51 protein-coding genes (1 of these 51 running past the window's edge) are annotated in these 57671 nt (G+C 59.6%); 11 read left to right on the top strand and 40 right to left on the bottom strand.

Annotated elements, in window-relative coordinates; genetic code table 11:
* From AC1U7K_RS07805 to AC1U7K_RS07895, 19 genes are all read right to left on the bottom strand, one after another.
* The coding region (locus AC1U7K_RS07805) for a twin-arginine translocation signal domain-containing protein (protein ID WP_455388856.1) at window positions 1-55 on the bottom strand (55 nt) is incomplete at its 3' end.
* Window positions 56-460: 405 nt separating this feature from the next.
* Window positions 461-1879, bottom strand: a complete 1419-nt coding sequence (locus AC1U7K_RS07810; protein WP_480250511.1) for a sigma-54-dependent transcriptional regulator — start codon at window positions 1877-1879, stop codon at window positions 461-463.
* A gap of 9 nt (window positions 1880-1888) precedes the next feature.
* Window positions 1889-3874, bottom strand: a complete 1986-nt coding sequence (locus AC1U7K_RS07815) for a sensor histidine kinase (RefSeq protein ID WP_480250512.1) — start codon at window positions 3872-3874, stop codon at window positions 1889-1891.
* A 102-nt stretch (window positions 3875-3976) separates the two neighbouring features.
* On the bottom strand, window positions 3977-4678 hold the full coding sequence (locus AC1U7K_RS07820) for a hypothetical protein (RefSeq protein WP_480250513.1): 702 nt from the start codon (window positions 4676-4678) through the stop codon (window positions 3977-3979).
* A 3-nt stretch (window positions 4679-4681) separates the two neighbouring features.
* Entirely contained in the window at window positions 4682-5191 is a 510-nt protein-coding gene (locus AC1U7K_RS07825) for a peptidylprolyl isomerase (RefSeq protein ID WP_480250514.1), read from the bottom strand.
* Window positions 5191-6231 (bottom strand): ligand-binding sensor domain-containing protein, encoded by a 1041-nt coding sequence (locus tag AC1U7K_RS07830; RefSeq protein ID WP_480250516.1) that lies wholly within the window; start codon window positions 6229-6231, stop codon window positions 5191-5193. Before AC1U7K_RS07830 ends, AC1U7K_RS07825 begins: the two co-directional genes overlap by 1 nt.
* A 32-nt stretch (window positions 6232-6263) precedes the next feature.
* Window positions 6264-7040, bottom strand: coding sequence for a twin-arginine translocase subunit TatC (gene tatC, locus AC1U7K_RS07835; RefSeq protein WP_480250517.1), 777 nt, complete (start codon window positions 7038-7040; stop codon window positions 6264-6266).
* 19 nt (window positions 7041-7059) lie between these two features.
* Window positions 7060-7302 (bottom strand): DUF465 domain-containing protein, encoded by a 243-nt coding sequence (locus AC1U7K_RS07840; RefSeq protein WP_480250519.1) that lies wholly within the window; start codon window positions 7300-7302, stop codon window positions 7060-7062.
* Complete coding sequence (gene rimI / locus AC1U7K_RS07845) at window positions 7299-7883, bottom strand: ribosomal protein S18-alanine N-acetyltransferase (RefSeq protein WP_480250521.1); 585 nt, start codon at window positions 7881-7883, stop codon at window positions 7299-7301. The genes AC1U7K_RS07840 and rimI overlap by 4 nt, the downstream gene beginning before the upstream one ends.
* Window positions 7880-8602: a tRNA (adenosine(37)-N6)-threonylcarbamoyltransferase complex dimerization subunit type 1 TsaB gene (gene tsaB, locus AC1U7K_RS07850; protein ID WP_480250523.1), complete on the bottom strand. Its 723-nt coding sequence runs from the start codon at window positions 8600-8602 to the stop codon at window positions 7880-7882. The genes rimI and tsaB overlap by 4 nt, the downstream gene beginning before the upstream one ends.
* Window positions 8599-9465, bottom strand: coding sequence for a hypothetical protein (locus AC1U7K_RS07855; RefSeq protein WP_480250524.1), 867 nt, complete (start codon window positions 9463-9465; stop codon window positions 8599-8601). Before AC1U7K_RS07855 ends, tsaB begins: the two co-directional genes overlap by 4 nt.
* Window positions 9466-9496: 31 nt before the next feature.
* Complete coding sequence (radA, locus tag AC1U7K_RS07860) at window positions 9497-10855, bottom strand: DNA repair protein RadA (protein ID WP_480250525.1); 1359 nt, start codon at window positions 10853-10855, stop codon at window positions 9497-9499.
* 92 nt (window positions 10856-10947) lie between these two features.
* Window positions 10948-11799 (bottom strand): hypothetical protein, encoded by an 852-nt coding sequence (locus AC1U7K_RS07865; protein ID WP_480250526.1) that lies wholly within the window; start codon window positions 11797-11799, stop codon window positions 10948-10950.
* A gap of 16 nt (window positions 11800-11815) precedes the next feature.
* A complete protein-coding gene (locus tag AC1U7K_RS07870) occupies window positions 11816-13216 on the bottom strand; it encodes an acetyl ornithine aminotransferase family protein (protein WP_480250527.1) in 1401 nt (466 codons plus the stop codon).
* Window positions 13217-13274: 58 nt separating this feature from the next.
* Complete coding sequence (gene bcp, locus AC1U7K_RS07875) at window positions 13275-13763, bottom strand: thioredoxin-dependent thiol peroxidase (RefSeq protein WP_480250528.1); 489 nt, start codon at window positions 13761-13763, stop codon at window positions 13275-13277.
* Between the two features lie 75 nt (window positions 13764-13838).
* Window positions 13839-14279 (bottom strand): tetratricopeptide repeat protein, encoded by a 441-nt coding sequence (locus AC1U7K_RS07880; protein ID WP_480250529.1) that lies wholly within the window; start codon window positions 14277-14279, stop codon window positions 13839-13841.
* 6 nt (window positions 14280-14285) lie between these two features.
* Entirely contained in the window at window positions 14286-14561 is a 276-nt protein-coding gene (locus AC1U7K_RS07885; RefSeq protein ID WP_480250530.1) for a DUF507 family protein, read from the bottom strand.
* A gap of 52 nt (window positions 14562-14613) precedes the next feature.
* A complete protein-coding gene (locus AC1U7K_RS07890; protein WP_480250531.1) occupies window positions 14614-14895 on the bottom strand; it encodes a DUF507 family protein in 282 nt (93 codons plus the stop codon).
* Between the two features lie 8 nt (window positions 14896-14903).
* Window positions 14904-15287: a cyclophilin-like fold protein gene (locus AC1U7K_RS07895; RefSeq protein ID WP_480250533.1), complete on the bottom strand. Its 384-nt coding sequence runs from the start codon at window positions 15285-15287 to the stop codon at window positions 14904-14906.
* 129 nt (window positions 15288-15416) lie between these two features.
* Here AC1U7K_RS07895 and AC1U7K_RS07900 point away from each other — a divergent pair, with 129 nt between their 5' ends.
* The 7 genes from AC1U7K_RS07900 (at window position 15417) to AC1U7K_RS07930 (ending at window position 26930) form a co-directional block, all read left to right on the top strand.
* Window positions 15417-16286 (top strand): Stp1/IreP family PP2C-type Ser/Thr phosphatase, encoded by an 870-nt coding sequence (locus AC1U7K_RS07900; protein ID WP_480250534.1) that lies wholly within the window; start codon window positions 15417-15419, stop codon window positions 16284-16286.
* Window positions 16283-16771, top strand: coding sequence for a hypothetical protein (locus tag AC1U7K_RS07905; RefSeq protein WP_480250536.1), 489 nt, complete (start codon window positions 16283-16285; stop codon window positions 16769-16771). The genes AC1U7K_RS07900 and AC1U7K_RS07905 overlap by 4 nt, the downstream gene beginning before the upstream one ends.
* Before the next feature lie 130 nt (window positions 16772-16901).
* On the top strand, window positions 16902-17894 hold the full coding sequence (locus AC1U7K_RS07910; protein ID WP_480250537.1) for a hypothetical protein: 993 nt from the start codon (window positions 16902-16904) through the stop codon (window positions 17892-17894).
* 403 nt (window positions 17895-18297) lie between these two features.
* Window positions 18298-21807: a PilZ domain-containing protein gene (locus tag AC1U7K_RS07915; RefSeq protein WP_480250539.1), complete on the top strand. Its 3510-nt coding sequence runs from the start codon at window positions 18298-18300 to the stop codon at window positions 21805-21807.
* Between the two features lie 254 nt (window positions 21808-22061).
* Window positions 22062-24317 (top strand): ATP-binding protein, encoded by a 2256-nt coding sequence (locus AC1U7K_RS07920; RefSeq protein ID WP_480250541.1) that lies wholly within the window; start codon window positions 22062-22064, stop codon window positions 24315-24317.
* On the top strand, window positions 24292-25716 hold the full coding sequence (locus AC1U7K_RS07925; protein WP_480250542.1) for a sigma-54-dependent transcriptional regulator: 1425 nt from the start codon (window positions 24292-24294) through the stop codon (window positions 25714-25716). Before AC1U7K_RS07920 ends, AC1U7K_RS07925 begins: the two co-directional genes overlap by 26 nt.
* Window positions 25717-25808: 92 nt before the next feature.
* Window positions 25809-26930: an HD domain-containing phosphohydrolase gene (locus AC1U7K_RS07930; RefSeq protein ID WP_480250543.1), complete on the top strand. Its 1122-nt coding sequence runs from the start codon at window positions 25809-25811 to the stop codon at window positions 26928-26930.
* Between the two features lie 22 nt (window positions 26931-26952).
* Here the strand turns inward: AC1U7K_RS07930 and AC1U7K_RS07935 are convergent, their stop codons facing one another.
* Window positions 26953-28083 carry a GNAT family N-acetyltransferase gene (locus AC1U7K_RS07935; RefSeq protein WP_480250544.1) on the bottom strand — a complete coding sequence of 377 codons (1131 nt, stop codon included), beginning with the start codon at window positions 28081-28083 and terminating at the stop codon, window positions 26953-26955.
* A gap of 322 nt (window positions 28084-28405) precedes the next feature.
* On the opposite strand from AC1U7K_RS07935, the gene pepA reads away from it, so the two are divergent.
* Window positions 28406-29152, top strand: a complete 747-nt coding sequence (pepA, locus tag AC1U7K_RS07940; protein ID WP_480250546.1) for a flocculation-associated PEP-CTERM protein PepA — start codon at window positions 28406-28408, stop codon at window positions 29150-29152.
* Between the two features lie 55 nt (window positions 29153-29207).
* Here the strand turns inward: pepA and AC1U7K_RS07945 are convergent, their stop codons facing one another.
* Complete coding sequence (locus AC1U7K_RS07945) at window positions 29208-30302, bottom strand: nitroreductase family protein (protein ID WP_480250547.1); 1095 nt, start codon at window positions 30300-30302, stop codon at window positions 29208-29210.
* A 305-nt stretch (window positions 30303-30607) separates the two neighbouring features.
* Here AC1U7K_RS07945 and AC1U7K_RS07950 point away from each other — a divergent pair, with 305 nt between their 5' ends.
* The gene (locus tag AC1U7K_RS07950) at window positions 30608-31363 is read left to right on the top strand and encodes a PEP-CTERM sorting domain-containing protein (protein WP_480250548.1); all 756 of its coding nucleotides are present in this window, start codon (window positions 30608-30610) and stop codon (window positions 31361-31363) included.
* 4 nt (window positions 31364-31367) lie between these two features.
* Here AC1U7K_RS07950 and AC1U7K_RS07955 read toward each other — a convergent pair whose 3' ends face one another.
* From AC1U7K_RS07955 to AC1U7K_RS07975, 5 genes are all read right to left on the bottom strand, one after another.
* The gene (locus AC1U7K_RS07955) at window positions 31368-32279 is read right to left on the bottom strand and encodes a ThiF family adenylyltransferase (RefSeq protein WP_480250549.1); all 912 of its coding nucleotides are present in this window, start codon (window positions 32277-32279) and stop codon (window positions 31368-31370) included.
* 30 nt (window positions 32280-32309) lie between these two features.
* Window positions 32310-33389, bottom strand: coding sequence for a cyclic nucleotide-binding domain-containing protein (locus AC1U7K_RS07960; protein ID WP_480250551.1), 1080 nt, complete (start codon window positions 33387-33389; stop codon window positions 32310-32312).
* Window positions 33390-33724: 335 nt separating this feature from the next.
* Window positions 33725-35101, bottom strand: a complete 1377-nt coding sequence (gene prsR / locus AC1U7K_RS07965; protein WP_480250553.1) for a PEP-CTERM-box response regulator transcription factor — start codon at window positions 35099-35101, stop codon at window positions 33725-33727.
* On the bottom strand, window positions 35094-37184 hold the full coding sequence (gene prsK / locus AC1U7K_RS07970; protein WP_480250586.1) for an XrtA/PEP-CTERM system histidine kinase PrsK: 2091 nt from the start codon (window positions 37182-37184) through the stop codon (window positions 35094-35096). Before prsK ends, prsR begins: the two co-directional genes overlap by 8 nt.
* A gap of 55 nt (window positions 37185-37239) precedes the next feature.
* Window positions 37240-38379: a glycosyltransferase family 2 protein gene (locus tag AC1U7K_RS07975; protein WP_480250555.1), complete on the bottom strand. Its 1140-nt coding sequence runs from the start codon at window positions 38377-38379 to the stop codon at window positions 37240-37242.
* A gap of 308 nt (window positions 38380-38687) precedes the next feature.
* Between AC1U7K_RS07975 and AC1U7K_RS07980 the strand changes: the two genes are divergently transcribed.
* A complete protein-coding gene (locus tag AC1U7K_RS07980; protein WP_480250557.1) occupies window positions 38688-39599 on the top strand; it encodes an FkbM family methyltransferase in 912 nt (303 codons plus the stop codon).
* 52 nt (window positions 39600-39651) lie between these two features.
* Here AC1U7K_RS07980 and asnB read toward each other — a convergent pair whose 3' ends face one another.
* From asnB to AC1U7K_RS08020, 8 genes are all read right to left on the bottom strand, one after another.
* A complete protein-coding gene (gene asnB / locus AC1U7K_RS07985; RefSeq protein WP_480250558.1) occupies window positions 39652-41607 on the bottom strand; it encodes an asparagine synthase (glutamine-hydrolyzing) in 1956 nt (651 codons plus the stop codon).
* A 157-nt stretch (window positions 41608-41764) separates the two neighbouring features.
* Entirely contained in the window at window positions 41765-42742 is a 978-nt protein-coding gene (locus AC1U7K_RS07990) for a class I SAM-dependent methyltransferase (RefSeq protein ID WP_480250559.1), read from the bottom strand.
* Window positions 42743-42790: 48 nt separating this feature from the next.
* Window positions 42791-43948: a glycosyltransferase gene (locus AC1U7K_RS07995; protein WP_480250561.1), complete on the bottom strand. Its 1158-nt coding sequence runs from the start codon at window positions 43946-43948 to the stop codon at window positions 42791-42793.
* Window positions 43945-44664, bottom strand: a complete 720-nt coding sequence (locus AC1U7K_RS08000) for an acyltransferase (RefSeq protein ID WP_480250563.1) — start codon at window positions 44662-44664, stop codon at window positions 43945-43947. Before AC1U7K_RS08000 ends, AC1U7K_RS07995 begins: the two co-directional genes overlap by 4 nt.
* 337 nt (window positions 44665-45001) lie before the next feature.
* Complete coding sequence (locus tag AC1U7K_RS08005) at window positions 45002-45787, bottom strand: class I SAM-dependent methyltransferase (RefSeq protein WP_480250564.1); 786 nt, start codon at window positions 45785-45787, stop codon at window positions 45002-45004.
* Between the two features lie 125 nt (window positions 45788-45912).
* Window positions 45913-47043, bottom strand: a complete 1131-nt coding sequence (locus AC1U7K_RS08010; RefSeq protein ID WP_480250565.1) for a glycosyltransferase family 4 protein — start codon at window positions 47041-47043, stop codon at window positions 45913-45915.
* 367 nt (window positions 47044-47410) lie between these two features.
* Window positions 47411-48685, bottom strand: a complete 1275-nt coding sequence (locus tag AC1U7K_RS08015; RefSeq protein WP_480250567.1) for a hypothetical protein — start codon at window positions 48683-48685, stop codon at window positions 47411-47413.
* Window positions 48686-48987: 302 nt separating this feature from the next.
* Window positions 48988-49851, bottom strand: a complete 864-nt coding sequence (locus tag AC1U7K_RS08020; protein WP_480250569.1) for a hypothetical protein — start codon at window positions 49849-49851, stop codon at window positions 48988-48990.
* 801 nt (window positions 49852-50652) lie between these two features.
* Between AC1U7K_RS08020 and AC1U7K_RS08025 the strand changes: the two genes are divergently transcribed.
* Window positions 50653-51522, top strand: a complete 870-nt coding sequence (locus AC1U7K_RS08025) for an outer membrane protein (RefSeq protein WP_480250571.1) — start codon at window positions 50653-50655, stop codon at window positions 51520-51522.
* A 50-nt stretch (window positions 51523-51572) separates the two neighbouring features.
* On the opposite strand, the gene AC1U7K_RS08030 is transcribed toward AC1U7K_RS08025, so the two are convergent.
* The 6 genes in view from AC1U7K_RS08030 to AC1U7K_RS08055 are tightly spaced (at most 28 nt apart) and all read right to left on the bottom strand, a layout consistent with a single transcriptional unit that may run on beyond the window.
* Window positions 51573-52802, bottom strand: coding sequence for a TIGR03087 family PEP-CTERM/XrtA system glycosyltransferase (locus AC1U7K_RS08030; RefSeq protein WP_480250572.1), 1230 nt, complete (start codon window positions 52800-52802; stop codon window positions 51573-51575).
* Window positions 52799-53947: a lipid II:glycine glycyltransferase FemX gene (locus tag AC1U7K_RS08035; protein ID WP_480250573.1), complete on the bottom strand. Its 1149-nt coding sequence runs from the start codon at window positions 53945-53947 to the stop codon at window positions 52799-52801. Before AC1U7K_RS08035 ends, AC1U7K_RS08030 begins: the two co-directional genes overlap by 4 nt.
* Window positions 53944-54471 (bottom strand): acyltransferase, encoded by a 528-nt coding sequence (locus tag AC1U7K_RS08040; RefSeq protein ID WP_480250574.1) that lies wholly within the window; start codon window positions 54469-54471, stop codon window positions 53944-53946. Before AC1U7K_RS08040 ends, AC1U7K_RS08035 begins: the two co-directional genes overlap by 4 nt.
* A 24-nt stretch (window positions 54472-54495) precedes the next feature.
* Entirely contained in the window at window positions 54496-55878 is a 1383-nt protein-coding gene (locus AC1U7K_RS08045) for an O-antigen ligase family protein (RefSeq protein WP_480250575.1), read from the bottom strand.
* A complete protein-coding gene (locus AC1U7K_RS08050; RefSeq protein ID WP_480250577.1) occupies window positions 55869-57137 on the bottom strand; it encodes a DegT/DnrJ/EryC1/StrS family aminotransferase in 1269 nt (422 codons plus the stop codon). Before AC1U7K_RS08050 ends, AC1U7K_RS08045 begins: the two co-directional genes overlap by 10 nt.
* Before the next feature lie 28 nt (window positions 57138-57165).
* A protein-coding gene (locus tag AC1U7K_RS08055; protein ID WP_480250579.1) for a glycosyltransferase family protein crosses the window boundary here: on the bottom strand, window positions 57166-57671 show its end. 829 nt of this gene lie beyond the right edge of the window; only the last 506 of its 1335 coding nucleotides appear in the window; its start codon lies off the right edge, out of view; it ends in the stop codon at window positions 57166-57168.

Genomic DNA, 57671 nt, shown 5'->3' on the forward strand with positions numbered 1-57671 from the left:
CCGCCGCCACCGTCCCCGCTGAAACCTTCAAAAATTGTCGCCTTGATAAGAACATTGCTGGCACCTCCTAGGATTGCGACTGATTCTTCCCCACTGACCGTGACGAAACGTTACCTTCACCACCTCCTTTCATGGCATGAATAGGCAGCTTCGTTACGAGTGGATAAGGAATTACAAGCCGCGTGCCGACGATGAAGTAGGACGACAGGAGCTGATGACAGAAAAACGTAAATCTGACATTCACTTGCGATGCTCGATTTGGATTGGTTCTGCCGGAGCTTTGAGGGAGTGAGAAAAAACTGATGGCTCACGGGGATTGCTGATGTAATACCATGATTTTGCTGATTTTTTACCGTTAGAATTTCCTGACATCGACAGCCGTTCTTGTCAACTGCCTGACTTAACGTGATATTTGTCTGATTTTGCACAGCAACAGTCAGACTTTTCTGACACCTGTTTTTCACTCCTGATCCTTCAAATAACGCCGCATGATCTCATGGAAATAGGAACGGGGAAGGCCGCTCTCGGTTGCGGCATGCGTGATATTGCCGTGATGGGCGGTCAACTTCGCGCGCAGGTACCGCCGATTGAATTCGTCCAACACCTTTTCCTTGGCCTTGGCATAGGGCAGATGCAAGTAATCATCTGTCATCGCCGCAACCGATGGATCGGAAGGTTGTAAGAGGCCCATCACGTCCTGCCTTCCAATCCGGTCGCCCTTGGCCAGCATCACGGCCCGTTCAATCACATTCCGGAGTTCGCGCACGTTCCCGGGCCAGGAATATGCGATCAAATCTGTCACGGCAGCTGCATGCAGATCCTCCACCTGTTTGCCAAATTCCTTGGCATAGCGAAGAACGAAATGGCGAGCGAGCAGCGGAATATCTTCCTTTCGCTCGCGCAACGGCGGAACCTGGATGGTCATGACGTTGAGCCGAAAGAACAGGTCCTTCCTGAACTCGTTTCGCTTCACCTTTTCGGCCAGATTCTGATTGGTGGCAGCCACGAATCGCACGTTGACCTTCTTTTGCTGGGTGCTTCCCACGGCCCGGACCTCGCCCTCTTCCAACACGCGCAGTAGTTTGGCCTGCTGGCTCAGCGGCAGGTCCCCCACTTCGTCGAGAAAAACGGTTCCACCGCTTCCCACTTCAATCAACCCTCGCTTGTCTGCGACGGCTCCCGTGAACGCTCCACGCACGTGGCCGAACAATTCGCTCTCCACCATGCCCTCGGAAAAGGTCGTACAGTCGACAACTTGAAAGGGGCCCTCACGTTCGGGGCTGCGGGCATGAATCGCTCGGGCGATCAATTCCTTCCCGGTTCCTGTTTCCCCGACGATCAGTGCCGTCGCTGACACTTGGGCCACGGCTTCGATCATTGCCAACACATGTTGGATGGCCGGACTCGTGCCGATCAGTTCCTTGAAGGGCAACGCCTGAGACACGCGGTCCAGTGGTTGATACTGCTGGAGAATTTCAGCCATACGCATGGCCCGGTGGATGCGGGTCGCGAGGTCGAGCGTTTGAAACGGCTTGAGGACGTAGTCGAACGCGCCGTGGCGCATGGCTTCCACGGCGACATCGACCGTGTTGACCCAGCTCATCACGACCACCGGAATCCGTCGATTGATCTGCTGCACGCGCTGCAACAGGTCAATGCCGCTCATTCCAGGCAGCCGGACGTCGGTAATGATCAGATCGATGTGACGGTCTTCGAGGATCTTCAAGCCGCCCTCGGCGCGCGCGGCGAAGACCAGTTCCACGTTTTCGTCTTCGGTTCTCGGTAACTCCTCCTCGACGGCCCTCAGGAACATCTCGACGTCGCCGGCGTTATCTTCGATGACCAAAATGGTGAACGTTTTTTCCTTCGTCATCTTCATGGACAAACCTCAATCACTCTTGACCTTCACCGTCTCGATGTGAGTGGCAGGATCGCGAAGGAGAATCGGTAGTCTCAGCGAAAAGGTCGTGCCGTCTCCGGGTTTCGACGTGACGGTGATTTCGCCGCCGTAGTGTTCCACGACCGTCTTCACGATCGAGAGCCCAAGACCCGCGCCCGGCGCCTCGACCGTCCCCAATCGCTGGAACGGCTCAAAAATTCTGTCGGTCATCGATGGCTCCATTCCAACGCCGTTGTCCTGGACATACAGCCAGTCGTTGTGAATGCCGATCTCGATTCTTGGGGCGGGTTGCTCACCCATGTACTTGATGGCGTTGTCGAGGAGGTTCTCAAAGACCTGTTTGACATGGATGCGCCGGCACGCCACTTGCGGGAGGTCATCGGACACGTTCACGATGATCCCCTTGGCCTCCAGGTCCAATGCGCGGAGATCCAGCAACTCACGGACGACCGACCCCACGTCCACACTTTCCACCGCTCGCCGCTCTTCGCCGAGCCGCGCCACATCGAGCGTGCGTTCGGCCAAATCGAGGAGGTCCTGCCCTTCCTTTTGAATCCACTCCAGGTATCGAATCGCTCGGTCATCGAGCCGTCCTCGATAATCCTTCATGATCCACGACGCAAATTCGGCGACGCGGCCAGCAGGTGCTTTCACTTCGTGGGTGAGGTCCGCAATCTTCCGGTCCACGGCACGCAGATGCTCCTTGAGTGTGGTCGACTCCGCTTCCACGGCTTCCAAGAGCCGCGCGTTCTCGACGGCCACCGCCGCGTACGAGCAAAACTGCTGGCTCAACTGAACATCCCAATCGGTAAAGACGCGCACCCCGCTCGTCTGCAGAAGGACCAGCACCCCCATTAACTCCTGCTGAGGCCCGAAGACCGGTACCGCCATATAACTTTTCGCCCCGAACTCATCCCGAAAGCGGATGCGCTTATCCGCGTGCTGCGACAGGTCGTTCACGAAGATCGGCGCACGCGTCTCGAACACCTGGGTGGTCAGCGGCGTCTCTTCGAAGAGGAGCACTTGTTTGCGGATTTGATCGAAGATTTGGCCGGAAGCAGCCTCCACCACCCAGCACTCCAGCACGGGGTGCCGAACGAGGAGGATGGCCAAGTCCGCCTTCAACAAACCGGCCGCGCGATCGACGATGCGTCTTAAGACCTGCTCGAGCCCGCCGGCTTCCAGCGTGGTGATTTCCTGACCGGTCAACCGTAGTGCCTCCAGGTGGTCCAGGTGTTGAGTGATTCGCCCCGCCATCCATTCGAAGGTCGCGGCCAACTGCCCGAACTCATCACGACTCCTCACCTCCGTGGTGGTGGGAAGCTGGCCGAGCGCGATCTGCTCCGCGGTCGTCGTCAGCTTTTTGAGCGGATCTTGAATCACACGCCGTACCACCCACATCGCGATCGCCAACAGAACGACGGCGCAGACCAGGAACGACCATTGAAGACGGTAGAGGACGTCGATGCGCCGGGCTGTCCGATGCTCGAGCATGTCGACGAGATCCGACCAACCCTCTACAAATCCTTGCACGCGCGGATTGTATTGGATCGAAGAAGCGGCGACGCGTGACGGCGCCCGTACAATCTGCTCCAGATTCGGCCGGATTTCACGCACCCATTGGTGCTCAATGGCGGCGAGCTTCAGTAGGACCTCGCGTTCCGACTCGCGCAGGAGCCCATAGGCAGCGTTCCCCTCCTTCAAGGCCGACAAGACGCGGCCCATCTCTTCGATGTCCGCCCGCACCGTCTGTCGCGCCTGCGTGTCGGGTGTCGTGATTTCGTTGAGGAGAAACGCGATCCGGTACACCCGCATCCGTTGGCCCGCGGCGTACTTGATGGCGGAGCTTGCACCGAGCAACTGCTGGGTGAGGTAGGAATTGACGAGCAACAGTGCGCTGAAGATCAGCGACAACAGGACAAAGACGCCGCCGATTTTTGTCGCGACTGATAACGAAGGCCGCCTGGACCCCACAGGCCCTCCCGAATAAGCGCTTGCTTATCCTTGCGTATTCGTCGCCTCAAATGCAATGGAGCGACGGCTCCGCTGCCGTGCCGGGCGGGGGAAGGATGGAGGCTAGGCCACGACCTTGGCGGGCCCGAGACGTCCTAAATCAATTACCAGTTCGTCTTTCTTTCGACCGGAGAGGTGATCCCACCAACTCGCCCGGTCCTTGACGAGCGCATCGCTGGGAGTGAACGTGAGATCGAAGGCCTTTGGTCCGGTGGGCGCGGTGGGATATCGACGGTCGTAGACCATGCCATAAGCGGGAATACCGTACACCACGCGATAGTTGCCGAGCATGAAGTGCAATCGGCCCTCGTGGACGTAGGCGCCTCCCGATGTAATTTCCCGCTTGATCGACGTCTGCGGATAACTAATGTAGAAGGTCGCCCGCTCATCCGGCTGCGCAGACGCCAGCGCTTCTGAAAGCCGGGGCGCAAGCCACGCGACTTCCTCGTCGCGGAACACTCTCTCCCACGGGGCCTCGCCGAGGAACAAGCGTTGGAGGCCATTGCGGTGTTGACGCGCTGAAAAGCCTTTCAGGACGCGCGCCATCTCGTCGGGCGAGATAAGCGCCGGTTGACTGTGGAGGGTTTGCGGAATTTCGTGAAAGGCATAGGGGTCAGGTTCCAGCCTGACAAAATCGGTAGGGGATTCAAAAATCATCCGGGCCGGCACCTGCGGCACGGCACAGCCGAGAAGCACGAGGCACGTGGAGGCGAAGGGCAAGGTGGTGAGGAGACCGCGGAGGAAGCAGACGATTCTCAACTTCAATCTTCACGCCTCAGTAACCGTGACCGTCATCTCAACCCGCTCGAGCGGATTGTCGCGGCCGTCGCGCTTGACATTGACGACCTTGTCCGCCACCTCCATGCCGCTCACCACTTCGCCGAACACCGTGTACTTCCAATCGAGGAAGAAGGAATCGGCGACGCAGATAAAGAACTGCGAGCCGGCGCTGTTGGGATCGTTCGAGCGCGCCATGGAGAGCGCGCCGCGCTTATGAGGTCGACTATTGAACTCCGCGGCAATGTGATAGCCGGGGCCGCCCATCCCGTGGAGCGCGCGATCCGGCTTCTTACTGTTCGGATCACCGCCTTGGATCATAAACCCCGGGATGACGCGGTGGAACGTGCAGCCGTCATAGAACTTCTCCTTGGCGAGCTTGATGAAGTTCTTCACGTGATTCGGCGCCACGTCAGGGAAGAAAGACAACACGATGTCTCCGATCGGCTCCCCCTTCACCTTGACATGAATCGTCGCCTTTGCGCCCTTGGCATCCGACATTATCGCTCCCTCTGGAAGAAAGGTTGACTGACCCCGCTCAAACCCTCGCTGATTCCGGTCCAATTCTTTCCATCGTCGTCACTGCGAAAGGCCCCTGAGCTGGTCCCGGCGTAGAGCGCGCCATCTTCCGCGGCAATCAAGACCTGGACGGAAAGCTCGGTCAGTCCCTTGTTGAGCGGCATCCACTGAACGCCTTGGTTGACCGTCTTGAAAATGCCGCGACCCGTCGCGACGTACAGTCCTCTTTCGTTCCACACCAGGCTTCGAATGGAATCGTTGGGCAACGCGTGACTGATCGGCCGCCACGTCGCCCCGCTGTCGCCACTGCGAAATACGCCGCCATCAAAGGTTCCCGCATACAGGGCCTGATCCTTATCCATAACCAGCGTACGAATGAAATTCTCGCGCATCCCTTCGTGATCCACCAGTCCCTGGGTCAGGCGCTGCCACTCCGTCGCATGCGCTTTCCGGCGCATAATACCCTTGCCCGACGTGCCGGCGTAGAGCGTCTGATCAGGCGCAATCGCGATCGTGTGGACGAGGACGTCTTCCAACCCTTTCGTCACGGCGGCCCAATTGTGTGCGCCGTCGGACAGACGATAGACGCCGTCACCTGTCCCGGCATAAATCGCTCCATCCTTGACCGTTAACGCCTTTACCTCCAAGCGCTTGAGGCCGGCGTTGACCGTTTCCCAGCTCTTTCCGTCCCGGGTGCGGAACACCCCACCTCGGAACGTTCCGGCATAGACGGTGCCGTCCGCGGCGGTGGTCAAGCAGAGAATAAAGGGGTCGGAAAGGCCGGTGTTCGCTGCCGTCCACGATTGCCCCCGGTCATCACTGCGAAACATCCCCATGCCAAACGACCCTGCATACACGGTATTCGGTCCAACGGTCGTGAGAGCCTGAATGCTGGGAGCCAAGAAGGGCCCCGGGTAGCCGCCCGGCGCATCCGCTTGTGCCGACCCGATACCAAGGGCGGTCCCGAGGAGAGCGGAAAGCATCACGGGTATGATCAGTTGTCGTGTTGAAATCAGTTCCATGATCTCACCATCTAGCTAACGTATGGTTTGATCTAGCGAACGCGGTGGCCTGCCGTCCCAACCGGTGTCACGGGTTCGAGCGAGACGGCCCTGTCCTCGCTCGCCCTTCGCCTTCCAAAGATGCGGGTTCCCCAAATGCCAATTTCATACAGGATCATCAGCGGGATGGCCATCAACAGCATCGTAAAGAGCGTCGCGTCGGGCGTAATGATGGCGGACACAATCAACGCGACCATGATCGCATGCTTGCGGTACTGAACGAGTACGTCGGTCGAGACGAGCCCAGCCCGCGCGAGTAAGGTCAAGACCAAGGGCAGCTCAAACGCAAAGCCAAAGATCAGCAAGAACTTTACGTTGAAATCGATATAGGTGCCGACCGCCAATTGCGGCGTCAGTTCGCGGTCCAAGCCGAAGCTCACGAAAAACCGGATCACGAGCGGCAAGATGACGAGGTTCGCGAAGACGAGGCCTAAGGCAAAAAATGCGGCCGCCAGACACAGCAAAGGAATCGCCCAGCGCTGCTCCTTCGGAAGCAGCGCTGGCTCGATGAACTTCCACCCTTGGTAGAGGATCATCGGCAGGCTCAGGATGACGCCTGCCAACACGGAGACCTTGATGGATGCGAACAGCGCCTCCGTCGGCCCATAAAAAATAAGATCATCCTGAAACGGTCGCTTCAGCCATGCCACTAGGTCCGGGGCATAAGCAAACATGAGCACGATCGACGCCAAAACGGTCCCCGCCACGATGATCAGCCGACGCTTGATGGCAGACAGATGGCGTACGAGCGGAGGAAGAACGTGGGCCATGGTGAAAACTCAGTGATCTCTATCGCGAGGCCGAATGTGCCTGTTCCTCGCGGTATTGATGGATCAATTCAGCCATCTTGTCCTTCTTGGCCAGTTTTTCTTTTTGGATCTGCTTCTTCAGCACTTCTTCCTGTGGCGTGAGGACGTGGCGGCGTTGAAGCTCGGCCAGCTCAGCATCCAGCCGATGGTGCGCTTCCTCGAGTTGACGAAATTCCAGATTCGAGGCCCGCAACAGCTCCGCAATCCGATCGGTTGTCATCATCGGTAACCTCCTGGCTGAAAGAACGGCGGCGACCCCGTCGCCTGCCGTGACGGTTGGCATTCGACGTTACTCTCGTCAGATGACTCGCCTTCCGGCCTCCTCACACAATCAATCCGATCCAATTCCATCAGAACCGCATCTTCGACAGGATTTGCGTAATACTTGTTCCGGAGGCCGGTTCGCCGAAATCCGGCCCGTTCGTACAGAGCAAGAGCAGGCCCGTTCGACGCCCGCACCTCCAACAATGCACGCCGCGCGCCCTCGGTCCGCCCGATCGTCAACGCATGCCATAACAACGCGGAGCCGATCCTACGGCGCCTTTCACTCGGTAACACCGCCAGGTTCATCATCCGCAGCTCTTCGAAGACGAGCCAAAAGCAGACATAGCCCACGGGTGTCATGGCCCGGTCATCGCGCGCGACGTACACGCGTGCAAAGGGATTGTTGGTCAACTCGACTTCCAGAGCCTTTCTCGACCATGGTGCCGTGAAGGAGGCTTCTTCGATCGCATGAATGGCATCGAGATCGTCAATGGTCGCCCCGTCAATGAAGATCCGGCTCTTGTCACTGAGGTCGCTCATACCGTGGTTGTCCGCCCGGCTTCACGTTGGATCCCCATCTTGACCTCTGCTTCCGCCCGCTGCACGTACAAAGGGCTCAACACCTGGCCCGCCGTCTCGCCTCGTGTGAATTTTCCCAGCCCTGCCAAGGCGACACTCACCGCATTCGCCTCGCCCTGTTCTCCGCTCACCTCATGGACACCTCGCTGTCCTACCTCATCCAAGAGCGACAGCAAACTATCTCGGTTCACGTTCCATCCGTCACCGAAGACGGTGACCGATGGTGGCAGTGATTCCGCGAAGGATCGGAGAGAGCCGACCTGGGCGGGAGAGATTTCCGTCAGGCGGGCGCCAATCCACTCATAGATCGCCCAATATACTTCGCCGCTCCGAGCTTTGAGAACGGGACACAGAAGACCGGATTCAGTGCAAAGGTTCCAGGCCATGCCTTCAAGGGTGGGAACTGCCACGACCGGCACGCCGGTGACGAGACGAAATCCCATCATAGTGGCCAGTCCAACCCGGAGTCCAGTGAACGAGCCGGGGCCGATGGAGACGATGAGGAGATCAAGATCAGTAAGAGCCCATCCTGTCCGCTCGAGCAACTCGTCGATAACGGGAAGGAGCGACTGACCCTGCTTCCCACCAGCATCACGGTCCCGCCGTTGGACGACGGCGTCATTCTCAAGTAACGCCACGCTCTGCCGCGAGGTCGCCGTTTCCACAGCCAATGCTCTCATGAGTGCGTCCCAGCATACGGGACACGTCGCGCCGCCACGCGCAATTCCTCGGCCGTCAATGGCACGTTCGGGGTCAATTCATGGAACTTAACCTCGATTCGGCTTTGCCCATCGCCATCCTGAGCGAGCACACGAAACGGCGCGCTGGCGCTGTCCCTGTTGGCAGCTCTGTTCGTCCCTGTCGTTGGCATCGATCCGAGGTCGATCGCTCGGAAGTCGTCAAATTCGACGGTTGCCTCGACTTCACCGAGCCGATTGAGCCGCTGCTCTTTGACAACGTGCAACGACTGTCGATCGAACCACAGACGGCGAAAAGGTAAGTCCTGCCCTGCCCGGTCGGCGGAGGACGCATAGACGTCCAAGCGATAACGATCACCGTCCTCGATCAAAGCGACTTGATCGCCGCGATGAATGGGCTCGACGCCGATGACCCCGCTCATGGCCAGCACGCTGAGCCGGAAGGGCCGTGCGATTTTTTCCACGCGACTCAAATCCGCGATCTGTCCCGTCAACAACCGTCCGTTCACCAAACGCAGCGTGTACCGCTCCTCTCCGAGCCCCAGCTCGAACAATTTGATGCCGAAGCGATTGAACCCTTGCAATCGCAGCGCGTCAGGACGATGGAAATGGACCGCTCCTTCGACGTACTGCGTCGCAGGGATCCCAGGCCCTTGAATTTGTGCACGGAACAGTCCTTTAAGGGATTGAATGGCGCCCGCCCGCTCCTCCAGTAAGCCAGCCAACTGTTCGGCGTTCGCGACACGAAGTGGTCCAGCCGGAGGAGGTGCTTCTCGCGTCTTCCAAAACGCACAGCTTGAGAGCGATATGCACGCCAGCAAGATCCAGAGCGCCCGTCCAAACATGGACCTGGTTACTCTCCTCTTGCCGTCCGCATCATCCGAGTAGGACGTCGAGCGCATGACGAAGGTCAGCCACACCGACTAGTTCAATCCCGTTCCGTCCGTCGATTTTCGCTAGGTTTCGTTCGGGTAGCACGCAGCGCCGAAAGCCCATTTTTGCGGCTTCACGAACACGAAGTTCCGCTTGGCTCACCGCTCGGACCTCACCGCCCAGTCCGAGTTCCCCAAGGACGACCGTAGCATGATCGATCGGCTGCTCCCGCAAACTCGACATGACGGCCGCGACGACGCCGAGATCGACCGCGGGCTCATCGATCTGCATCCCGCCAACGACGTTCACATAGACATCCTGACCGGACATGTGAACGCCCAGCCGTTTTTCCATCACCGCGAGCAATACGGCCACACGGTTGATCTCCACGCCGGTGGCCATTCGCTTCGGCATGGCGTAGCCGGTTGGTGATACCAGGGCTTGCAGCTCGACCAAGATCGGCCGGGTTCCTTCGACGCTGGAGACCACCACCGAGCCCGTACTGGCCAATGGTCGCTCGGCCAGAAACATCTCCGATGGGTTGCCGACTTCTTCAAGGCCCGTCTCCTTCATTTCAAAGACGCCGATTTCGTTCGTCGAACCGAATCGATTCTTGACGGCCCGAAGCACCCGGTAACTGTGGCCCTTGTCCCCTTCAAAATACAGGACGGTGTCCACGATGTGTTCGAGCAGTCGAGGGCCGGCAATGGCACCCTCCTTGGTGACGTGACCGATGACGAACACCGGGACGCCGCTGCGCTTGGCAAAGCCCATCAACTGCCCCGCCACTTCCTGGATCTGACTGATACTGCCGGGGGCCGAAGAGATCTGATCGGTGTAAACGGTCTGAATCGAATCTACGACCACAGCAGCAGGCTGAAGCTCCTGAATCGCCTTCAGAATTTCTTCCAACGCCGTTTCAGCGAGGATATAGAGCGCCTCTGTGGGGACATTGAGGCGTTCCCCGCGCATTTTGATTTGCTGCGGCGACTCCTCACCAGATACATAGAGCACACGCTCGGCGGTCGAGGCCAGTCTGGGAAGCGCCTGGAGGAGGAGGGTGGTCTTTCCAATTCCGGGGTCGCCACCAATCAGCATGATCGATCCCGGAACCACGCCTCCGCCCAGGACCCGATCAAATTCGCTGATACCCGTTCGGCGGCGATGCTCACCGACGACTTCGATCTCAGCGATGAGCGTGGCCTTTGGGATGCCGAGCTTGAGGACGGTGGGACGGCTCCCCCCGGCAGCCAGACGCTCCTCTTTCATACTGTTCCAGCCCCCACAATCCGGACACCGTCCTAGCCACCGTGGAGACTGATGCCCGCACGCCTGACAGAGGAAACTCGTCTTGGCCCGCATCAGCCGGAGCCCTTTCTTCTGCCGCTATCTTAAAGGAACGGGCTGCAAATTACAAAAGAAACGCGAATGAATCAGCGCCCGTGCTCGCTTTCCTACAGGCGCTTTTTTCGTACCTCTTTCCAGGTCCTAGCGATCTGGGCTTTTCGTGGAAAGTCACGCTCTTCCGAAGCAGACACGATTACGACTTCCAGCCGCCGACCGATCAAAGCCGCCGCGAATTCCTTGGTCCGCCCAATGCCCGCCTTGACGTTGTCCCACCCCTCCTGTCGCAAACTGTCGATCCTTTCCTCAACCGCTTCCTGCCCGGGACCGACGTGGACAATATAGCCAGGAGGAAACTTTCCGGTCTTGAGCCAGTCCCGGACTTCTCGGGTATCACTTGGTGACGCGACCCGCGATCGGAAAAGATACACGGCATTGAAGTAGAAGTCGGTGAGCCGCTTGACTTCCTCGGCGGCATCGGGTTGTGGGCGTCCAAGAAGGAGACTTCCGGGACTTCCAGGGATAGAGGGGACCGGTAAGGCAGGTACGGGAATCGGCTCGGTCAGCGATTCCATTTCAATCAACAAAATTGGTCGTCGCCGTTCCCACGAAAAGAGGGTGCCCGTCCCTTCGGCCTTCGAAACACGTGAGCTTTCCTTGACCTGCGCCGCCACGGGCAGATTCCCGCGCATCTTTGGCGTGTACTCTAACAGTGCGCGACCGTCGCCCCCGGTCATGGCCGATCCGACCGATTTTCCTCCAACAAGGAATTCAACCTGTTCGCCGCCGATCCCCGACCGTAGCAACGCCCCGGATTGACGCACCTGCGCCTCGAGCACGACTGGATGACCCGGTGAGGTGAGGGTGTCCGGGATGAAGACCGTCGGTACCGTTCGGTCCTCGGCGGCAAGGGGGACAGCTGCAAGGAGACCGAGGAGGATGAGCGCCGGAGCTGCGCGCATGGGAAGACTCAGCCGGTCAGCGGGAAGCCGCCCGCCGCTCGACGCGCGTCATGACATCATCGAGGATGTCGACTGCGGCGTCGGCATCTCGCGTGGAGATCATCAAGGGTGGCACGAGTCTCAGGACGCTCTGACCGCATCCCAACAGCAGCAGGCCTTTTTCAAAACACCGTTGCAAGATCTCGTTCCGTTCGGCAATCGCCATTTCCTTCGTATCACGGTTGCGCACGCATTCGATGCCGACCATCAGCCCCAATCCGCGCACATCACCGATGAGACGGTGACGGGCCTTCATGTCCTCTAAACGACGAAGGAGATAGGTCCCAACCTTGGCGGCATTCGCCATCAGCTTGCGTTCCAATAAGTCAATCGTCGCCAAGGCCGCTTCGCACGCCACAGGATTTCCGCCGAAGGTGTTCGCATGTGACCCGGCTTGCCAACTCATTACATCCGCCGAGGCGACGGTCACGCCCATCGGCAAGCCCGAGGCAATGCCTTTGCCGATTGCAATGATATCGGGGCTGACCGAGGCATGCTCGACGGCGAACATTCGGCCGGTGCGGCCCATCCCTGTCTGCACCTCGTCCACTATGAGCAGGATCTCGTGCTCGCGCGCCAGTGCGGCCAGCTTGGGGAGAAACTCTGGCGGTGGAACGATGACGCCTCCCTCCCCCTGGATCGCTTCCACGATGATGGCCGCCACATCTTCCGGTGGAACGGTCGTCTTAAAATACACGTCTCGGAGAACATCGACGCAATAGAGATTACAACTCGGGTGGCTCAGCTTGTAGGGACATCGATAACAGTTCGGGTACGGCACATGAGTCACGCCAGGCACAAGGGGCGCGAAATGTCGGCGTTGCACGGCTTTGCTTCCAGTAAGGGACAACGCGCCCATCGTTCTCCCATGGAAGCCGCCTTGGAACGCAACCATCAGGGGCCGCCGCGTCCGATAGCGGGCCAATTTGAACGCCGCCTCGACTGCTTCGGCTCCTGAATTGCTGAAGAACGTCCGGGCGGGACGCTTGACGGGAACGAGCAGCGCGAGGCGCTCGGCCAGTTTGACTTGCGCGGGATAGTAGAAGTCGGTCCCCGACATGTGAATGAAGCGCGACGCCTGATCTGCGATGGCCCGCACGACGGGGGCAGGAGAATGACCGGCCGAGACGACGGCGATACCCGCCGTAAAGTCCAAATAGCGATTGCCATCGACATCGATGACGACCGCACCCCTCGCGCGTTCCACAACCAGCGGATACAGTCGCGTGAGAGACTGCGAAAGCGTTTGCTCATCACGTCGCACCCACGCCTTGGCGATCGGACCGGGGGGCGAGACGGTAATCAACGGGACTTGGCGCGAGGACTGGGAAGCGTGACGGCGGCGGGTACGTTTCGACGTAGAACGACGGGGCACCATTATCCCCGGATGAGAAGAACCGAAACGGTTCTTGAAGAGGAGGCGCGTTCGGACTGGATCAAGACTGGCCCTTTCGGCCCACGTCGCGTAAGGCAGCGAGGACTTCGTCGACGTGACCATCGACCTTGACCTTGCGAAACGTTGCAGCCAGTACTCCGTGCTTGTCGATCACGAACGTGCTCCGCTCGATGCCCCAGTATTTCTTGCCGTACATGTTCTTCAGCTTGTAGACGCCGTAGGCTTTCGACACCGCCGCATCTTCGTCCGACAACAACGAAAACGGCAAGCCGTACTTCTGAATGAATTTTTGGTGCGACTCCCGTCCGTCGGTGCTGACGCCGACGACAACAGCTCCCATCTTCGTCACCGCGCCGATCGAGTCCCGGAAATTGCACGCCTCTTTGGTGCAGCCCGGCGTATCGTCCTTCGGATAGAAGTACAGGACGACGGGTTTTCCCCGAAACGAGGCTAACGTCACCGTCTTTCCATTCTGATCCGGCAAGGCAAAATCCGGGGCCTTGTCACCCGCTTTTAATTCATCAGCCATATGCATTACCAAAAGCTTGCTCTTGGGATTCACGTCGAGGAACGGCGGGAATCCATCACCACCCTCTCCGAATCTCTATCGCCGCGGCATGCCGCCGAAACTCGGCCGTTGGTTCGAATAGTTCGGCTCTTTCGCCTGCTTTTGAATGTTGGGCTCGGGCGCGCCGTAGGCGTGCAACGCCGGGGAATCCCAAATCACTTTGTCGCCTGGGGCCAGATTCGCAGCTTCAATAAAATGCTCGTGTGCCTGTTCGGTTTCGCCCATCGCGTAGAGCGTCAAGCCGAGGTTGTAATGAGCCTCTGCGGATGTCGGCGCACCGGCGACCACCTCGGCAAAATGGTCTCGCGCTTGGGCGAATTGTTTGGATTGATATTCCTGAATGCCTTGGGTGTTGAGTACCACGAATTGCTGCGGCACGGCGGCTTTCAGGGCGAGCGGTACCCGCGGCTTCGGCTTGGATGCACAGCCGATGATGGCGAGCGGCATCACGACGGCGAGCACGACGACGAGCTTCATAGTCCCTCACGGTGTGTGGTGGCGACGTATTTCCTCTTCCGCGAACTTCCTGTACAAAACGTCCCATTCAGTGCTTCCCTCGAGAACCGGTCGCGAATACGAGGCAAGTCGCGCGCGGACCCGCTCATCGATCGCTTCTTCGGCCGCCAATTCCGTCGACAACACTCGTTTGATTTCGCGAAGCGCCTGTTCATCGCCGACGATACGGACGCCGGCAGTCTTTTTCAACGCGCCGAGAATCACGTGGGACAGATGGCTGGTTTTCTCATCGGTCAGCAACATCGCCAGAGGTCTTCAGCACGGGTGAATGGGATCCGATGCCTGCGTTTCGGAACTAGAGAATCAGGCCTCGTTCCTTGACCAGTTTGCTCTTGATCATCGTGAACATCTTCTGATAGTCCACGCGACCTCGCTCGATCTCGGATTCATACTGCTTCATCAGTGCGCGGACCTCGGCGTTGAGACGGTCCTCAACACTGAGTTCCTCTATGATCGCGGACTCCAGTGACTGCACGGCGATCTTGGGATCTCCCTCCATTGTCAGGTGGCCTTTTTGTGCCAAGGCGGCGACCACGGATTTGCTCAAATGGTGAATCCTGTCCTTGGACAACTTCATGTTGGTGATCAGGCCTTTTCAATCTTGATCCGGGTCGCATCCATCACTTCCCGCAATCGGCGAGCATCGCCTAGGATCCGCCCGACAATGTTGACGCGATCAGCGGGAACCGGGTCATCACCGGTACTCATCGGTGTCCGACCGAAAAACACCGCTAGCACCTGGCCGACCCCCCAAAAGGCAATATCCCCGACTTTGACCTGGGTGGTCGCCGTCTCTCGATAGTCCTTGACTCCCGGCAGCTTGAAATAGAACTCTTCGCCCCAGCTATTGATCGACGCGTCGATCGGCAGGGCGTTGTACACTTCATCCGCCGTCTTGTTGGCTTTCAGTTCCGCGTCGAGGGAAACGGCGCCGACGGTGATTTTGATCGTTCGGGGTCCCGATGGCATGGCACACTGAAAACGGTGACGGAATCTAACTTGTTTCCCCTTTGAAAGCAAGACTACAATCCCCCCCGGATCGACTCCTCCACGCCAGCCAGTGAGCTGATTCGAACTACTGAAGAACATGCCGAGGATGTGTTTACGCGACACCGCTGGACACTCAGCGCGAAAGTCGAGTATTTGGCCCATATGACGACGAACCATGGCCGGGCGCACAATTCGGGGTGGCGAGGTCTCGGAGAGTCACATATCGGCCGTGTGCGGCACTCGAATCAGGATGCCTTTGCCGTTCTGAATGAGGAGGCGGTCTGGGTCGTGGCCGATGGGATGGGAGGGCGCCCGGGAGGGGACGTCGCCAGCCGACTAGCCATCAGAGCGATGACCGACACCGTCACAAAGACACGGCCGAGGGACGGCTTACCTGAACGGCGCGAATGCCTGCGCGCCGCGCTGATAGCGGCCAATCAGGTAATTCACGAGGAGGCCGGCAGGAAGCCCGAACTCGCCGGCATGGGTACAACGGTGGTCGCAGTTACTATCGCCACAGCGCCTCGCCCCGTTGCAGTTATTGGGCACGTCGGCGACAGTCGAGCCTATTGCTACCGGCGGGGTGCACTGATCCAACTGACGCGCGATCATTCGTTTCTCGAAGACGCGGTGGCGGAAGGCTTGATGTCACTGGCAGAAGCATCGGCTCACCCTCTTCGCCATGTACTGACTCGAGCGCTTGGGACCGAACCACACGTTGAACCGGACATCGTGACGCATGTCCTGGAGCCCCGCGACCTTTTGCTTTTGTGTACCGACGGCCTGACCAAGATGCTCTCCGATGAGGTCATCGCCACAGTCGTCGCCGGCTCACCTGCATCCCTTCCATCACTTTGCAGTCGCCTCATTGAAGAAGCCAACCACCGAGGCGGAGAGGACAACGTCACGGTGATCGTCGTAAGAAATGATTTGACAAAGGCCTCCCAAGACGTTAGCTTCCCATCGGCCTCGCCATGAGGTTCAATCTCCTCAGCATGGTGCGTGTGCAGCGAACACCCAACTCCCTCCTCGTTTTTTCTTTCGCTGCTTGTGTCGCTCTTGGCTTTGTCGATCACAGTGCGGCTCAAGACACCGCCTCTTCGCCGAATCACGGTCCTGCACCGGACCTCAGTGGACAGTGGGACATTCAGGAAGAAGACAAGTCGTATCAGGCGACGCTCGACTCTCGCGGTAACGGTCCGTACACCTGGCAGGGCGGACGTATCACGACGATTGAAGTCGCCGATCGGAAATGGACTGGCAAGTGGGAGCAGCCCGGGAATGACCGTGAAGGCGGGTTTGAGCTGCTCCTATCGGAAGATGCAACCGAGGCGACGGGAGTATGGTGGTACACGCGCGTGGGAGACAGAAAGAATATCCCGCCTCGCCAATGGGGCGGACGCTACACCTGGAAGCGGCTCTCTTCCGAGTCACGGTCAACGGCCGATCCGCCTGCTCCATAAGTTATGGGCGTTCTCTCCAGCCTGGCCGCCCCGACAGCCTGATGCCGTTTTTTCCTACAGAACTACTACCTAATTGACTGTTATGGTCACCCCGGTGGCTGAGCCTACCCGATGGACAGGAGGAAAGAGGATGCCGATCGTCATACTGTGTGTCCTGTTAGCATGGTCCACTTCAGCGCTGGCCGGAGGCGCTCACGATCATCATTCAGTTCCAACCCTCAATAATCAGACGACCACCACGGTCACCATACAAGGCAATACGGTGACCCTGACGTTCGGGCCGATCGATTTGCCCTCCCCGCACGATGGTGAACTGGCTGCCAGCATGCCCAAGCATATCTTCGACTTGCCAAAGGACATGTATCTCGTCGGCTACAAGTCCGCGGTCTTCACCAAAGACGGTAAGCCCCTTCCCAAGAATTACCTGCATCACATTTTGATGCTGAATAATGACCGCGAAAGCGTTTCTTGCCCTGGGGAGCCGCTATTCTTCGCCGGTGCCGGTTTGGAAATGACGGAAACGCGCTTTCCACCCGGATATGGCGTCAAGTTGGGCAAGGGGCAGAAGCTCATGTCTATCGTCGCCTTTTACCATAAGGCACCGCCGACAAAAGACGTCATGGCGACATTTACCATGGAGATGGCGCCGGAAGGCACGCCCGTAAAAGAGATGGAAGTGTATCAGGTCGGCGTGAACATCGTATGCTACAGCAAGTTCGGCGAGCGCGGAAAAGATCAGACCGATGAAGGAATCGAAATCAAGCCGGGTGTGCACGTGCTGTCCGCACCACTTACATTCCGAATGGATGGGTGTGTGAAGTTTGCATATCCTCACGGCCACGATCAATTGCTCTTAATCACCCTGGAAGATATGACTGCTCGGCGAACGCTGCTTCGAACGGTACCCGACGTCGCTCAGGACGGGACCTTCCTGGCTTTCCAGCCGCATCAGGTCTACAGTGACTCACAAGGATTTTCGGTGAGGAGTACGCATGAATACCAAATGAGCATGGTCTATCATCATCCTCTCCATGATGCGGAGGTCCAGCACGGCATGGGCAACTACCTTCTCTACATGACGCCCGGTCCATGCAGCGGCGATCAAACCGCGTTCTCGAAATAAGACTCTTCCACCGGTACAGGAGAAATCGGAGTCCATCGTTCTTTCTCACGCAGCTTTCTCCTTTATTCACCCTGTCTTACGTTGACGACCGACGACCATCTTAGGTCGAAAGTCCAATTGAAGCGCACTCTATAGGTATGGCACGTTACGGCGGCAATTCGGCTGACATCATTACTGACGGCTCAGCAACTCGCGTGCGGAGGCTTGTCGGTTATTGTTGCGTTCTAATGGCACCGCTTCCCCTCATAGTTACTCTTATTCGACATGACTATTCCTTCACCCCAACCTCGCTCGTCCCGTCCCAATTCTGTCCTCGCCTTCTTTTCCTCTATTTGTAACGGCAGCGCCGGCCTCGGCTGCAGCCTCTCCTCCTTCTCGGCTCCATTCTTCTAGGGACGCCTCCATGCCACCCGACACGTTGGCTGTCCTTCTCGCGAGCAACGCCGCGGATGACATTATGCAGATCACGAAGAGGCTGCGTTCGTTTTATCCTGGGTGCCGGGTGGAAACGGTCTACAGCCTCGACGAAACGCTCGAATGGTCGACCAAACAGGATTGGTCGGTCATCGTAGTGGATCAGGCATTGGTGCCAGACGTTCCCGGTGCCATTCAACGGATTCGGGCGCGGGTGAAGCGCGCGACGGTCATCATGATTGGGAACACGGAGGATCCGGCATGGAGCTTGGAGACCATCCGACACGGCGTCGATTATTATTTGTTCAAGCATCCGTCGTTCCTTGCCGAGCTTCCACTCATCATTCTCGAGGTTCTCGAAAAGCGTGACGCCCGAACTCGACTCGAACTCACTCAGTATCGGTTCGGCCGCCTGGTCGACACTCTTACCGACGTTGTCTATGAGTTGGACCTCGACGGCCGCTTCGTCTATGTCAGCCGACAAATACGGCAGCTCCTGCACTACGAGCCGCAAGAACTGATCGGTCAATCCTATGCCGTGGTGGTCGCCGAAGACCGCGAGGCGGCGCGGTGGCGGTTCAACGAAAGACGGTCGGATACTCGTGCAGGCCACGGGTCCCGCGTTCGCGTACGGCACAAACAGCACGAGCAGCTGCCGGTGGATATCGAGGTCACGGCGCGGTCCTTATATGATCCCGACGGCCGCTTTCTTGGGACGATAGGCATTCTGAGACCCGTCACATCGATCATGGATCAAATGTCCTCAGGTTTTTCAGATTTCAAGACTCCGCTCGGTCAGATTGTGTCGACGGCGCGCACTCTGCTCGACCGAATAGAGCAAATGCCGGAACACCCAGCGCGCCTGCCGACTCCGGTCCCGTCTGAAACTCCAGTGGAGCAACCCGTTCCCGGACCCTCGATGCCAACAGAAACGGTGGGAGACCGAGGCGCCCCTGAACATGGCGAACGCCGTCGTGCCGCCCGTCTGGAAGTCCGCATAGACGTCAACATGACTTTCAATGGACGGACGTGGGAAGGCCACGCGGTCAATATCAGCGTCGACGGACTTTTCGTTGTTGTCGTCGGCCCACCGCCCATCCGGCCAGGCCAGCGTGTTCGCTTGGCGTTTGTGAGCGAAGTTGGCATTCTTGACATCAGCGGGGCGATTGCACATGTGCGACAGAACCCGGCTGCTCAAGACACCGACGCAGCGACGACAGGTGTCGCGATTCGTTTCTCAGCACTGACGGATGTCGAAGGCAAAGTGCTCGCGTCGCTGATCGAGGGGCTTCGCACCCAGTCCATTGCCATTACGTTGCGCGTGTTGATCGTTCCCGAGCAGTCTCCTTCCCAAGAACCGCCTCCGGCTCACACTGGGCGTGGGCCAAGCGATGAGCCATACGATCAGAGAGAGCGACGGCTGACGGTTCGTATTACTCTCTCTCTTCCTGTTTTGATCAGCATGGCCAGCGCTCACCCTTCTCATCACGCTCTGTTGATCAACATTAGTGCGGGGGGCGCCTGTATTGAGTTCTCGACGGCCGACGCTCGTCCTGAAGGGCGCATCACCATCCGGTTCGAGTCAACGGCACATCTAGACAGGCCGGGAGGCCCGGTAGATCGCAGTGACGGTGAACTGATCGGCGAAGTCGTTTGGACTAAGGTCTCGGATCAGCCGCGGCAGGGCATGTCGCCAGACGCCCGTCCTCGCGCCATGGTTCTTCACGTCGGCGTGCGATTCATCAACGACGCCGCCGCTCGCTCGCGGATCGAATATCTCATCACACGGTATCTGGCCTCGCCGACTGGTTCCGCCCGACGTCAAGGGCAGCGTTCCGTGCTCAGCGAACTCGTCTACTGCCGTACCCAGCAGGGACACCAAGTGGCGGTCTATCATGATTACGCTGAGCCGTTGCCTTCGGCTTGCCCTTTGGTCATCCTGTCGCCGGGCTATGGCGAGACGAAGACCGATTACATCGGACTGGCCTATTACTTTGCGAGGAACGGCTTCCACCTGTTGCGTTACGATCATACGAATCACATCGGCGAAAGCGACGGCGGGATGGTGTCGACCACACTCGGCGGTATGGCCGCCGACTTGCAGAGCGTCATCAGCTTTGCCGCTTCAACATGGCCAACTAGTCCTTTGATCATCGTCGGCGCCAACGTCTCGGCGAGAACGGCGCTCAAGGCGATCCGAGGCATGCCACACGTAAAGTTACTCGTCCTCCTCGGACCCGTGCTCGATCTTCAGCACGCTCTGAGAGCCATGCATCGCGAAGACGTTGTGGCGGCGGCTTTCGAGGGAAGGAAACAAGGGGTGACGAATGTTCTCGGCTTCAATATCGATGCGGACGCCTGGCTGCGAGATGCCATCAGGGAAGGCTATACGGACCTCGCCTCGACACTGAGGGACGCTGAGGCGCTCCGAATCCCTGTAGTCGTCCTCGCCTCTACGCGGGATCTTGGGGCGAGTGAAGACCAAGCCCGTGCGGTCAAACATGCGTTCCACAATTATCTGCTGGAATGGAGGACGGAGCCTGAGCCACTCCTCCGTGTGTTCGAACGAGGTCATGAGGCGGCCCCCCTGTTTCGAGCCATCGTGGTGCGGTGCCGTACGTGGTTCTATCCGCTTGCAGGCCAAGAGATCGCTGAACCGCCTGAGGAAGAAATCCACGAACAAATCCACATGGAGCGCGAGCGTCTCCGCCTCCACCATCAGATGACGAAGGCGAACCATATCAACTTTTGGCGCGACTATTTGGACCGGTCGCACTACTTGATCAATTTTTCGGACTATTGGCATCTCCTCGATCACATCTACCGTTTGCTGGCCCCCTTCGAACGGGAGATGCGAATCTTGGATGCAGGCTGCGGAAACGGGAATTTCGGCACCTTTTTGCTCATCGCCCGTTCCCTCCACTCGGAAACGCCGGAGAGCGGCCCTCGTGTCCATTACGTGGGCCTGGATCTTGTACCGAGCGGCCTTGATCAGGCGAGACAGAATCTCCTACGCGTGGCGGCAGAGTTGCGCGGAAAGTTTGCGGACGCCGTGCGACCGCAATCTGTCATGAGGGCGGCGCTCTTATGCGCCGATCTCGATTTCCAAGTTCCTATCCATGATCAGGCATTTGATCGCGTCGTGTGCAATCTGGTTCTCGGCTATCTCCGAGACCCTCTCTTTACGCTCCGGGAACTCATCCGGGTGTTAAGGCCAGGCGGCAAAGTCGTCATCACGCACTTCAAACCGGAGGCCGATCTTTCGCAAATTTACAGAAATTTTCTTACTCTTAGCCGCACGCCAACCGAGGTCGAGAGAGCGAAACAGATCCTCGAAGCGTCGGGCAATCTCACGCAGTGCGCACGGGAAGGTGGCTTTCGCTTCTTCGATCGCCACGAGCTGGCGGTCTTGCTCATGTCGGCCGGAGCAATACAACCGCGCATTTATTCGGCGTTTGCCAATCAAGCTTACATAGCGGTCGCTGACAGGCCGCTCTGACTCCCAGCAACCCTCCCCGTTCTTTCTTTCTTTCCTTAAACACTGTGACAAGCTACAACGCTCCAAGCGAGACTCCGTACTCGTCGTTATGAGTTCCGGTCGGCCGGATCGGCCGAACCTATTGAACTTCTTGCTGACTCTTCAAATTCGGCAGCTCCCCTCGGGGCACCACTTTCATCGTTCTGCAGCTATACTTATCGGGAGCCGCTCACGGCCTCATCGCCCTCGTCGGCTCGCGAACGCGTACGTCTTGTATGATACACAACCACCTGCTGAACAAAGCCCTCGCGTATAGTCTGCTCTTTCTGCTCGTCCTGATTCCGATATCACTGACCGTTGCCGTCTTGCAACGCGCCACGCAGTCGTCCGTTCCATCACTGGTTGGTGCTCTGGTCGCACTTGGCGCCGCACTCTGGGTCATTTCACATGGCACACCGTCCAAATGGCGACGTCTGCTCGTGCTGGCTGCGCTCGCATGGAGCATCACCTGCCTGGCCGATTTCCTCGCATACTCGTCGTCCGTTCTGAACGAAGCGGATGGATGGTACCGAATCGGGTACATTGGCATCATTGCTTTGCCAGCCATTCTTTTTCGCCTGACGACACTGACAACATCGGCTGTCCTCGGAGTTGTGCCTGCCGTCTACGCGGCTTGCGGGCTCTTACTCGGCCTGCTCTTCACGCCCCTGTTGCTCACAGAAGCGCGCTCGTATTTCTGGGGATTTTATCCCCAACACGGCTCGCTCCATGCGCTATTGATTGTATATTGGGCGGGCACGGGGGCCGTCAGTCTTGTGCTCCTCCTTCGTCGCGCCTCGCGATCGACGACGGAGTCCGATTCATCGACCACCCGGCGTCAGTCTTGGCTCCTTGCAATCGGATGGCTCGCCGTGATCGATTTCCTGCCGAGCTACGGCATTGAGATCTACCCTTTCGGCCGGCTGCTTGGCGTCTTCTCGATCGCCTGCCTTGCCTATGTCTCAATTAAGCCGAGCAGCCGTAGAGTTTCGTTCTCCGGCGACAGCCGCAACGTCTTGCCCTATCTTCAAGCACTGTCGTTGCTCCTCCTCTTCTATTTGGTCATCCTCGGAGTGATCCGACTGTTTACGGGGGTGTTGGCGTACGAGTTGGCCGGTATTCTCCTTGCCACGAGTACGATCTTCGCCGGCCTTTTGGCCTCGATCCAACAGCATATGGAAGCCATGGTGCGGAAAGCTTTGTTTAAGGAGAAGGAGGCCTACGACACATTGACTGAATTCAGTAGAGCGATGGTGTCGATCCTGGATCTTCCCACGTTGACCCAAACGATCCTCATGACGCTTGAGAAAGTCCTCCACCTTCAGACGGTATCGCTGTTCCTGTTAGACAACGAGAAAAATGTGTACGTGCTGTCCGGATCACGGGGAGGAGGGCTCGATCGTCTGAAGGCCTTGAAGTTTTCCGCGGCGGACGACGCTCCACACTATCTTCGCTGCTCGCAAGGCATTCTGGTACGTAAAGAAGTCGGCCGCCAGGTACAGTCGTCAGGAGCGGAATCGCTTCGGCGATGGCTCGAGTCGATGGAATCCGAGGTCTGCTTGCCATTGATTAACAAGGATCGGCTGATCGGCTTCATTAATTTGGGACCCCGGCAGAATGCCCTGGAGTATTCAGAGCACGAGCTGCACCTCTTAACGACGTTGGCTCAAAATGCTGCCATTGCCTTGGACAATGCGGTTCTGTATACCGACCTGAAGCGATCACAAATGCTCATGCGACGAACCGACCGCTTGCGCTCTCTTGAAACCATCGCCGGCGGGTTCGCCCATGAGATTCGAAACCCGTTGACCTCGATCAAGACGTTCATTCAACTGGCGCCAGGCAGAAGAGAAGACGAGCAGTTCATCGGTCAATTCAGCCAAGTGGTTATTGAAGACGTCTATCGGATTGAGCGGCTGATTCATGAAATTCTTGATTACGCGCGCTACCGAGAACCAAAGTTTCTTCCTGAGGATTTGAACGACGTCGTGTCGTCCTGCCTGTATTTCATAGAAGTCAAAGCCGGCAGCAAGGGCATCGTCATTGACAAACAGCTGGCCGTCGATCTGCCCGCCGTCCACATGGATCGACAACAGATCAAACAAGTCCTGCTGAATCTGTTCCTCAACGCCATGGACGCCATGGCGAATCGCGGCGGGCGTCTCACGGTTCGGACCCATCGGATGGAAAAAGCGGATGGACTATGGGTTCAAGTCGAGGTCGCCGATACCGGGATGGGGATTGCTCCTGGGAACCTCGAACACATATTCGATCCTTTCTACACCACGAAGCACGAGAGCGGGGAACGAGAAGGGACCGGGTTAGGGCTGACGATCGTCCATCAGATCGTGCAGGAGCATCGCGGATATATCGAAGTGGAAAGCGCGGTTGGAGCAGGCACGACGTTCTTCGTCAATCTTCGGATGGATCCATTGGCTATCGCCTTCTCACAGGAACACAAGGAACATGAAAAAACGGGTCTTGCTAGTTGACGACGAGTCGAGCATCCGGAGCTCCATCAAAATGGTGCTCGAGCCCACCTATGATGTGCTCTGCGCCGGAGACGGTGAGGAGGGTCTTACGCTATTTCACAGCCACTCACCCGATCTCGTGCTTCTGGACATCATGCTGCCCGGACGCGACGGCCTAGAAATTCTCGCCGCTATCCGAAAAGAAGACACCCGAGTTCCAGTGATCATGCTCACGGCGACCAAGACCGTCAAGACAGCCGTGGATGCGATGAAAATGGGCGCGGCCGACTACGTGACGAAACCGTTCGACGTCGATGAACTGCGGCTGACCGTCGAAAAGGCCGTGCAGACGCGGGAACTCGAACGCGAAGTCCACTACCTTCGCGCACAGGTCGTCCACCGGTACGGCTTTCACAACCTGGTGGGAAAAAGCCCGGCTATGCGTGAAATCTACTCGAAGATTGCGCAAGTGGCGGATACGCGCACGACGGTGTTGATCACCGGTGAAAGCGGCACAGGGAAAGAATTGGTGGCGCGCGCCCTTCACTACAACAGCAGCCGTCGCGAACAGCCGTTCATCGCCATCAATTGCGCGGCCCTGCCGGAAACACTCATCGAAAGCGAGCTGTTCGGTCATGAAAAGGGCTCGTTTACCGACGCGCAAGCCAGGCGACTGGGGCAATTCGAGTTGGCGCACGGAGGCAGTTTGTTCCTTGACGAAATAGGCGATTTGAGTCTGCCGACCCAGGCCAAACTCCTTCGCGTGTTACAGGAACGCGAATTCACTCGGATCGGCGGCACGCAGCCGATCAAGGTCGATGTGCGAATCATGGCGGCCACGAACAAGAACCTTGAAGAGCTGCTGCGACGCAAAGAGTTCCGGGAAGATTTGTATTACCGGATCAACGTTGTCTCCCTCTACTTACCGCCACTGCGGGAGCGCCGTGAGGACATTCCCTATCTCGCGAAGCATTTTTTGGCGCGCCGGTTGGAAGAAGACAAGCGCTCCAGCCAAGAGTTTTCCAAAGAGACGCTCGAGACGCTGGCGAAGTATCACTGGCCGGGGAACGTACGAGAGCTGGAAAACGTCGTCGAACAGACGATCGTGTGGTCAGCAGGGGGACGGATTGAGCCGGAACACCTGCCCGTCTCCCTTCGCACTGGCATTCACGCCGAACTGCTGAAAGGAGAGACGCTCTCAGGACGCCTCTCACTCGAAAAAGCCGTCATGGAGTTCGAACGCGACATCATCCTCGATGCCCTAAGAAAGACGGATTACGTACAGACGCACGCGTCGGCGCTGCTTGGGATCAGTCGTCGGATGCTCAAATACCGAATGGACATGCTCGGGATTCGTCGGGATGACACCCCGCCTTCAGAAGAGACGGTGCCAGGGGAGCGCTTTGATGTCGTCCATTGATCGCATGGCGAGCAAGTTCGGGGAGAGTTGGTTTTCTTGACAAAACTCGTCCCCGGAAGTATACGTTCTACATATAATACGTAATTGCCGCAATGTCTGTCGCTCCCCACAGGCCTACTATTCTCATTGTCGAGGACGAAGTCGGTCCGCGCAACGCGCTCCAAGTAATTCTCCGCCCCTTCTACAACCTGCAAACGGTGGACAACGGTCGAGAGGCGTTGGAAATTTTGAAGGAAGAACGGATCGATCTGATTACGCTCGACATGAAACTCCCGGATCGGTACGGCCTCGACTTGCTGCAACAGGTCAAAGCAGAGCATCAGGACGTCGAGGTGGTGGTCATCACCGGCTACGGGAGTCTGCAGTCAGCGATGGATTCAGTACGGTACGGAGCCGCAGCCTACCTCCTCAAGCCCTTCAATGTGACGGAGCTGCTGGCCATCATCAACCAGGCGTTGAACAAGAAGCAGCGTCTGGAAGTCCTGCGGCAGTATCTCGCCGGTCCGGACAGCCTCTGGGCCACCGAAGAGGAAGCGGCGGAAAGTTGGGGACAGCTCAAGCGCCGCTATCAGGATGTGCGCTCGCAGGTCAAAGGCGATGCGCCCTCCGCCGATGCCGCCGATATTACCCCGCTGCTTGCCGAACTGCTCGAAGCATATGACCGAGAGCTGTTCAATCATTCGAACCGAACGAGCTTTTATGCGGCGTTCCTGGGGAAACAATTGACTTTGACGGAATCCGAACGCAAAGCACTGCCACTCGGCGCCTTCTTGCATGACATCGGCTCCCTTGCGCTAACCCGGTCTACGGGTCGGCTGGACGGTGAAAACCGACAGGGCGATCTGCTGCACCATCCTGAAATCGGCGCCAGGATGATTTTGCCGCTGGGGCTGCCGGCGGAAGTCGGCCAGATCATCCTCTATCATCACGAACGCTACGACGGGTCCGGGTACCCGTATGGGCTTCAAGGTGAAGGTATTCCGTTACTCGCGCGCATCGTCTCCATCGCACAGGCGTTCGATCATCTGACAGCCGAGCATGGAACGCAGCAGCCGCTTGGCGTCGAGGAAGCGATTCACCGGATCCGCGAAGAAGCCGGGAGTCGCTTCGATCCAGGGATAACCGAACTCCTCGCTCGCGGCGTGCGTGAGAGTGCGACCTCGCTACCGACATTGGCGGCCTCCTCTCGCCACTCGTTCATTCCTGAGCTCTAGTTCATACATCAGGCTCAGTAACTTACACCGTTACGTCTTGAAGCCGATTGGCGACGAGCCGGGCGAGATTGCGATACAGTTTTGCGGCGGTCACGGGCTCCGTCATAGTCAATCGCTCGAGCGCTTTCGCACTGAGCACGAGCAGCCTGGAATCTTCGACCGCCGTCACCGTGGCATAGCGAATGTGTTCGGTTAAGAACCGAATCTCCCCGAAGCTCTCCCCGGCTTCAAGCAGCTTGACGATCCGCACTTCACCGAAGGGCCCTTGCACCGTCCCCGTCACCTGGAATCGGCCAGACAGGATCACAAAGAGCTCTCGACACGGATCCGCGACGTTGAGGACCACATCGCCTTCTCGGCAGGGCACGAGATGCCCGACGGACGTCACGCTCTTCATTTCCTCATCGCTGAATCCATTGAGAATGTCACAACGCCGTTTTCGATCCGATAGGGTCAACAATCGATGTTTCAAGACGTCCCAGAACTCTTCCACATCGCATACTGCCGACTGAACGTCAGTGGCAAACCCGGGAAAGCGGGACAGTAAGAGCTCAGTGCCATCTGAAGAACGCGGATAGTCTTCTGCGATGGTCGCAAACGGCGACCGAATCCGGTCCAAGTAATCCGCATCATCAAGCACCAATACCATTGGGACAACGTAGGTGTACTTCGGATGGTTGAACCCCGGTCGGTAGATTCGGTAGCCGAGCCGACTGTAGAGCGGCAGAAGCCGGGGGTGGCAGTCGATGAAGTCAAATCGAATGGCATGATCACGAGCGAACGTAAACATGGCGCACGCCAGATTCTTCAAGAGATGACTGCCCCGCAGCCCGGGATGAACCGCCATTCGGGAACTCATGCTCACATGATCGGGAAACGCTGGCTCGAACCGCTTCAGCTCGAATTGAGATTCGCATTCGAACGGACCATCTCGGCGAAACAAGAGTCTGGCGCATCCTACCATCCGGCCGTCCTGGGACGCATAGAAGTGATGCGCGTGCACATCCCAGTCGTCGGAAAACTGTCGAGCGTGAGGGTCGGCTTCCGAATGCCGCTCCCGTCCCTCCATCTCCTCGATGTAAATGTCGTACCGTAGCCGGTAAATCTCTTCGCGCTCTGCCTTACTGCTGGCGATTTGCACAGTGCCTCGCATAGCCCTCCTTCGGACCATTGCCCCGACGATGCACCTCGGACGTGCCGCCGCTCTAATTGACAGGGGACTTGGAAGAACTACCGCATCGCACGAAATCCGGACTCGCTAACCATTCGGTTCTGAAAGACCTTGAAGGATTTTTCTTCCTGATGCTCCAGTCGTCTGCTGCCAAGAGCACCTGACACTTAGGTAACAGCTCTGAGAAGGCCTCACTCTGATTTTTCGAAAGTACCACTACTTATGACATTGGCACGGCCTCTGCTTTTTGACTCTCCATCGATGCGCGCATCAGTGGGGGTCAATTACACAAGGAGGTTCACCAATGTTCACCAGAGGACTGCAGGCCGGTTTCATTGCGGCCTTCGGGGCGATACTCGCGACGTCGCCGGCTGAGGCGTTGACCAGTTTTACGGTCAATCCATCCGCCGTCGGCGCACCGCAGTCATCGTTCTCGGCATCTCTCGTCGACTTCAGCTATGAAGCGACCGTCAACCAGCAAACAACCGGTGGTGCGTCAACCTGTACCGTCGCCAATCCGTGTAACTTCCAGGAGACGGGGACGGCGTCGTTCAGCAACTTCAAGACGGACTTCACGACGCCGGTGATCAACAGCGGTCTGAACGCGAGCCCCGGATATACATTGACCGGCACATTTAGCGGCGCCGGAACGGCGATTCCCATATCCGGTGGCAGCATTCAAGCTGATTTCAACTCGTTCAGTCTGTCGCTCTTTGCCAACGGCACTCTCGTGGGCCATTCGACCGGCCTGATTGCCGGACAAGCTCACGTCTTCGGCCCGGATCTGGCCAAAGGCGACTTCCATGTCGTCGTCCAATTCCAACCGGACGGCGGCTTTTTCAGCGGTCCGTTCGTGCTGGGCTTGAACACGGCGGATTTTGCTGGGAACAATACGACGGTCACTGGCGTGACGCTCGGAACCTTCACCGGCGCGACGATTCGCGGATCCGGCGACCTGACGTTCAACGTGGTCCCGGAGCCGTCTTCACTGCTCTTGTTGGGCTCCGGGCTAGCGGGCCTTGGCTGGCTGGGCCGTAGAGTTCGGCGATAGTGCATGCGGCAGAGCCCTTCCTCATCCCGGGGAAGGGCTTTCCGCGCCGCGGGCCTCACAGCATCATCTCCTCGACCGGTCGCCGCACTGACAGGCCTCCGACCGCAGGAGCTCGGCCAAGGCGAAACAGCATCGCCCCTAATCCGTCGGGCACGAGATCCCTGATGTGCTCTCGCAGTTCGCGCAGCAGCTCCAACTGCGAGGGCAAGAACCTCTCCATGCCCTCCTCTTGGAAGCGCTGATCCAAATAGAGACCGACGGGCATCGGATGTGTCTGCCACTCTTCTTGCTGCGCGCCGATCCACAGCCGTTGAACTTGCTCGCCGGCTCGCATCCAGGCTTCCGCCGACGGCCCATTCGTGGTGACCAACACGAGAGCGCCCGATGCCTTGGCCAAGAAACCCGATTGAGCGGCTAATAGGCGGATCAAGCCCCACCGCGACAGGCGTTGCATTCGCGACCACGGCCGGAGCGAGCGCAAGACCAGGGCGCCGAGCGGGCCCAACCCCAGCCGGTCCACCTCAAGACCCGTCCGCGTTTCTTCCGCCTCCGCCTTCGTGAATCGCAGCTTCGCAAACAGCTCCTCGTGAATGACCGGATGCGAGAACCGGATGCGATCGGCTAGCGTAATCACCTTCGCCCACCGGGCGATGTCGCGCCGTGAGTCAAAGAACCGGACCCCGGTGCCGGCCACCGGGTCACGGGTGAGTCTGGTGACGAGCGAGGGACGAGGCCGGTACGGAAGAAACGGACGGCGATTGACAGTCCGTTTGAACATCGCTTGCACGGTTTCCCGGGCGATACGGGCAGCGCCGTGGGTCGAAAAGGTCAATTCAGCGGCGACTGGCGTGTCGGCGTACGTCCGATACGAGACGGCCACCGTTCTGCCTTCACTCCCCGCCTGGACTCGAATGTTTTCAATCACGGCTCCGACCGACAGATACGTGGCGCGATGCCGGTAATCGAAGAAGCTTCTTGCGCGGTCGGGAACGATACGAATGGCCAGGCGATCGTGACTGGAAAAATCAAACACCCAGGGCTGGCAGTTGTCCCCGGAAGGCGCTCGAATCGCCGCACTGAGAACGCGTCGCTGGAAATCGTCCAAGCGGGGTGCGCGCACCGCGTCTTCCATCATCGCCACATCAGGCATTCAACGCGACGCCGCCGAGGCCCGGTATAAGGAAAATACGGTGTGAAGCTAGGGCGACGCAGCAGCGTGGAACTCTGCTAAGCGAGCAAGAAGTCTGAATGTTTAGAACATCAACATCTTCGCACCGTCCGGCGCTTGCCAGGGACCGGACAGTCGCGTCGGAAAACTTGACGCCGTCTGTCATGCTCGCTTCACATGATGCAGAAGCCATCGTTATCTCGTGAAAGTTATCACGGCACATCGTCTGCATGAACGAAGACAGGCGCAGCTAGAACCACGAGGAGGAAAGGATGTTGTCTTCAAGCATGCGACGTTTTGCATCACTGACGGTCATGGTCGGCACGGCGGTCGGTCTCGTGCTGACGGCCTCGTTCGCGGGAGCCGTATCTTTCACCGTCAATCCATCCGTCGTCGGCGCTCCACAGAGTTCGTTTTCCGCGGCGTTGGTTGACTTCAGCTACTCGGCGACGGTGAACCAAACGGCCCCATCCGGCACATGCACCACGGCAAGTCCGTGTACGTTTACCGAGACCGGCAGCGGTTCATTCAGCAACTTCAAGAGCAACTTCACGACACCGGTTATCAATTCCGGCTTGAATCAGTCGCCTGGCTACACGCTGACGGGTCAGTTCACCGGCAGCGGCACCGCAGTGCCCGAGGGCACGGGTATTAACGCGACATTCAATTCATTCAATCTCCAGCTGTTTGCGAACAGCACGCTCGTCGCCCAATCGACGGGCCTCGTCCAAGGCCAGGCGCACGTGTTCGGGCCTGATTTGGCCAAGGGCGACTTCCACGTCGTGCTCAACATCAATCCGGTCGGCGGATTCTTCAGCGGGCCGTTCCAACTCGGACTGAACACGGCTGACTTTGCGGGGAATAACACCAACGTCAGCGGTTTCAGTCTCGGCAGCTTTCAGAACGGCCAGATTCAGGGATCCGGCAACTTGACCTTCAACGTCGGCCAGACACCTCCCGCGATCCCGGAACCGGCGACGTTACTGCTGATCGGAACCGGCCTCGCAATGCTCGGCGTCGCCCGCCGATCATTCTCCAAATAGCGGCTTACATGCCGACCGCTCGCTCTTCCTCCCTGGAGGGGTGAGCGGTCGTCCCACGCTGCACCAACCGACGCTTCATCATCCACCGCTTGAACCGCTGCCCAAGTTGTCGATTGCCCCGACGCAGATATCCTTTCACATAGCGGTGGAGATAGGGGTCGAACTGAAAATATCTCGGCGCGCTCCACGCCGGCCTCCGACCCAGCAGCACATTCAACGTCTCCACGCCGATCAACGCGCTGGAAAGCTGACAAGCAATGGCCGACGATGGACCGGTACCCGCATTCACGTTGACCCGGCTCAAGTCCAGGTAGCGGAGATGCAGTCCCCGCGGCGCGAGGCCGACGATGAAGGCGACTAACTGATCGAGCCGGGACATCCCATCGTGCAGATCGAAGAATTCATCAAAGCTCATGCCGGTGGGAGAGAAGATATGGAGCGTCGCGCCGAATCCCAACGGGCCGGAGGTCAACGCGTACAGGCCTCGATCCCGCGCGGTGCGAAAGAGCAGGCGACGCGCCTCAATGGCGAAAAAGTCGATGCCGTCCAGGACCACGTCGACCCCTGACACGAACTCCTCGCTGTTCTTTTCCGTCAAGCCTTCGGGGAAGACCCGCAACGACACCTCGGGGTTGATGCGTCGCACAATGTCAGCCATGACGTCGACCTTCGTGCGGCCGATGGTCTGGATCGTCGCGCCATACTGCCGGTTGAAATTCGGAATTTCGAAATGATCGAGATCGGCGAGATGAAAATGCCCGATTCCGAGCCTGGCGAGCGTGACCAGATGAACACCGCCGACGCCCCCCATTCCAGCGATCGCCACGCGTGACGCGCGCAGTCGGGCCTGCTCTTCGGGAGTGACGAGTCCGAGATTGCGAGAGAATGCGAGATCGTACTCCCACCCCTGGCTCATAGTCCCCGGCGAGCGAAGCGATTCATGCTGCTACCCCGGTGGTTGAGCGGCGGCGGGACAGAGACGCGAGACGACGATTCGTGCGATGTTGCGAAAGACTTTGGCCGCGACCTTCGGCGAGGTGATGACGAGCCGGTCCATCGCCTTGGCATTCAGCACCAGGAGGACCGACGGCTCCATGGCGACGACCGATGCGTAGCGGATTTCTTCGGTCAAAAACCGAATCTCCCCGAACAGATCACCGGCCGCCAGCGTCTTGCACACCTGGATCTCTTCCTCGTCGGAATGCCGGATGCGTCCGGTAACCTGAAAGCGACCGTCCAGGATCAGAAACAGCTCCCGTCCGGGGTCACCGGCGCGTAACACGGCATCGCCGGCGCGGCATGGCACGTAATGGCCAAGCGACGCGAGCATCCGGACGTCGTCCATTGTCAACCCATCGAGCATCTCCGACCGCGCCTCTTGCCCCGAGAGCAGCCGCTGGAGCAGGACCTCGGGAGACGGTTGTTCGACTTGGCCGCATTCCGATACGGCGGCTGCCGCAGGAAACTGTTCGAACAGGAGCCGGCGGCCGTCGGCGGAGCAGGCGTAGCGGCGGCCGATCGGCGCAAAGGGCGATCTCACCTGCTCCAAATGTTCGATGTCATCGACCACGAGGACCATCGGGACCACGTACGTGTATTGGGCATGGTTGAATCCGGGCCGATAGGCGCGAAACCCCAATCGCGAATACAACGGCAACAGCCGGGTGTGACAATCGATGAAGTTGAACTGAATGTCGTTGTCGCACAGGAACTGATACATGGCGCACGTCAACTGCTTGAGGATATGACTGCCCCGCCGTTCCTGGTGGAGGACCAGCCGGGACGTCATCGCAATGCGCTTCGGAAAGGCCGGGGCAAATCGCTCCAGGTCGAAATGCTCTTCACACTCGAACGGCCCGTCGGTCCGCTTCAAGATCCGCGCGCACGCCACGATACGGCCGTCCTGCTCGGCATAGAAGTGATACGCACGATCGTCCCATTCGTCCCGCAATTTCCGGTGCGTCGTATCGGCCTCCGCATGCCGCTGGGCGCCGCCCATCTCTTCGATGTAGACCTGGTACCGCAAGCGGTAGATCGCCTCGCACTCATCGCGGCTTTGAGCCAGGCGAACCGAGAGCCCCCGATCATTGCTGTACGCATTCCCGGTCGAGGAGTGGTACGAACGGTCGCAAACGTGGGCAGTTCGTTCTACGGAAGGGTTTTCCTTTATACGCGTCGCCGAGGATCTGAGGTGAGCGTCAGAGGCGTCGTGAACAGATGAGACATGCCTGTTCATGAAATGTGGGGACACTGCGAGGAACGCCTTTTTTTAACGAGGCGGGAAAACTTTGTCAAGCGATATCCCTTCGGCGAGAGTCGCCGTGACGCACTGTGGAGTCCGACAGCGGGCATGTTGCCCGCTTATTGCAACTCGGGCACGCCTTTGTTCTTGTCTAATCCGTACTTGTGCATCGATTCGTGAAGCGCTTGACGAGAAATTCCCAACTCCTCGGCGGCTCGCGTCACGTTGCCGTTCGTCCGTGCCAAGGCCTGCCGTATCAAATTTTTTTCGAACTGCCAGCGCGCTTCACGCAACGTCAGATACGGCTGCGGCGGCGGCGCCACAGACAGCTCCAAATCGGCCGCCTGCAGCATCGTTCCGTGGGCCATGACGACGGCCCGTTTGATCCGGTTTTCCAGCTCCCGCACGTTCCCGGGCCACCCATACGCCCGGATCGCCTCGCGTGCCTCATCGGACAATCCCGTGACCCGCGCATTGAGTTGATCGCGATACCGAAGGAGAAACGCCTGCGCCAGGAACACCGCGTCTTCGTCCCGATCACGGAGCGGTGGTACCTGAAGTTGCACGACGCTCAGCCGGTAATAGAGGTCCTTGCGGAACGCCATTCGCTCCATCGCCTCCGTGAGATTCGCGTTCGTCGCGGCGACCACTCGCGTGTCGACGGCGATGGATTCGCGCCCCCCGACCCGTTCCACCTTCTGCTCTTGCAGAAACCGCAGGAGTTTGACCTGCAGCGGCAACGGCAATTCGCCGATCTCGTCCAAGAACAGCGTGCCGCCCTGCGCCATCTCGATCCGGCCCTTGCGCTGCATGTGCGCTCCGGTGAAGGCGCCTTTCTCGTGGCCGAACAACTCGCTTTCCAACAGCGCATCCGGGATGGCCCCGCAGTTGATCGCGATGAACGGCTTGTCGCGCCGCGGACTCTCATGATGGATCGCCCGGGCCACCAACTCTTTGCCGGTGCCGCTCTCGCCGACAATGAGGACCGCCAGGTCGGAGGCGGCCACGCGGCGGATCGTGTCGAACAGCTGCTGCATCGCGGCACTCGTGCCGATGATCCCTTGGAAGCCGTCTTGGACGGCTTGCTGCTGCAGCCGCCGATTTTCATGCTCGAGCTGATGAACGTAGTTTGCCCGCTCCAAGATGAGCTTCAAGGTTTCCAGATGGACCGGCTTCTGCACGAAGTCATACGCGCCTCGCTGAATCGCGCTGAGCGCATTGGCGCGGTCGCTGTTGCCGGTCAAGACTACGACCTTCGTCAATTGATCGATCGCGAGAATCGCATCGAGCAAGGCGAGCCCTTCCGTCGCATCGTCCGGGTGGGGCGGCAGACCAAGGTCCAGCGTGACGAGCGGCGGCCGCTCCCGCTTGATGTACGCCAGCGCCTCCCTCGTGGTCCCCGCCAATTGCACGGCGTACGTATCCTCCAGCGCCCAGCGCAATTGATCTCTGATTTCGGCATCGTCGTCGACGATCAGCAACCCCGCTTTAGCCATGTCCCGCTCCTTGTCCTCGCTCTGCATGCAGACGGATGATGAACCGCGTCCCCACTCCTTGTTCGCTCTCGACATCCAGCGTGCCGTGGTGGGCCTGAAGAATCTTTCGGCATTGATACAGGCCAATCCCCAGCCCTCGCCCCTTGGTGCTGCGGAACGGTCGAAACAGCGTGGCGATCGTCTCCGGCTCCATGCCACAGCCGTTATCTTCGACGATGACTTGCGCGACATCGCCGATCGCATCGGTCTTCACCATAATGCGGCCGCTCTGCCCGACCGCGTCTTGGGCGTTCAAAATCAGGTTCAGCAGAACCTGTTGCAATTGGTCGGGATCGACGTTGACGAGGGGCACCGGTTTCGCATCGCGAATCAGCGGCGCCCCGCCGTGTTCAAACCCTTTCAGCACGTCATCGATCAAGCGATTGAGGTCCACGACCTGCAGCTTTGGACGCGGGTCCCGCGAGAGCGCCGCGACGGTGCCCATGAGGCGCGTCATCTTTCCCACCGTCGTTCCGATCGTCGCGATGGCCGCACGCTGAAACTCGGGGTTCGCGCCATGGCGCTCGGCGTTCTGGACGATCAGCGAGAGCGTCGCGGTAAAGTTTTTCAGGTCGTGGAGAAAAAAGGCCGAGCATTCATAAAACCCTTCCATCTCGCGGGCGAGAATCAACCGTTCGGCGAGCGTCAAATGCTGGAGCCGATCGGCAACCTGGGCCGAGACGCAGCGGAGCAGATCACGGTCTTGTTGCGAGTACCCGTGGCCGTCGGCCCGCGGGCCCAGCATGATCCATCCAATTGGCCGACTGCCGGCGCGGAGCGGGACCAGCAGGGCGGCGGACGTTCGGCGCATTTCGTCGTCGAGAGACGCCGGCATGGCACCCGATGCCGCCGGCAGCTCGATCCCCTCCGGGTGCTCTTCCAGCCACCGTCGGATCTCTCCACGATCAGTCATCCGTATCGACCGCGGGAGCCCGCCGAGGCTCGCGAGATGGAGCCACGTGTCGGAGTCGCCCTCCGCGTTCATCCAGATGCCGGCGGTTCGCGGGCCGAAGAGGCTTTTGCACAAACTGATCGCGCGGCCGCCGATCTGCTCGGCATTGCCCGGCGCGCTGATCGTCTCGGTCACCTCCAACCATCGCGTCCGGTAATCGTACGTGTGCGCGAAGAAATGCCGCTCGACGAAGCGGCCGAGCACCTGCCGAGCATGCGCGGACAACAGCACGAACACCACCCCCGTCACGGCGAGCACGACGAACAACGCGCTCAGGACGAGACTTCCCGGCAGCCCGGAGCCACGGATGAACCACGCAATGAGACCCGTGCCGGCCAGCACCCCGCCGACGAAGAGAAACGTCAGGGAACTGGAGACGACCTTCTTGGACACATAGATGTGCACATCCGGCCTGGCTCGATGCACCAGCCCGTAGCCGATCAACCCGCACGCGACCGTTGAGACGATCGCGCTGAGCCAGGCCAGTTCCCGATGCCACACCAAGTACAGGAGCAGGTCCGACATCTCATAGAGAAAGTACATACTGACGAGACCGACGCCAACCACGGGAAATTTGATGTACCATCGCGCCTCCTCGTCGGCCTCACGGAACGTCTGCTCAAGGTTGGCGAGAACCAGCACCTGCGCGATGAGATAGACCCCTGCGAACGATCGTCCGAGCCAGCCGAAGCGCACGGTGTCGGACCCGCTCACGCTGATCAGCGCCTCCGAGCCGAGCAGACCGAGCACCATCAGCATCGAGGCGGCGCCGACGGCCAGGATCGGCTTCCAGTCCCGCAGCGTCTCCCGATCGTTGGCACGCGCAAAGACCAGCGAGAAGACAAGCCAGGCCAGCGGCATCACGACCTCGCCGCCGATGGCGACCCGGCGCCACAGGAGCAGGTCGGCGGCGGATTGCGCGGCCAGGCTCATCGCATTGCCAAGATGAGTCACACCGAGTGCGGCAAGCGCCGTGGCGAGCGCCCAATGGACGAGTTGCCGTTGCTTCCGCGCGATGACGAGAAACGCCAGCACTTCACACGCGGCAACCGCGACGAACGACAATGCGATGTGTAAGGCCGCCTCGTGCATCACCACGGCGTCATGATCTCCGCACCTCGGAAGCCTGAGTCGCGCCTCTCACGTGCTACCGCTCCACTTTTTGCCATGTCACGGCTTGCCGGCCCACCAAATACCGCCACAGCCCGCAGGCCGCCGCCACATTGACCGCACAGAAATAGTACGGCACGTAGACGGGCATCATGCGTCGCAACGACCGGCTCAGCCACCCGCCCAGCGCTAACGCGTAGAAGGCGAGTTGGCCGGCGAGGAGAGCGGTCACCGGGATCGTTCGGGGAGCCGCGAACGACGCAAGGAGCGCGACGAGCAAGATCATCGGCACCCACCAGCGGAGCAGCTTGTGGGAAAACAGCTGGAGCGCGACGAGCGGTCGAGGCCAGGGCAGCAACAGCGACCGATAGCGCCACAACGCCTGATAGCCGCCGGCGATCATTCGTACCTTGCGTCGAAATTCCGCGCGGACGTCCGGAACGACGACCTCGACGGCACGCGCCGTAGGCTCGTAGACGATACGACGCCCGCCTGCCACGACGCGCAGGGCAATATCGAAGTCATCGGCGATCGTGTCCTCCATCAGTGGAACGAACAATTCCCGGCGCACCGAGAAGAAGGCGCCATCCACTCCGACCATCGTGCTGGCTCGGCTTTCCAGACCGTAGAGCCAGCGCTCGTACCGCATGTACGCGCCTTCGCCGAACGGCTCGGCGGCATGGTCGGCCTTTAGCGACACCTCGCCCGAGACACCGCCGACGGAAGGATCAGCATAATGACGGACCATCGCTTCGAGTGCGTCGGGCTGCAGCAGCACATTCGCGTCCGTGAAGACGAGGATCTCACCCCGCGCCTCGGTGGCTGCCACGTTGAGGGCGGTCGGCTTTCCACGGCGATTCGGATAGGCCACCACGAGGACGCGGTCCTCATAGCGACGGAGCAGCTCCTCGGTCCGGTCCGTCGAGCCGTCGGACACCGCCACGATCTGCGTGCGGCCGGCGGGATAGCGGACCGACAAGGCGTTCTCCAATTTTCGCGTGGCCCATCGCTCTTCATTATGGAAAGGAATGATGACAGAGACCGTCGGCGCGCTTGACATGGCAGGAACCGTCGCGGTCGAACGACGGCCGGAGAGAGACAACAGCAACGGATAGCCGAGGTACGCATAGAGGAGCGTCGCACCACATGCGAGCACAATCGTAAGTTCAAGGTTCATCGGGAGCAGAATGCATGCTTGGGGCATCTGACTGACTAGCAGTCGCTCGTCATCTTTACAAAGAGCCCCCAGGCCCTCTATCGGATTGCCTCTCAATGTCATGTCAGTAAGTGACGCTTTACGTGAAAGCGAGAGGCAGACAGAAGAACCGGCCTGTGGAACGGAGACCGGCGCAGTGGAAGATCGATTCGCAAAATTCCTACACCGAGACTTCCAACGTGCCGGCACGCTGCTAGGCACGATGAACGCCATGGATCGCCGATTTGACCCACTGTGGTCCAACATGGTAAGAGAAATACAAGGACGCCGTGATCCGAATACGAAGCCTGAAGATGATGCTCATGCAGACCCGCGATACGATACTCATCCTGCTGATCTCTCTCCTACGGGCATACACGACGCACACGCGGATTCTGAGAGGGCGATATCGACTGACATCTCTGCTCTACGCGCTGGCGCGGCAGGTCCGAAGTTCCGTGCCCCTGACGGTGACCGGCCACGATGGGCGACGGTTCCGGATCGATCCGCGCGACCCGCAGTACCACATGGGGCTGCTCGATCGAGGCCTGTTCGAGCCCGATGAAACGCGCCTCGTGTGCCGATGCGTCAAGACAGGAGACGTGGCGCTCGATGTCGGGGCGAACTTTGGGTGGTATACGACGTTGCTGAGCCGACTGGTTGGCCCGAATGGGATGGTTCATGTGTTCGAAGCGATGCCGACGACCGCCGACGTGCTGAAGCGAAACTGCGGACTGAACGACTGCAGCAATGTCGTCATCAATCAGTGCGCGCTCGGCGACCGACGAGGCAGCGCGACGATCTACGATGAACCGGGCCGGGCTTCGGGTGATGCGTCACTGTTTGGCGCGCCGGGCGGCCATGGCCGGTCGCATACCTGTCAGATGGAGACGCTCGATGAGTATTTCTCGGCACGCGGTCTGGATCGCTGCGATTTCATCAAATGTGATGTGGAAGGCGCGGAGTTGTTGTTCGTCCGTGGAGCACGAAATGTCTTGAAGCAGCACCGGCCGGTGATCCTGATGGAGATCAATCCGACCCTGCTGGCCCGTGCCGGGGCTTCAGCGGTCGAGCTGTTGGAAGAATTGCGACGCGAGGGCCGCTACGCTTTTCACGTGGTCGGCCGCCCTCACGAATCACTCGAACCAAGAGACTGCGAGCACATCGACACCTACCTGAACGTCCTCTGCCAACCCTCCTGACCTGCCTTGCGGTGGTCTTGCTCTCCTGACGTGCGACCTTGCCGATGCGCGGCTACACCGACACTCGGTAGTGCTGAGCCCACGTACTCAACACCAGCACCGCCCACAGCGTGGAAGCATGGTTCGCGCGGCCCTCGATGTGCTCCTCCACCACTTGCTGCAGTGCCAAACGGTTGAAGCGGGTAGACTGAGACACCGGGCCGGCGAGCACGCGTGCATAGAGCAGCTCGCGCAACTGACTCTTGAACCACCGTTCCAGCGGCACCGTAAAGCCTTGCTTGGGTCGATCGAGAAATCCGTTCGGGAATCGGTCGCGAAAAGCCTCCCGCAGGATCCACTTGCCGCCCGCTGCGGTACGGTGAGACCGGGTGGCGAAGCGCCCCGCAAGTTTCAGGCGACTGGGCACCTGAAGCGACCACGTGACGACCTCGGTGTCCAGCAGAGGGGATCGGCACTCAAGCGAATGGGCCATGCTCATCCGGTCGACCTTGACGAGAAGATCCTCCGCCATATAAGAGGCGAGGTCGGCGCCCATCATGCGGTTCAAGGCGTCGTGGCCCGGCATGGCCTCATACCGACTGCCGAGCCAGCGCAGCGCCTCGCCCTCCGTGCGAGCAAAAAAGTCGGTCGCATAGATTCGCTGTTTCGTTTCCGCGGTCATCTGTTGGCGCAACCACGCATACCGGCCGGCCGGAGGCAGCATCAGGACGTCCGCCAGTCTGCCGACTCGACGGGCAACAGGAGCGGACGAAAGACGAGCGGTGCGGCCGATCCACCGCCACGCGGCGGGCGGGACAATCGCCAAACGGTTCAACAGCCGGCCTGTGTCGTACCAGGCGTAGCCCGCAAACAGTTCATCACCGCCATCTCCGGTCAATGCGACCGTCACGGACTTTCGCGTCATGTTGGCCAAGTACCATGTCGGCAAGCAGGAGGAGTCCGCGAACGGTTCGCCTACATGGCACACCAATCGATCCAGCACCTCGATCCCGTTCGGCTCCAAGACGTATTCATGGTGCTCGGTGCCGAAGTGGCGCGCGACCGTGCGCGCATAGGGGAGTTCGCTGTACTGCTGATCCGGAAAGCCGATCGAGAAGGTCCGCACAGGCCGGTTGCTGAGTTCGGCCATCATGGCGAGGACGATGCTGGAGTCGACACCACCGCTCAAAAAGCAACCAATGGGCACGTCGCTCACCAAACGGAGCTTTGTCGCCTCGCGCACATGGTCCACGAGCTCGGCCTTGGCCTCGGGCCAAGACATCGGTCGAGTCGAAGGCGCGGCACTGAGCGCCCAATAGTGCCGGCGTTGCACCTCTCCGTTCTGCACAACCAGATATGCACCGGCCTCCAGCTTCTGTACCCCAGCATAAATGGTAGCGGGAGCGGGAATGTAGCCAAGGGTCAAGTACTGGTCCAAGGCCGCGTCATCGATGTCCCGGCTGATCCAGGGGATGGCCGTCAAGGCATCGAGCTCGGATGCGAAGACCAGCGTGTCGGGCCCAATCGCATAGTAGAGCGGCTTCTTCCCGATTCTGTCCCTTGCGAGCAGCAGGCGCTGGTTGGCGTCGTCCCAAAGAGCGATGGCAAACATACCGGTGAGTCGAGACAGCGCCTCCACGCCGTGATCCTCATACAGGTGCACGATCACCTCGGTATCCGAGGCCGTCCGGAAGCGGTGGCCGTTCTCTTCGAGTTCGCGCCGCAACGCGTGAAACCCGTAAATTTCTCCGTTGAAGGCCACCGTCACGGTCCCGTCGTGGTTGCTCAAGGGCTGTCGGCCGGTGTGCAAATCGATGATGCGCAGACGTCGGTGTCCCAAACGGACGGTATGGGTGTGATTGACGTAGACACCCGACTCATCCGGCCCGCGGTGGACCAGACGACTCGTCATCGCCTCCACCAGATGTTCATCTTTGAGGGGTCGGCCTCGCAACGAGACCATCCCAGCGATGCCACACACGACTAGAGCGGCCTCCAAATTGAAGAACACGAACCGATTTGCCGGCACTGATCAGGCGTGACAGCCGCGCGACGCCGGCGGACAAGCAATCTTCGGCTGTTACGGCTGTTCAACGCAGGGCTCCTCTCGGCGCCGCGCGATTCCGTCTTGAACAATCGATCGCACACAGCTTGCGTATGGTCGGGCGGAAGAGCTGCCGGACGCCTCACGAGACGGCCCGCGTTAGGCCGACGGAAGCGGCTGATCCTGTCACGCACACCCACCCAGGGATCCCATCGGCCACCCTTACATCGCGAAGGCCGGCGTCCTGAAACCAATCCTGCACTTCCTTCTTTGTATATCGGAACTCGTACGCCGGCGAGAGCCAGTCGAAGGTATCCAATTCGGACCATTCCCGAGGCTTATCTGGATACACGACCGCCGGTAGCAATCCCACCATATGGCGCAGAATCGGAGTGCGTGCGAGACGATAGCCGAGGGCACCGAATAGACGCGAGAGCCTCAGCAATATTGGTGGCGGGAGCCATCTGAGCACGGCGCGATAGCCATGCCGCTTGAGGAGTGCCAATCGTCCGACCTCGCGCGAGTAGACACAGACGCCGATGGTCCCGCCGGGCTTGAGCAGCGGCACCAGGCGACGAAAGAACTGCGGCGGGTTTGGGGTGTGGTGGAGAACGCCGATGCTGTAGATGTAATCAAAGGTGCCATTGGAAAAGGGGAGCTGACCGATGTCCGCTTGCAGGAGATGCACGTTCGGGCGCCTCCCGATATTCGCGTCTGCAGCCTCCACGGCACTACTCAAATCGATTCCAACTACAGTCCCGCCCCATCGAGCTACCACGTCCGCGAACCGGCCCATTCCGCACCCGGCATCCAGTATCAACCGCCCCTCGATATCGGTTGGACGAAAACCGAGTTCGATGGCAAACCGCGCTTCCGAATTGTCCGTTCCGAGGCCATCCAGCTGCGTGCGGCGGAAGAGATTCCATTGCATGCCGAAGTTGGCGGCATAGTGATCGCCCGCAAAGCGGGGAATATACCGATGGATGGGGTATCTGGTGCATCGACAACGCAACGCTCCCGACCGTACTTCTCGATTCTCTCTCTCAACGACGGGCTCCTCCAGTTGAAATGATTCCCGGCACGTCGGGCATTGCAGCAACTTGAGCAGATCGACCTTCATCTGTCCTCCATCGGGTGGCTTCGCGCGATGGCTATCGCACGGGGGTGGCTATCGCACAGTCAACGCGAACCCGTTCGTCGGCAGCATGCCGGCTTCCTGTAACACGCTCTGGTAGAGATCATCGTATCGTTCCACCGTTCGTTGGAAATCGTATGCCTGCCGTACGAAGTCCCGGCCGCTCGCGCCGAGTTGTCGTCTCATCCCCTGCTCCTCAATGAGCCGACAGAGACCATCGGCCAGTGCGTGTGCGTCGCGTGGCGGCACGAGGAGGCCTGTCGCGCCATGTCGAATGACGTCCGGTATCGCGCCGAGTTCGCTGGCAACGACCGGTTTCCCGGCGGCCAGCGCTTCGAGGATCACGATCGGAAATCCTTCCTCGATCGACGGCAAGCTGACGATGTCACAGGCCGTCAGTATTTCCGGAACGTCAGTGCGCAGCCCCAAGAACCTTACACAATGGTCGATCTTCAGATCGGTGGTCAGCCGCACGAGCCGCTCCCGTTCATCGCCCTCGCCAACGATAAGGAGTCTCGCTCGGTCGTGACGACCGACGACCTTCCGGAAGGCTTCCAACAAAACCACATGGCCTTTTTCAGGTGACAAGCGTGCCACGCAGGCGATGACGACGTCGCGATCCTCAAGCCCCCATTCCTTTCGATCGCACGGGATCGCTGACTCGTATTTGGCGATATCGACTCCGTTTTGGACGGTGATCAGCTTTTCGGACGGCAGCCCGACCGACTCTTCGAGGAAACGCCGGACCGGCTCCGCGACCGCGGTCACCCGGTCAGCCAAGCGTGTCAGCACGCGAAGCAGTTGTTGAGACCGGTGGCCTCTCAGCGAGTAATAGTCATGCTCGGTATGGACAACGCGGCAACCAGCCAATCTCCCCGCCAGCCCGCCGTAGAGCAATTGCCCAATGTGATGCGTGTGGACGACCTTCGTACCATTCGCGCGAAATTGCCGGATCAAGCCAATGAGTGGAAGCGGATCCCACTTACTCTTCCTCGAGAACGCGCCGCACGGGATGCCGTCGGCTTTTAGGAGCGCGGAGAGCGGTCCATCATTGTGTACGGCATACACCGAACACGCGTAGCGGCGGCGCGGCAGGCTCAGCGCCAAACGGCGGGCGAGGGTCTCGGATCCACCGACCGCCAGTGCGTACACCACGTACGTCAACTGGATCGGACTGTGATGCAACGTCATGACATTTCCCGGGCGTGCCGCAGCGACTTCACCGGTCGTGCCGGATTGCCCGCGACGATCGTGTACGGGGGCACATCTTTCGTGACGACGGCATGAGCAGCGACGATGGCCGCTTCTCCAACCCGAACGCCTTTCAAGATTGTGGCCGCCTCTCCAATCCACGCGTGATCGTCGATCCAGACGGACTTGATGTCCTCGGGCCGCGCCGGCTCATTGCGCATGCGGGCGATAGGATCCAAGGGATGATTATCCTCCGCCGCGATGAAGACGCGGTTTGCAATCAGCACGTGACGGCCGATGTACACGCCACGTCCCGTGACGATGCCCGTCTGATACCCGATATAGGAGCCGCTGCCGATTTCCAAGACCGGCCGGGACACGAGTTTACTACCGACGAACGTGGTGACACCGGAGATCGTCACGTTGTCACCGATGACGAGATGAATGGGGGTGCCCATCAGCAGGGGGATGCCGCCGATCACACGAAGATTGCTGCCGACACGGGCGCAACGCGTCTTGAAGAGCGGTTCATGGTAGAGCACTCGGACAAGGCCATGCCATAACGCAAGCCTCAGACGCCGTTCGTTGTACAGGAAGTCGTGCAAGCCGGGGATGACCGGCATGTGTACGGCTTGCAGAGCCTTCGCGATCCGATAGAGACGGGCGTAGAACGGCGAATCGCGCCGGCGGATTTTGACGACGACATTATCGATCATCCACTACGCCTTGGCGCTGTTCGGATAAGGTCTCGATACTTCCCCGGACTGTGATACAGAACCCGGTTTGGTTGCGAGCAGTCTCATGAGAGTCGGTCACATCGACGGACGTACGGACGGCATTTATCTTTACAAAGAATCCCGGGGAGACCTATCGGAAGGAGGCCCAACCTGCTGTAGGCATCCGGCACGGCGGTCACCGTGCGATCACCGACGAACGCAGATCATCATCGATCGCTGGACGCCATTCTTCAATCAGCTGTGTCGGGTAGCTGCCACGTGTGTCCTTAGAAGATCATCGGCGACGGCAGCCGACGAGAAAGCCTTTGACAGCATATCAGCCTACTTTTTCTAGACACGCTTTCACCGTCGACGTCAATGTTTCTCGGCCTGCAGGTAGGAAGCGATGCAGGACCTCGGTGCGACGAATCGGCGTGAGCTCCAACTGAACGATTCGAAATGGAAACTTCTCGAGCAATGCGAGGAATCGCCGCACCGTCATTCTATTCAATCCGCCTTCCACGTCTTCAAAGACTTGGGCGCCATCGCTCTTGTATCGTGCGCGGGCGTTGAGGAGGATCCGTTCCGTGAACAGGACGTGCGGCCAAGGGAGCCGTGTCATGAATTGGAGGTGGGCTCCGTAGGGGTGCCACCACGGCGGTCCAAAGGAGATGTAGAGACGGCCCTTACGCTTTAAGTAACGGGACATCGCATGAAGCGCCGATTCCGGGTCCCGGTAATGCTCAAACCCGTCAATCGAGATAATTGCGTCCATTGCTCCATGCAACTCTTGCGCATCACGGCTCGCCGCATTGATAAAGATGCAGTTCGTCACCCCGGCCTGTTCGGCGCGTGCCCGTGCCGCCGCCAATACATTCTCACGAATATCGAGCCCGATCACTTGATCCGCACCGAGAGACGCCACCTCGATTGCCACCCCGCCGTACCCGCACCCGAAATCCATCACCCTTAAGCCTGCGAGGTCGCTCTTTTCCAATCGAAAAAATCGATTCACTTCCTCGAAGGAAGACGAATAGGTCGCGAGACGAGGATCGACGTCGCTGGGCGGAATGAGGAATCGTGACAGCAGAAGCTCGCCGATCTTTCCGCCAAGAAGCCCCATCGTGACTGTACGCTCAGAGAAGAGTCGCCGCCCTCTTCCGAAGTTCCTGCCGGGAGACGGCCCGTCTCTCGGAGCCTGTCACTGTCGACGGCACACACGTGAGCGATGCTGAACCGGACATTGTGTCAATCGAGCCTGCGGGGTGCCGCATCTCTGGAAGCTGGTCCTTTTAGAATACTCCCGTAAACTCGGCGCACCGCCTCCGCCCGGCCTTCAGGGGTACAGTGCCGACGGACGTAGCGCCACCCGGACGATCCATAGGACAATCGCCGATGCTCATCATGAAGCGCATCGAGGATGGCGTCCTCCAACGCATGGGCGTCTCCCGGAGCCACCAACCAGCCGGCCCCGGCCGGCTTCAGGATATTCGGAATCGCACCAGCCCCAGTCGCCACGACGGGCTTTCCGTAGAGCAGGGATTCTAAGAGCACATTCGGCAATCCTTCGCTCAACGAGGGAATCACCACGAGGTCTATCGCCGGATACACGTCTTCGATCCGACGATCATGCCCCGTGAATACGACATGCTTAGCGACGCCCAGACGTCCCGCCAATTGTTCCAATCGCTCCTTTTCGGGTCCGTCGCCGACAAGAACGGCACGAGCATTTCCTCCACGGGCGACGACGCCTTGGAACGCCTGGAGAAACACCTGCTGACCCTTCTCAGGGCTCAATCGCCCAATCACGCCAACGACGAACTCATCGGCGGAAATGCCCCATTGGCGCCGCCACGCCAGGCCGTTTCCACCGACCCGATACTCTGCCGGATCGATGGCATTATGGATCACATGCAGGCGGCCACGGGGCACACCACTCGCGACCAGCTGATCAGCCATCACCCCGGACATGGCCACGACTGCATCGGCATGTCGGAGCATCCACGCATCCAACCGGTTGTAGAGGCTGATTCGGCGGTTCTCGCTTGTATAGCCATGCGAGAAGGCCACCCAGGGAATTCGGTGAAGACGCCCGTTAATCCAGGCGGCGAGCGCCGACTTGTAGCCATGGGATTGCAGGATCGTGGGACGATGTGCCCGTATCACCTTTGCCGTCCGCATGAGCAAGCCGACGTCGTACCGCCCGGCCTGTGCCAATACCTCGACATGAATTCCGCGCCGCGCCGCTTCGACCATGGCACGCGTCGGCTGGTGCCCCTCCAGCAGAAACATGCCTAGGACGAACCGCACGTCTTTAGCGTACTCGATGAGTTGAAACAACCCGCGAAGCGGCCCCGTGACCTCCGTCGCTGCAATCATCGCAAGGACTCGGATCTCATCGGAGGCGTCACCCTCAGATCGACTTTTTCCAGCAGGACCTCCGCCTCGCTGACGCTCCATGCCCTTCCCCATGGCGAAAGCTGACATATCGCATGCGAGCTGCCGTCACGCTTGCAGGTGGCGAGCGTGAAATCGGCTCGGACAGATGCGATCTTCCAACGCCGCCACTTTATCCAAGGGCGTGAAGGACGGGTATGGGCAAGGAGCCGGCTTGTGTGTGGCCGGAGCGAGACGTTACTGCTACTCGCCCAACTTACGGAGAGGCAAGTACGAGGTTGACGAGCAGCGATGCCGTATGCCCACAGGCGGCATACGGGCATCGCCTATTCCATCAAGCGGTCGGTGCTTATTGTCGGTGCTTCTTCTTGTACATACCTCGCGGCTGGTCCGTCGTGGTCGTCGTCGTGGTCGATGTGGTGGGGGGCGATATGGTCGTAAGGGACTGCGAGGAGGTCGATGTCGATGTGGATGTCGGGGTCGTCGATGTGGTGGAAGAGGACGTCGTTCCCGTACTCCCCGATGTACTCGTTCCGGTACTCGTCGTCGCAGTCCCCGCGGCGACCCCGGGCTGCGCCGCTTTCCGCCAAGCAATGTACGACGGGCTCCACCAGTAGTTTTGGTCGAATTGCTTACCCAAGTACAACCAATTTTGCGCGTTGGTCACTCCGCCGGCAAAAATCTGATCGCCCGCGTCGCGATATTTCGTATCGCCGGTCTGGTAGTACATCCAGCCAAAGGCGGGAACGATCAGCAGATTGAGGTCCGGTGCCGGCTGTCGGCCGCCGGTGTTGTAGCCCGGCGTGGTCGACGACAAGGTTGACGTATCAATATTCGTATAGAAAAACGACTGCGAGGCGGGGTCCCACAGAGCCGGCCACATACTGTCCAGCGCCGTTTTGATAGCCGGCGGGATACGGGAGTCGTGCGTCGCGTCGTATGCCTGGATGAGCGCCTGCATGGTGATCCCAACCATAAAGGGCCGGACGAACGACGCGGTTTTGGAGATGAACCATTGATCGATGTGGCCAAGCGCTTGGTTGACCATGTCGGCCAATCGTGCCCGGCGAGGTTGGCCGACCGCTTCGGCATTTAGGTACGCCATGATCACATACGCAACCTCGCGGCTGTAGTAGGAGTCTGCAGTCCAGTCCAGCGGTGTCCCATCCGGACAAAAGGATCCGTTTTGAGACATCAGCACGATCGCGTTCTGAGAAGTCGTATCCCCGGTCAGTTGATAGTCGAGCAGCATGCCCTTAGTAAAATCATCAAACCCGGCGACCTTTCCATTGTTCGGCATGACATAGCCGTCGCGATAAATACTCTCGGCCAGCCCTGCGCAGTATCTCCACGTCGGATCACCGGTATAGGCCGCAATCTGATAGTACACGCGCTCGCCGTCATAATAAACACTATCAGCCTGAAGGGCCCAATCCATCGCTCCGGGAGCGAGCTTACCGCAAATCTGCCGACCGAACGTCGTCATGTTGGACTCCCAGGTACTTAAGAGCGGGATCGGTGTGTCATCTGCAGACGCGGGGGCCGACGCGAAGAGAACCAGGCCGGCGCTCAGGGTAGCGACGATGCCGACGAAAAACCGAAGCAGCGATGGTTGCTGTTGCATGGCACACCCCTTTCGGTGGACAACTTGTCTCCTGCAGTCGAACGCAAGGAGAAGAGCAGTCGGTGTGCCCCTTCGTAAGTACTTGAGGGTACGTCACCTCGTCAGATCAAATTTGTACCGGCAGCGACAAAAATCAGTGGACCGCGGAGAGCGAAGAAGAATGAATATCTGCTTTGTTAGGACTGAGCGAAAATGCCGCCTGCTCGGGCTAGCGGCTGTCGCCGGCATTTGTCGTCTCCGTCGCTGCGTGCAAAGAATGGCAATCTCAAAGAGTCGAGGAAGAACAGGCAGAAGGCTGCGGGTTACTTTGCTTGGCTCGTAGACTTCGCGGGTGCTTCCCGCCATTTAATATAATCAAAGCTCCACCGGTAGTTTTGGTTAAAGTGCTTCGCGTCGTTTAAATAGGAGCCGATCACGCCTCCCGCAAAAATTTTGTCGCCGCGTTCCCGATACTTCTCCTCACCGGTCATCTTGTAGAGCCAGCCATAGAGCGGCACGATCAAGAGATTGAGGTCGGGGGCAGGATCTTCCCCGCCATGGGGCATCTCTTTGTCGGTATATTTGAATGCGCTGATGCCGGAGACCCACATGTGATCCCACATCCAGTCCGCGCCCGCTTGCAACAACGGCAAGACCTTTGGGTCCTGTGTCCTGTCGTACCAGAGAATCAAGGCCTCGGCCGTCAGGGCGGCCATGAAGGGGCGCACGTATTCAGCCGTGTGACTGATGAACCATTGGTCGTAGTGCCCCATCGCGAACCCCACCAACCGTTCAACCTCAGCCCGATCGTTGTACCCCACCGCCTCCGCGAGCAATTTCGATTCGATGTTGTAGGCCACCTCGCGGCTGCCGTCGATACGGACCATATACGGATCATGCTCGTGGCGCGCAAAGGCGGAATTGGTTGCCATCCCGATCAGGGCCTGTTTTGAACTCGCATCGCCCGTGCGTTGATAGTGCATCAACAGTCCGTGCGGAAAAATCATCCAGCCCGCGGCCCCAAACTGGTTCGGCTTCAAGTACCCGTCGCGATAGCCCTTGATCGCATTCTCGGCGCACCGTGTCCAATCCCCACGACCTGTATAGTCGGCGATCTGATAATAGACCCGGGCGGCGTCGTAATAGTTCTCCCCTGAGTCGCAATATTGGTGTCCGTAGTCTTCCATGTTCGCCTTCCACCAATCGAGTGGAAAGGTCGAACAGCCGGTAGACACCATACTGCCCAGAACTAGGGCCAGGCTATAAAGGCGCCGGCGCCATCCTATGCACAGGAACTTGGTTGATTGTGGCATCTGCGACTATCGGGATGAGGAGTGTTTTTCGACTCTACTGTTCACATTTGTACGTATATCTACGTTTGCCATTCATTATCGTCCCTGTCGTCCTCACACAGGCGGTCACACTCAAGCGCTTCTTTTGCAACGGCATTCGAACCCGTTTTACCAGTTAAATACCTAGTCATTTATTCGCATATGATCGCTTTTGGTTCGGGTCTTGCTCGCTCTTCTATGTTCTTCCGCTTTACCGGGCTACGAGACAGGCGAAGGAGCCGACGTGCGGGTTCGATAGATCGCCGTGCTGATCTCTGAGATGACGATGAGGACAAGCCACATCCCTGCACTTTCTGGGAAGAATATAGAACCTAAACATTCCGCAGCTGGAACGGGGCAGCGGCGCCGCGCCATCAGAGCGGCGTGGCGAACCGCTCAGCGAGGCGACAGTGTCCCGGGTGGCGCCTGCTGTCCGAAGGTGCGTTCAGCGCAGCTCGGACGCACCGAGTTCAGGCGCCAAGCCGTCGCCGAGCGTCCGAGCGGTCCACGCCGCTCTGTCTTCCAAGTGAAGCCACTGCCCCGTTCCGGCTGCTCTGTCACCGGTCAAACGAACTGTTGAGGACATCGATGGATAGAGTTGCCGTTTTCAGACGATCAGTCACTTCTTCCTTCACCCCTGTGAAACGGCCATCCCCGATGCTGATTCTTGCCGCGTTGGCCGTTGCTGCCTTCTTCACCGTCCCCCTGGCCGCTGCCGCTGATCCACCGACGACCGATCGCCGCCCGGCCTCCCGCATCACCGGCTTCTCTTCACCCGCGGCACCGTTGCCCGGGCCGTCCGCGTCCGGTCGTCCGCTTCGAACAGCAGCTGAGAGATCAACCGTGCCTCCACGGCCTTCACCCGCTCCTGACGGCGAGCCCAGGTTTGACTTCTCTGTTGCGGCATACGGAGGCTTGGCGGTGCCTTATAATACCGATATGAACGTCAGTGATCCGGATCCCACTATCGGTACGTTCACCTTCAAGCATTTGACGCTCCGCAACAGTCCGACGGTAGGCGCAAAGATGACCGGCTGGACATCCTCGATGCGGAGCAAGCTCGGAATCGATCTAGGAGCGGAACTTGATTACACACGCTTCACGCCCTCGCTAAAACAGAATTCGGAACCTCAGATAGTGAATTCGAGCGCGGGCCTGATGCAGGGAGATCTTGAAACGGTTAAAAGCCCCATCACGGCTCACATCGCCGCAGTAAACCTCTTGGTGCGACGACCCTTTGGAAGTAGTCCGGATTTTCCCAGTGGTCGATGGTATCCCTACCTCGGCATAGGAGGCGGGGCCGAGATTGCTCACGTCCGAATCGAAGAGACGAATGCGAGTGCGACGGATACATCAGGCATGTGGCAAGCCCTCGCCGGCGTTAAACTCTTTCTCAATAAACACGTGGCATTTTTCGCTGAATACAAAAACACATACGCTAAGCACACATTTACCTTTGATTCATCCCCCCAACGTCTAACCATTCACGCTAATCACGTTGTCGGGGGTTTAGCCTTTCACTTTTGATTGAAACCCGCCGGGGGGGGAACGCCGTCAGGATCGCGACACTCACTCCCCTAAGCGACGGGAACGCTATGACGCATCGCGGGCTGAGGCGCGATGTGGCTCTCGTATAGTCGTTCGAGATCGGCGACGATCACCTCCCAATCATACTTGTCCTTGACCAGGCGCCGTCCCGCCAACCCCATCCGTTGTCGCAGGTCGGGATTCTCGAGCAGCGTCACCACCTGATCGGCGAATTCCGCCGGTCGATCCGCGATGAGGAGATCGCGCCCGGGTGTCGCTTCGATGCCCTCGACGCCTAATGTCGTCGTCACCACGGCCTTTCCCATCGCAAGTGCCTCCAGGATCTTCAATCTGGTTCCCCCACCGATTCTCAAGGGCGCGATCATGACCGACGCTTCAGCGATGTACGGCCTCACGTCCGTGATGAATCCCGTCACTTCGATCATCCCCGGCGTCGCCAACCGCGAGATCGCGGGAACGGGGTGCCCGCCGACGATCTGAAGTATCACGGCGGGCCGCTTTTTCCGGATCCGGGGAAGCACATGACGGCAAAACCAGCGGACGCCTTCGACGTTCGCGTGGTAATCCATGCGTCCGACGAACACGAGCCGCTCGCGCCCATCCGCACCGTTGTGGCTCGAACCGGCGACGGAGTAGTCAGCAAGATGCACGCCGTTCGGGACCACGGTGATCGCTTCAACGCCTGCGCAGGTCTGGAGCAGCACCCGCTCCTCATCCGAGCACGTCAGACAATGCGTGAAGCGGCGACAAACTTCGCGCTCATACGCCGCGAGCTTGCGCCACGTCACCTCCGCGTACAACCGCTTCAACGGATTTGCGATATGCCGGGCATACCGCTTCATCAAAAGTGATTCGATGTTGTGCAGGTCGAGAACCCTGGGACAATCGAGATCGAGGCAGTATTGCGCCATGTGAAGGCTTTCGGCTTGCACGAGATCGAACGACTCGCGTCGCACGACGTCCGCGAGCAGCCGGGCCATCCGCTCGTCGCGATAATTCACGATGGGAAACGCGGTGCGACCGAAGAGCCCGCGCACGAGTTTGGCAGACGAATAGTGATGGGAGCGCGGAACGACGTGGAGCGCGCTGACGTGCTCGCGCAGTCGCTCGGCCGCTTTTGCATCGTCGATCCTCCGCATGAAGGAGGCCACGGTGACGTGATGGCGTGCGGCCAGAGCGCGGAGAAAGGCAAAGACGCGAATGCGCCAGCCGTCGGTCGGCGGATACGGAAGGTTGCCAGTAATGAACAGCAGCTTCATTCGTCCGATCGCGCCGAGGCCGACGCCCCCTGAGCCGCTTGATCGCCGGCGTTGTTCGGGCCGCCTATGCCTCGGCACCGCTGCACCACGCGTTTGGGCCATTCGATGAAGATCCGCTCACCGTACGGCAGATTCCGCTCGAGAAGACGAAAGCCGGCATAGCGCGTCGGCGAGAAGACGTAGTCGGCGTACCCTACCCATCGAACAATGTCGGCGCCAAAACTGCGCTTGAACTGATAGACCCCGTAGCCTTTGTCGGTTTCCTGTGGAGGATAATTCGTGCCCGTGCCTCCGAAATCATACAGGCGGCAGCCCTGCATCATGGCCCACCGCATCATCTCCCATTGAATGGCCCAGCCGGCGCGCTGCATCGAATAGTCGTTGCTCAGATACAACAAGGTCGCCGTGGGACCGAATCGGACCGTGATGCCGCCGGCGACGGCGGTCGCGTCCTTCCTTGCCAGAAACAGCCGGCCCATCCCGGTTTTGATGAACGTACGGTAGAGCGCATGGAAATAGCCGAGCGCCCGCACCGGAATCCGCTTCTTGATCCCCGTGTCCTTGAGCAGGCGATAAAAGCTCTCGACATCCTGCTCGCCGCAGCCTTCCTCGATCACCACCCCGCGCTTCGGGGCGTGTCTGATTTTCGTTCGGATTTTCGTGCCGAGGCTCGCAAAGACCGCCGCCTCACCGGAAGAAAGATCGCGATGCATTTCGTATTTCGGCCGATTCCAATACGACCACTCCATCGGGACCGGTTGAAAGCCCGCTTGCTGGAACGCTCGGCTCCGCTCGACGTCTTCGACGATGACCGGCGGTTCCACACGCCACAACAGGCCGCCCGTGTCGCGCGCAAGTCGCCGTACGGCTTCAATGAGCGGCAATGCATCCTCCGCATCCTTCACAAGCGGCCCGCGCGGCGAGTAGAGCAGCGCGCCCAGTCCGGCCGGCAACCGCTTCACCAGCACGAGAGCCGCGGCCGTCCAGTCGCCTCCCGCCTGGACGGCAACATAGTGCGGCACCCAACCCTGTTCCGCGCGAATCTCGCCCCATTCATACGATTGAAAGACGTTGCCGCCCGGGAGTCCGGCGACGATTCGGTTCCACACTTCCCGCTCGGGATTCACTATCGTCTGTACGCTCATGCGCTGTACACCTCAGTCAAGGGTCGAACAGGTACCGCCGGCCGGCCGTAGGCGACGACACGGGCCGGGATATCGTGCGTCACCAGCGAACCCGCGCCGATGACCGCCTCGTCGCCGATCGACACGCCGCCCAACACGACCGTTTGCGCGCCGATCCACACATGATCTCCGATGCGAACCGGAGAAATCGTGCGTGGAAAGCGCTCGATCAACCGGCTCCCGATTCGGGAGCCGGGGTCGCTGTGCGTAATGAGCAGGCAGCCCGGCGCGATGGCCGTGTGGCTGCCGATCGTCACCGCCCCGGTCAAATCGATCATCGTCCCCGTCCCAATCGCCGAATCGTGGCCCACCGAAAGATTGGCGAATCCCGTAAAGGGATTCAGCAGCATCACTTCATAGATCCGCGTGCGCGGCCCGACTTGCGCGCCCAACAGCGCCAAGCAGCGCGCCCGCAGCCGGGGATGGATGCACCATCGCAGGATCTTCTCGACCAACATCCACCACCCGACCTTCACCGGTTCCATGGTCGTTCCTCACCCTCCGCGCGTTCATCCCACACGATAGCGTGGGGGCAGCACGAGAGTCGGTCGGCCGGAGGGGGGATGTCGAGGCTCGTCCTGAAGCCCCTGGCTCCTGGACTCCTTGGCAAGCCGAATGGCGACCACGCTCATGGCCAGCAGGACATAGAGCAGCGCGCTATACGCCTGGGATAAGAAAAACCCGCCGACGATAAATCCCCACAAGCTGATTTCGAGCGCCTCCGTCAGCAACAACAGATTCTCGGCGGGCGTTTGCGGCGGCGCACGACGCCGCGCGCCTCCACTGCGGCTCAGGCGCGCAGCGGGCACGGGTTTGGACGAAGCCAGGGAGGCCTGTGTTTGCCGAAGCCCTCGAAGCGTGCCGGCTAAGAGCCGAATGAAGACCACGATTCCCACCACCCCTAATTCAACGGCGACCTGGATGAACGAATTGTGTGCCGCGTTCCATTTGCCGGCACCTTCATGAGACCAGCCTTCGGCTGTGACAAATTGGTCGATGCCCACGCCCCACGGTCTCATCACGAACATGACGAGCGCCGTCTTCCAGATGTCGGTCCGTCCACCCGCCGTGCGATCATATTCCGTCTGGGGGTCCCACATGGTTCGAATGCGCTCCTTCCAGGTCGTTCCGGCCAGCACGCCGAACACGATCACTGCGACGAGCACGATGCCGTACTTGGCCGTCCGGTCCATTCGACTCCGCCAGAGCGTGACCCCCGCGACGACCGTCAACGCCAAGATGCCTCCGCGCGATTGCGTCAACATCAGGCCATAGAGGCAAATCAGCGCGAGCCCGAGTAAGAGCACCCGGGCGGCGCGCCCGGAGGTCGAAAACAGGTAGAGCACGAGTGGGATCGTGACCACGAACAGCAACGCAAGATCATTCGCGTCGTAGCTCCATCCCTCTCTGTAATAGCGCTCGCCTCCCGGATCCTCGAACCATCCAGGCACGGCAAGCGCCGCCGTCCCGAAGCAGCACACCCAGGCCAGGCGACGAACGTCCTCGATGTTCCGGCACCAATACAGGATCAATAAGAACAGCACGACGGTCTTCAAGTAGGCGTTGAGGAGAAACCGCAGGCTGCCGCCGGGCCACACGCTGATCGGCACGAGCACCGCCGCGACACCGACGAGAATCGCGACATCGCGGACGGCGGGGACGCGAAGCGGGATTTTGTCGCGCAAATTTCCCGGCGCGTTGATCCAGAACAGCAAGGCGATGCCACCGGCGATCAACCCGGGCCGCAACGGGGCCAAGGCAGGAATCAATTCCTGGATCCGGGCGACGGAGACGGCTGCGTAAACCAGCAGAAACAACTGGCCCCAGCCCGGGAACGATGGTGACGATTCCGCCTTCGCACCGAGAGCAGCGGTTCGACTGACTACGCACATCGCATCACCAAGTCGGCGAGGTGGGCTCGGTCCGCATTCGAGACCCAGGGGTGAGTGGGAAACGTCACGAGCCGGCGGCTCAATGATTCGGCCACGGGGCAGGGATCGTCCGCGGCGAGCCATGAACGCAGCGGCGCCAATTGTGACAGCGCAAGCGGATAGCCGCCCGTCACGCCAAGCCCCGCACGCCGTGATGCTATCAAAATCCGCTCTCGCATCCCGGCATCCCGAGCGAGCGCCGGGAGACGCAGATACGCGCCGTGATCGCCCGCGAGCGGCATGAGGCACTGCACGTCGCTCCCCCGCAACTCACGAGTCAAGGCGAGCGCCTGATGTTCCCGGCATCGACGCAGCACCGGCTCGAGCGGCAACAACCTGTGGAACAGCGCCCGTTGGAACACCGTCATGCTTCCGGTCTCGAACGCCGGATCGAAGATCGAAGAACCAAGCTTGAGAAAGGGCATGGCCGCGGGAAGCCAGTATGCCCTCGGTCGCATGCACGAGGCCATGGCGATCGTCTGCAGGACTCGTATCGCATCACGAGTACGGCGCGAGACCTGCTCGACCAGCATTCGGCGGCACCGCTCGGCGAGATGCAGATCATCGGTGCCGATCAGTCCCCCGCCGGCGCCCGGAAGCGTCTTCCCGCGGCTGGCGCTGAAGAGGCCTACCGTGCCCGACGTTCCGCCCGGGCGTCCCCCGCACACGATGCCGAGCGCCTGGGCCGCATCCTCGATCACCGGGATCTGACGCGCACGCGCGATCTCCACGATGGCGCCGATTCGCGATGGAAGACCGTAGAGGTGATCCGCGAGCACGCACAGAGTCTTGGAGGTCATGCAGCGCGCCAATCCGGCCGGATCGATGCCGAGCGTCAGCGGCTCCACGTCGCAGAGTCGAATGGCCAGGCGGGCGTGGACGACGGCGGCAGGTACCGAGTAGGACGTGTACGCCGGAATGATGACCTCCGTCCGATCTGGATGAACCTCATGCAACGCCCTCAGGACAGCGCTGAGGGCGGCTCGCCCGGAGACCGCATAGCCCCAATGCGGAAGGCCGGTCTTCTCGCGCAAGGCCGCGGTGAGCGCGTCATGCTGTGCCGTGCCGCGTACGGTGGCCGCAATCGCGCCGATCACCGCGCGTGCCGGAATCCACCCGCCGATCGGCGGCAGCACACGCAGACGACCTTGCATGACGGCGCGGAACGCGCGTGCCACGCTCACCGGCAGCTGAGCACGGGATACCGCACCGACCGGCATGGCACCGGTGTCGCCGCGTGTTCCAGCCTCACAGCCCATCGAGGTACCCTGCCAAGCGTGCGGTGAGATGACGCATGTTGAATTCCTGAACGACCGGATCTTCCCATGGCCGGGATACGCGCTCCGGTCGAGCCCGCGCGCGGCGGAGCGACGCGAGAATCCCTTTCCGGACTTCCCCGGGATTTTGATAATGCACCGCCACCCCTCGCCCCGTGCGCATCAGCACATCGGCCACCGCTCCACGGCTGCCGATATTCAAAATCATCGAGCCCGCGGCCAACGCGTCGTAGAGCTTGAACGGAATTTGGATGGGATGGCGCTCGTCGAGGACGAGTACGACGTCGCTTTCCATGGTCTGCTTGAGCGCCTCCGTGCGAGGGACCGGCGCATGGAGCGAGACAATATCGCGCAGACCGAGTCGGTTGATCATCGCCTGGACCGATTCTCCATCCGCCAGGCTTACCTGTCCCACAAAGCGCACGCGGACGTCATCGGCGGTCACCGTTCCCTCTTGGATCAGAATCGACAGGGCGG

Source organism: Nitrospira sp. Vd2, from assembly GCF_979581665.1.

What these genes read in the sequence shown, in the direction of transcription:
- AC1U7K_RS07810 (WP_480250511.1), bottom strand. Translation starts at nt 1,879, where the DNA reads ATGAAGATGACGAAGGAAAAAACGTTCACCATTTTGGTCATCGAAGAT.
- AC1U7K_RS07825 (WP_480250514.1), bottom strand. Translation starts at nt 5,191, where the DNA reads ATGTCGGATGCCAAGGGCGCAAAGGCGACGATTCATGTCAAGGTGAAG.
- AC1U7K_RS07830 (WP_480250516.1), bottom strand. Translation starts at nt 6,231, where the DNA reads ATGGAACTGATTTCAACACGACAACTGATCATACCCGTGATGCTTTCC.
- tatC (WP_480250517.1), bottom strand. Translation starts at nt 7,040, where the DNA reads ATGGCCCACGTTCTTCCTCCGCTCGTACGCCATCTGTCTGCCATCAAG.
- AC1U7K_RS07840 (WP_480250519.1), bottom strand. Translation starts at nt 7,302, where the DNA reads ATGATGACAACCGATCGGATTGCGGAGCTGTTGCGGGCCTCGAATCTG.
- rimI (WP_480250521.1), bottom strand. Translation starts at nt 7,883, where the DNA reads ATGAGCGACCTCAGTGACAAGAGCCGGATCTTCATTGACGGGGCGACC.
- tsaB (WP_480250523.1), bottom strand. Translation starts at nt 8,602, where the DNA reads ATGAGAGCATTGGCTGTGGAAACGGCGACCTCGCGGCAGAGCGTGGCG.
- AC1U7K_RS07855 (WP_480250524.1), bottom strand. Translation starts at nt 9,465, where the DNA reads ATGTTTGGACGGGCGCTCTGGATCTTGCTGGCGTGCATATCGCTCTCA.
- radA (WP_480250525.1), bottom strand. Translation starts at nt 10,855, where the DNA reads ATGCGGGCCAAGACGAGTTTCCTCTGTCAGGCGTGCGGGCATCAGTCT.
- AC1U7K_RS07865 (WP_480250526.1), bottom strand. Translation starts at nt 11,799, where the DNA reads ATGCGCGCAGCTCCGGCGCTCATCCTCCTCGGTCTCCTTGCAGCTGTC.
- AC1U7K_RS07870 (WP_480250527.1), bottom strand. Translation starts at nt 13,216, where the DNA reads ATGGTGCCCCGTCGTTCTACGTCGAAACGTACCCGCCGCCGTCACGCT.
- bcp (WP_480250528.1), bottom strand. Translation starts at nt 13,763, where the DNA reads ATGGCTGATGAATTAAAAGCGGGTGACAAGGCCCCGGATTTTGCCTTG.
- AC1U7K_RS07880 (WP_480250529.1), bottom strand. Translation starts at nt 14,279, where the DNA reads ATGAAGCTCGTCGTCGTGCTCGCCGTCGTGATGCCGCTCGCCATCATC.
- AC1U7K_RS07885 (WP_480250530.1), bottom strand. Translation starts at nt 14,561, where the DNA reads ATGTTGCTGACCGATGAGAAAACCAGCCATCTGTCCCACGTGATTCTC.
- AC1U7K_RS07890 (WP_480250531.1), bottom strand. Translation starts at nt 14,895, where the DNA reads ATGAAGTTGTCCAAGGACAGGATTCACCATTTGAGCAAATCCGTGGTC.
- AC1U7K_RS07895 (WP_480250533.1), bottom strand. Translation starts at nt 15,287, where the DNA reads ATGCCATCGGGACCCCGAACGATCAAAATCACCGTCGGCGCCGTTTCC.
- AC1U7K_RS07905 (WP_480250536.1), top strand. Translation starts at nt 16,283, where the DNA reads ATGAGGTTCAATCTCCTCAGCATGGTGCGTGTGCAGCGAACACCCAAC.
- AC1U7K_RS07910 (WP_480250537.1), top strand. Translation starts at nt 16,902, where the DNA reads ATGCCGATCGTCATACTGTGTGTCCTGTTAGCATGGTCCACTTCAGCG.
- AC1U7K_RS07915 (WP_480250539.1), top strand. Translation starts at nt 18,298, where the DNA reads ATGCCACCCGACACGTTGGCTGTCCTTCTCGCGAGCAACGCCGCGGAT.
- AC1U7K_RS07920 (WP_480250541.1), top strand. Translation starts at nt 22,062, where the DNA reads ATGATACACAACCACCTGCTGAACAAAGCCCTCGCGTATAGTCTGCTC.
- AC1U7K_RS07925 (WP_480250542.1), top strand. Translation starts at nt 24,292, where the DNA reads ATGAAAAAACGGGTCTTGCTAGTTGACGACGAGTCGAGCATCCGGAGC.
- AC1U7K_RS07930 (WP_480250543.1), top strand. Translation starts at nt 25,809, where the DNA reads ATGTCTGTCGCTCCCCACAGGCCTACTATTCTCATTGTCGAGGACGAA.
- AC1U7K_RS07935 (WP_480250544.1), bottom strand. Translation starts at nt 28,083, where the DNA reads ATGCGAGGCACTGTGCAAATCGCCAGCAGTAAGGCAGAGCGCGAAGAG.
- pepA (WP_480250546.1), top strand. Translation starts at nt 28,406, where the DNA reads ATGTTCACCAGAGGACTGCAGGCCGGTTTCATTGCGGCCTTCGGGGCG.
- AC1U7K_RS07945 (WP_480250547.1), bottom strand. Translation starts at nt 30,302, where the DNA reads ATGCCTGATGTGGCGATGATGGAAGACGCGGTGCGCGCACCCCGCTTG.
- AC1U7K_RS07950 (WP_480250548.1), top strand. Translation starts at nt 30,608, where the DNA reads ATGCGACGTTTTGCATCACTGACGGTCATGGTCGGCACGGCGGTCGGT.
- AC1U7K_RS07955 (WP_480250549.1), bottom strand. Translation starts at nt 32,279, where the DNA reads ATGAGCCAGGGGTGGGAGTACGATCTCGCATTCTCTCGCAATCTCGGA.
- prsR (WP_480250553.1), bottom strand. Translation starts at nt 35,101, where the DNA reads ATGGCTAAAGCGGGGTTGCTGATCGTCGACGACGATGCCGAAATCAGA.
- prsK (WP_480250586.1), bottom strand. Translation starts at nt 37,184, where the DNA reads ATGCACGAGGCGGCCTTACACATCGCATTGTCGTTCGTCGCGGTTGCC.
- AC1U7K_RS07975 (WP_480250555.1), bottom strand. Translation starts at nt 38,379, where the DNA reads ATGAACCTTGAACTTACGATTGTGCTCGCATGTGGTGCGACGCTCCTC.
- AC1U7K_RS07990 (WP_480250559.1), bottom strand. Translation starts at nt 42,742, where the DNA reads ATGAAGGTCGATCTGCTCAAGTTGCTGCAATGCCCGACGTGCCGGGAA.
- AC1U7K_RS07995 (WP_480250561.1), bottom strand. Translation starts at nt 43,948, where the DNA reads ATGACGTTGCATCACAGTCCGATCCAGTTGACGTACGTGGTGTACGCA.
- AC1U7K_RS08000 (WP_480250563.1), bottom strand. Translation starts at nt 44,664, where the DNA reads ATGATCGATAATGTCGTCGTCAAAATCCGCCGGCGCGATTCGCCGTTC.
- AC1U7K_RS08005 (WP_480250564.1), bottom strand. Translation starts at nt 45,787, where the DNA reads ATGGGGCTTCTTGGCGGAAAGATCGGCGAGCTTCTGCTGTCACGATTC.
- AC1U7K_RS08010 (WP_480250565.1), bottom strand. Translation starts at nt 47,043, where the DNA reads ATGATTGCAGCGACGGAGGTCACGGGGCCGCTTCGCGGGTTGTTTCAA.
- AC1U7K_RS08015 (WP_480250567.1), bottom strand. Translation starts at nt 48,685, where the DNA reads ATGCAACAGCAACCATCGCTGCTTCGGTTTTTCGTCGGCATCGTCGCT.
- AC1U7K_RS08020 (WP_480250569.1), bottom strand. Translation starts at nt 49,851, where the DNA reads ATGGAAGACTACGGACACCAATATTGCGACTCAGGGGAGAACTATTAC.
- AC1U7K_RS08025 (WP_480250571.1), top strand. Translation starts at nt 50,653, where the DNA reads ATGCTGATTCTTGCCGCGTTGGCCGTTGCTGCCTTCTTCACCGTCCCC.
- AC1U7K_RS08030 (WP_480250572.1), bottom strand. Translation starts at nt 52,802, where the DNA reads ATGAAGCTGCTGTTCATTACTGGCAACCTTCCGTATCCGCCGACCGAC.
- AC1U7K_RS08035 (WP_480250573.1), bottom strand. Translation starts at nt 53,947, where the DNA reads ATGAGCGTACAGACGATAGTGAATCCCGAGCGGGAAGTGTGGAACCGA.
- AC1U7K_RS08040 (WP_480250574.1), bottom strand. Translation starts at nt 54,471, where the DNA reads ATGGAACCGGTGAAGGTCGGGTGGTGGATGTTGGTCGAGAAGATCCTG.
- AC1U7K_RS08045 (WP_480250575.1), bottom strand. Translation starts at nt 55,878, where the DNA reads ATGTGCGTAGTCAGTCGAACCGCTGCTCTCGGTGCGAAGGCGGAATCG.
- AC1U7K_RS08050 (WP_480250577.1), bottom strand. Translation starts at nt 57,137, where the DNA reads ATGCCGGTCGGTGCGGTATCCCGTGCTCAGCTGCCGGTGAGCGTGGCA.